Origin of the sequence: Morganella psychrotolerans (assembly GCF_001676155.1) — a bacterium.
GTDB classification, from domain to species: domain Bacteria; phylum Pseudomonadota; class Gammaproteobacteria; order Enterobacterales; family Enterobacteriaceae; genus Morganella; species Morganella psychrotolerans.
The window spans coordinates 173,015-230,685 of record NZ_LZEW01000023.1 but is presented as its reverse complement, the minus strand read 5'-3'; the positions used below and the strand labels follow the sequence as shown (position 1 = coordinate 230,685).

The window sequence follows — 57,671 nt, the reverse complement described above, 5'->3', positions numbered from 1 at the left end:
TTTTCTTCCAATATAAACATACCGTACGGATGTATTTGCAGGAACAAACTCTCTCCCGCAGACGGCTGCAATTGAGTGGCATTGATTTGCAGCAGCATTGATTGTCCGTGCCAGTCCACTGTTACTTCATACTGTGGTCCCATATAAGCAACATGCGTAACGGTACAGCGCTGGCTTTCATCACCCTGTAAACTCAGGGTAATTGCTTCAGGGCGAACCCCTACCGTGACACTGCTTTTATCTGTGACAAACTGCGGCGGACGCGGCAGGCGGTAATTAAAAATCTCCACAGCATCATGACTTAATGTGGCCGGGAAGATATTGGCATCCCCCATAAAGCTTGCCATAAATTTCGATGCCGGCTGGCGGTACAGTTCCTGCGGTGAACCCAGTTGCATTATCTTCCCTTTATTCATCACCAGCACCATATCAGAAACAGCAAACGCTTCGCTCTGATCGTGGGTGACATAAAGAGAGGTGATATTAAACTGCTGCTGTAATTCACGGATTTTTTCCCGCATGCTGCGGCGCAGGTTGGCATCCAGGTTACTCAGCGGCTCATCAAATAACAGCACTTTCGGTTTGAGGATCAATGCACGCGCCAGCGCGACACGCTGCTGCTGCCCACCGGAGATCTGATCGACAAAGCGTTCGCCGAATCCGGAAAGGTCGACCATCTCTAACGCCTCTTCCACGCGCTCTTTGATCTCCGCTTTCGGGCGTCCGAGCATTTTCAGCCCGTAACCGACGTTATCCCCGAGGGACATGTGCGGGAAAAGGGCATAAGACTGGAACACCATACAGATATCACGCTGCTGGATGGAACGATCAGTTACGTCCTCTCCATCAATAAACATCTTCCCCTCAGTCGGTTTTTCCAGACCGGCTACCAGGCGCAGTACCGTGGTTTTACCGCAGCCTGACGGGCCGAGCAGTGTGACCATACTGCCTTGCGGAATGGAAAGACTTAAATCGTCGATGACCGTGTTGGTGCCAAAGCGTTTAGTCACATTTTTTTAATTCAACAAAACTACGTTGTGTCATGTCGGTTACTCCGTGATTACTGTGCATTTTTGGCTTTGGAACGTGAAACACGGGCTTCGCCAATCAAAAAGTCGAACAGGAAGATAATCGCCAGCATCACGACGATAAGAATTGAACCATACGCAATCGCCACGCCGTATTCGCCGTCTTCCACCCGGTTCAGGATGTAAGCGGTTGCCACGCGGGTGTCCGGTGTGACGAGGAACACGATGGCGCTGACGGTGGTTATCGCACGGACAAAGCTGTAGATAAGCGCGGAGAGAATAGCCGGGCGCAACAGCGGCAGCAGGATGTGGAAAATAGTCCGCATTGATCCCGCGCGCAGGCTGAGTGAGGCTTCATCCAGCGATTTATCTATCTGCCCCAGACCGGCGATACCGGCGCGAATTCCGACCGGAACGTTACGCATAGTCATTGAGATAATGACGATAGCGGCAGTACCGGTGATATAAAACGGTGAATCATTAAAGGCGAGAATATAAGAAACCCCTGCCACTGTGCCCGGTACAGCAAAGCAAAGCATAGTGGTGAATTCGATAGTTTTCTTACCACGGAACTCCTGGCGCACCACAATGTAAGCTATCAGCAGACCGAGAACCGCCGTGATTGGTGCGGCAATACCGGCGTAGAGCAGGGTATCCAGCAGTGAAGGCCACGCGCCGTCATTCATGCCCTGACCAAACAGTTTGACAAAGTTATCCAGGGTTAAGGTGTAATCCACGCCCCAGTTCACTGTGAAGCTGCCGTAGAAGATGCTGCCGTACAGTACCAGGTTGAAGACTACCCAGATTGCCAGGAAAACCGTCACAAAGGTGACCAGCGCCGCCGGTAATGGTTGTACATCACCACGATAAGATTTTCCGGAAACCGTGACATAAGAGCGCTTGCCAATCCACATATACTGCACACAGAAGATAAGCAGGGAGAAGACCAGCAGGGATGCACCCAGGGTACTTGCTGCCTGATAATCGAGCTGGGAGCCGGTGATATAGAAATAGATTTGTGTGGCGAGTACATCAAAGTTACCGCCGAGGACCAGCGGGTTACTGAAGTCTGCCAGTGATTGCACGATAACAATCAGGAACGCATTCGCCAGCGCCGGTTTCAGCAGTGGCATAAAGACGTTGAAAAAAGTCTGAAAACGGTTGGCGCGCAGGGTATAAGAGGCTTCTTCCAGTGACGGATGAATAGTTTTGATAGCGCCGTCGAGGATCATAAAGGACATCGGCGTAAAGGCGAGCACTTGTGCCAGCCAGATACCGGTGAAGCCATACAGCCAGTTGGTGTTTTCAAGCCCGGCATAAGTCGCCAGAAACTCGGTTACATACCCGGAACGTCCCATCATCAGTGTTACGCCCAGCCCGACAATAAACGGCGGGGTGACAATCGGCAGAATAGAGAAAATACGACCGACAATGGCAGAACGTTTGGCGATTCGGGTGGTATAAATAGCGAGGATCAGCCCGAAGAAAGTACATCCCGCACCTACGGCAAGGGAGAGGATTACGGAGTTCCAGATAACCTGCACAATATGGGATTGTGTCAGGATCGCGACAAAGGCGAAAGGCGCGAAATCTCCGTTATTGTCCGTAAACATCGGGATGAAAATCGCGACACTCGGGAAGACAATAAACAGCGCAATCAGTGCGACAACCGCAATCAGTGAGCCGATAACAAACTGATCGCCACCCAGCCATTCCAGCCGTTTGAGGGCGAGGGTCATTATCATGCCGAGCGAAATAAACAGCACAATGGAAGAGTAACCCAGTCCTTTACCTTCCCATATTGCGCTGAGAATAGTGGCAACTAAGGTCAGTGCTGCAATGGCGATATCGGTGTAGTGCCGGCTCCGCTGGTTACGGGACGCCGGTGTCAGCGGACGGAAAAACAGCACTGACGGCAGCAGATACCAGAGCCAGCTGATGTTAAGACCGTTCCAGCCGTAAGCGGCCAGAATTTCATCTTGTGTGGAGTCGGTTAAACCATAATCCAGGCTCCATGATGGCAGCAGAGCAAAGCCCAGCCACGCTATCAGTAACCATAAGAAGATGGTATCCCGTCCCTGTTTAGCAGACAGAGTCAGGGTCTGAGACATAGAAATCTCCCTTGCTCGTCCTCATTCAACCGGCAGGTGCGTTGGCTTCATTCACAATCCGAATCACTTACTGGTGTAAGCTCACCGGTTTGTTTCATTTGCCGCCTTCCTGCCAGCTGAATGAGTTAGAGCAATGTTATTATAAAATTAACAGCAATATTAAGTAATCGGGGAATAACGCCGTGCGGAGATCACCGCACGGCGGACAACATTACTTACTCATTTTGACGTCAGTGACCCATTTGTTGATCAGACTTTTACGGACTTCGGCGTCGCCGTATTTATCCATATCGTAATTGATCAGTTTCAGGTCAGCGAGTTTCAGTGACATAGGTGAAGATTCAGCCGTGGTGTTGGTCAGGATTTGGTAAGATTTACCCTCTTTCCAGCTGATTTCCTGTGCTTCTTTGGAGAGCACAAAATCGGTGAACAGTTTGGCGTTGTCCATGTTGCGGGCATTTTTCAGGATACTGATCCCGCCGATTTCATAACCGGTTCCTTCACATGGTGCGATTAATTCCAGCGGCGCACCGTTTTCCACTTCCAGAGAATAGTCATGCAGGAAGCCGATACCAATGGCGGATTCACCACGGGCGGCGTTACGCGCCGGGGCAATACCGGATTTGGTGTACTGGGAGATATTACCGTTGAGTTTTTTCAGGTAATCAAAGGCTTGTGCATTACCCCATAACTGATCAAAAGTTGCCAGTGCGGTATATGCTGTGCCGGAGCTTTGCGGGTCGGCAATCTGAATTTCACCTTTGTATTCCGGTTTGGTCAGATCTTTCCAGCAGGTCGGGATCGGCAGACCTTTCTCTTTCAGACGATCTTTATTCACACCAAAGCCCAGGATCCCGACATAAACGGCGGAAGAGTAGTTACCTTTGCGTTTGGCCGGATCACGGAACTGCGGCATGATCTGATCTAAGTTCGGGGATTTGTAAGGCTCCAGCAGATCCATTTCACCCGCCTGTGAATGCGGATCTAATGTACCGCCGTACCAGACGTCAGCCTGCGGGTTACGTTTTTCAGCTTCGATTTTTGCCAGCGTACTGCCGGAACCGTTGCGGACAAACGTGGTTTTAACATCATATTTTTTGGCGAATGCCTGGGTTTCGGCTTCACACATCGCATTGGTTGCGCTGCAATAAACAACCAGACGACCGGCGGCGTTAGCTGAGGTGGTAACAGCCGCCAGCGATAAACCGGCAGCAACAAGAGCAGAGAGGGTGTTAAGTTTCATTATCAGTTCATTCCTTCTATAGGGTTCTGTCATCGGAGAGTGAAACAGAGCCTGCCAGATGCTCCCGTTTGCTGACATTAGCAATCAGAAGAGGCATCAGCAGTAATCCCGTCAGCGCCGCAGCACTGGTCAGCAGGGTAAACATTCCCTGCCAGCCGTAATGTGCCATGACCTGAGCGAGCGGCCACCCCGCCATTGCCGCCCCTAAATAGGCGTACAGACCGAGGTAGCCCGTTACCGTGCCGGCGGCTTTTTTATGGCAATATTCTGTCGCCGCCAGCCCGATTAACATTTGCGGCCCGAATACAAAGAAGCCGATACTAAAGAAACATACTGCCAGCAGCCCGTAGTGATGAATCGGCATTAACCATAAGGCGCTGACAGCAACAAATAAACCTAAGGAAAACAGCAGGATCATCGGTGCCCGCTGACCACGGAACAAAATATCAGACCCCCATCCCGCGCAGACCGCACCCAGCAATCCGCCTAACTCAAAGAGTGACAATATGGCATTGGCACTCAGCAGATTTGCGCCGTGTGTTTCAGATAACCAGAGGTTTCCCCAGTCGTTTATCGCCATACGGATCAGATAAACGAGAATGTAGGAAAAACCGAGTAACCAGATCATCCGGTTACATAAAATCGTCTCTTTCAGAATGGTCAGCATCGGCTGCGGAGGCGATAACTGCTCCTGGCGCAGCTCTGACGGGTCATGCCGCCATTGTCCGACTGTCGGCAGCCCCTCTTCCTGCGGCGTGCCGTGCAACCGGGTACTGAGCCACAGACCGGTCACCATCCCGATAATCCCCGGCACAATCAGTGCCATCTGCCAGCTGTACCGGGTTGCCAGCCAGGCGGTCAGCAGCGGCAGGGTAATGCCGCCGAGGTTGATGGAGATATTCCATAATCCCCACCAGAAACCGCGCTCGTTACGCGAATACCAGTGTGTCAGGATGCGGGCGCACGGCGGCCAGCCCCATCCCTGAAAAAAGCCGTTCAGTGTCCAGACAATCAGCAATGCAGGAAACGACAGACACCAGGCAAATACAATATTGAGCACGCCGGTCATAAACAGCCCCGCGCCCATAAACCAGCGATAGCCTGTAATATCGTGAAAAATCCCGGACAAAAACTTTGAGATACCGTAGCTGAGGTAAAACGCCGTGGCTATCCAGCCTATGTCGCTTTTATCCAGAAATAACTCAGCCTGCATAACCGGCATGACAAAATTGAAACTTTTTCGGGTCAGATAAAACGTGGCGTAACCGATAATCATCGATAACATCAGTTTGTTGCGCCAAAAATGATACGTTTTATCCATAGATGCTCCCGCTCAGGATGAGAAATGTAATCAATCTGTCAATGAAAAGGATGAGATAAGGTAGTAGATGACTAGGAATTAGTCTTAGTTTTCAGTATTTTCATCAGAAAATGTGGGCAGGTTAACAATAATTCGGGTACCGCCGCTGGTGGTCAGTGTCCAGTCGCCGCCGAGCGCCTGCACCCGTTCTTCAATGCCGCGCAGACCAAAGCCGCCGCTGCGTTTGTTATCAGGTATTCCGATGCCGTTATCGCTCACATGAAGCTGTATCGTGTCACGTGTTTGTTTCAGTGAGATCAGAATATGGGTTGCTCCGGCGTGCTTGCTGATATTATTTAACAATTCCTGAACAAGCCGGTAGAGCGTAAACAAAACCGTCTCGTTTTCCGGCGCCTGTTGCAGCTCATAATGAAAATCACATTGAATGGCGTTTTCCCCGAAGGCAAACTCCGCAATCAGGTGGCGCAGGGCATCTTCCAGTGACATTTCATTCAGTACCGGCGGGCGCAGTTCGCGCAGTAACTGGCGGGTGGATTGATGGATCTTCTGTGCCAGCTCGTTTATCTGTGCGGCCGCCTGACAACTGCGCGGATCAGGCGCTGTCTTTTTGACCAGCATGGATTGGATCTGAATGGCGGTAATATTCTGTCCGATTTCATCGTGAAGCTCGCGGGCAATCGCTTTTTTGACATCCTCTTCCGTATGTACAAGTTTCTGCATCAGGTCACGCCGCGCCTGTAATTCCTGCTCCAGCCGTTCCCGGTAGCGCTGCAAATTGCGCGATAACTGCTGCTGGCGGCTGATGGCAATCCCCAGTCCGATACCAATCAGTGCCTGGGTACTCATAAACATCTGTAATTCCTGAAGATCAGCAAATGCGCCGTTAAACTGCCGCGCAAAAGTGATAATCAGGCTGCCGAGCAGTGCTGATAACACGCCACCCTGCCAGCCGTAGCGGTAGGCCATAAAGACATTCGGGATAAACACCAGCAGCACCAGCAGGCGCTCAATCTCCGGGGTGAAAAACAGTTGTGCGCTGAGCCCCGCCAGACAGAAAAGAAAACACCACATCAGCAGTGAGGTGCGCAGTTGCGGATCAGGCGAGCCATAATCAAGGATCAGGCGGAAATGTTGTTCATGGAGATATTCATAAATCAGATACACAAAAGGTGTAAGCAGAATGCCGCCGGTGAAGCTGGTAAGAAACACCTGGCTGACACTCAGAGGGGTAAGCAGACCGAACAGGACTGTGTGCAGAATACTGTTGATACCGACACCGGCAAGCAGCAGTAACAGCCGCTGCCAGTACAGTGTGTAGCGCCACCAGATAGCCTGTACGGCAAAGGCGGTCAGCAGGCTCAGTAACGGGGAGAGCAGAATAGCGGTGTGCGGCATCAGCTGTTCCTGCGATAACCAGATGCTCAGCAATAATTCAGACAGCAATAATACCGGCCAGAAGCGGCGCCACAACAGGATCATCAGTGCCAGGCGTAATCCCTGCGGCAGAAATAAGGTGGACAGCATACTGTCCGGGCTGAGATAAAAGCTGATGATCCAAAGTCCTATCCAGGTCAGTGAATAGGTAAACAGCAGAAAGACAGATTGTAACAGCAGACGCGCACTGCGGCTCATGGGTTATTGTCCCGCGATCAGATGATGCGCCAGGGCAAAATGAACCAGATCAATGGTGTTGTCACAGTGCAGCTTTCCCAGCACATTGGCACGGTGAACATGCACCGTTTTGTGGCTGAGTGTCAGTTTATCCGCAATGGCTTTGACACTCATTCCGCCGACGAGCAGGTCAAAAACCTCGCGCTCACGCGGAGTCAGTTCATTCAGCGCCCGGTTTTCCGGCGGCGACTGGCGCAGCGCGCGCATTGCATCCGCACACAGATAACAGCCGCCTTTATGTACCGAACGCACCGCCTGTACAAGTTCTTCCGGACCGCAGCGTTTGGTCAGATACGCAGCCGCACCTGCATCCAGCGCACTCTGCACAAAAGCGGGTGTATCGTAAATACTCAGAATGATCGTGCGGAAAGCCGCCTTATGCTCACGCAGGCGGGTCAGTAACTGTAACCCGTTTTCGTCAGGCATGGAGATATCCATGATAGCCACATCAATATTCAGGCGGGTCAGTTCCGGCCATGCCTCTTTGGCACTGGCATATTGTCCGGCAATTGTGATATCCGGTTCCAGAGTCAGGAGCTGTGCAAAACCTGACCGTACGACTACATGGTCATCGATGAGCGCTATTTTTATCATGTCCGGACAGTGTGTTATCAGTCAGAGAGGGGGAAATTGAATAAAGGTTATATCAATATAGTGAATGATAATCGAGGGGATTCACGCAGAAATCAGCTATACGGCGTTTTTTTTTACAGCTAAACCGATTCGGTTGCGGGCAATTTACCGGCAACCGGCAGGCCGATTATTTTACGTAGGCAAGCAGTGAGAGTGAATCGCGGGCAAGAGCGGTGCATTTATAGTTTTCTGAGAGCTTGATCTCTTTGATATCGAGATAATTCTCTTTATTCATTTTTGCCATCTCTTTCATGTTGTAATTGCTCATATCCCAGCGGTTACTTTGTGCAAATAATAAAATGGCTTTTTCGATACGGGCATTCTGCAGATCCTGATAGCCACAATCATTCTTCAGATAGATAAAAACAGCCGTCAGCCCGGCAAGATCTTCAGCCTGTGACGGCGTCAGTGCTTTCGCAGGAAAGGAAAGCAACAATGCAAAGCTGATAAAAAGACTAAGTAATATTTTCATAAAGGTAGTGTACCGGTAACGCTTGTCAGTTTAGGTGAAGATTTTAATAGTTTTGTCGTGAATTTAATAGTCTGACTAAAGTGGTGTAAAGCCCTTGTTTTCAGCGTGGCATTATATTGACCTTGCCCTTAGGTCAGGGTTTAGCCTTGCTATAACAGCATATCATTATTGATGATAAAGGAAGCATATCATGCAACGACGTGATTTTTTGAAATATAGCGTATTCTTAGGTGCCGCCACGATGCTGCCGGCATGGAGCCGGTTTGCTTTTGCCGCTGAAAACCGTCCTTCCCTGGGGATCCCTCCACTCTTAACCTCTGATAATGCACAAAGAATCACACTGAACATTCAGCAGGGACAGATGTCTTTTGTTGCCGGAAAAACCACACCGACATGGGGATATAACGGCGATTTGCTCGGACCTGCGCTGAAATTGAAACGCGGTAAACCAGTCACCGTGGATATTGTGAATAAATTACCGGAAGCCACTACGGTTCACTGGCACGGGCTGGAAATCAGCGGTGAGCAGGATGGCGGTCCGCAGGCGATTATTGAGCCGGGTAAAACCAGGACAGTCAATTTTACCCCGGATCAACCGGAAGCAACCTGCTGGTTCCATCCGCATACTCACGGAAAAACCGGGTATCAGGTCGCAATGGGGTTGGCGGGGCTGGTACTGATTGAAGATGAAAACTCCGCCACCACCGGCTTGCCGAATCAGTGGGGCGTGGATGATATCCCCGTTGTATTACAGGATAAGCGCCTGAAAGAAAACGGCGAAATTGATTATCAGCTCGATGTGATGTCAGCGGCAGTCGGCTGGTTCGGCGACATGATGCTGACGAACGGCACGGTATATCCGCAGCATATGGCGCCGCGCGGCTGGTTACGCCTGCGTCTGCTCAACGGATGCAATGCCCGCAGCCTGCGGATAGCCGCCAGTGACGGGCGTCCGTTGTATGTGGTGGCGAGTGACGGCGGTCTGCTGGGTGAACCGGTAAAAGTACAGGAATTACCGATCCTCATGGGAGAGCGTTTTGAAGTGCTGGTGGATACCTCAGATGGTCAGCCGTTTGATATTATCACTCTGCCGGTACGCCAGATGGGCATGACGCTCGCTCCGTTTGATAACCCGCTGCCGGTGCTGGCTGTCCGTCCGACACTTGATGCCGCACGCGGTAAACTGCCGGATGTTCTGGCGGCAATACCGGTGCTGATTGATGCCTCCCGTCTGCCGGTACGTGAGTTCCGTCTGATGATGGATATGCGCCTTGATATGCAGGGCATGATGATGCTGACAGATAAATACGGTCAGCAGGCAATGGCCGGTATGGGTAATCATGGCGGCATGGGCAATATGGGTGGCCATGGCAATATGGGCGGCGGCATGAAAGGCATGAGCCACGGAATGCACGGCGGCGGTAACAGCGGCTCCGGAAACATTGATATGATGAATGCGAACAGTATTAATGGTCTGCCGTTCTCAATGACAGAAAGTGCGTTTGATGTGAAACAGGGGCAAACGGAGCGCTGGGTTATTTCCGGTGTGGGCGACATGATGCTGCATCCGTTCCATATTCACGGCACGCGCTTTCGTATCCTCAGTGAGGGCGGACGCAAACCGGCAGCACACCGGCAGGGTTGGAAAGATATCGTCCGTATCGAAGGTGATGTCAGCGAAGTTCTGGTGAAATTTGATCATCCTGCAACCAATGCACATCCGTACATGGCGCATTGTCATCTGCTGGAGCACGAGGACACAGGGATGATGACGGGCTTTACGGTTTCAGCCTGATTTATTTTTGTACATTCCGCATCTGCGTCATTATATGGCGCAGATGCGTTTTGTTCTCCCGCCCGTTATCGCGGATTTGTCCGGGGTATGTTAAACTAACGCGCTTTCTGACCAGTATTATACCCTTATTCATTCAGACTGCAGGTTCGTTGGCTGCACCTTGAATGACGTTGGGTAGAAATTCCTTTCTGTTTAATACTGAACCACTGTAACAGCGTAGCGTTGACGGCAAAAAAATCATGAAGAAACATACCTTAGATACAATGATCTCCGAAGCGGAGATTCAGCAGCGTGTTGCCGGACTCGGCAGTGAAATTTCCGCACACTATCGTCACAGCGATAAAGATCTGGTTTTAGTCGGATTGCTGAAAGGCTCTTTTATTTTTATGGCTGATTTATGCCGTAAAATTGATGTTCCGCATGAAGTGGATTTTATGACCGTATCCAGCTACGGCAGCGGCACATCCTCCACCCGTGATGTGAAAATTGTCAAAGATCTGGATGAAGATATCCGTGGCAAAGATGTGCTGATCGTGGAAGATATTATTGATTCCGGTAATACATTGCATCGTGTGCGCGATATTCTCTCTCTGCGCGGCCCGAACTCTGTATCTATCTGCACTCTGCTGGATAAACCCTGCCGCCGTGAAGTGAATGTACCGGTGGAGTGGGTGGGTTATGCAATTGAAGATAAATTTGTGGTGGGTTATGGCATCGATTATGCCCAGAGCTACCGCCACCTGCCGTATATCGGGCATGTGACACTGCTGGAAGAGTAATTTTCTGCACAATTATTCAGCCGGAAATTACTTATCCGGGAGTTACTTACCCGGAAATGCAAAACGGCACTTTACAGTGCCGTTTGTCTTTCTGTTATATAATGCGCCCGGTCAGTGATCAGGACTGTGACATATTAGAAAGCTTGGCAACCGCCTGACGATAGACCAGTTCCATTTTTTCCCGGCTGTCAGAGCTGATATCCAGATCATGAAGCAGGCCTTTGTTTATCCCGTAAATCCAGCCGTGGATCATCACCCGCTGACCGCGTTTCCACGCCGCCTGCATGATAGTGGAGTGGCCGAGGTTATACACCTGCTCAACCACGTTCAGCTCGCATAAGCGATTGATTCGGTCCTGCGGCGCGAGTTCACCCAGCAGCGAACTGTGCTGATACCAGATATCGCGGATATGCAGCAGCCAGTTATTAATCAGCCCGAGTTCGGTGCCCTCGATGGCTGCCTGAATACCGCCGCAGTTATAGTGACCGCAGACGATAATATGCTCGACCTGTAAAACATCCACCGCATACTGAATAACCGAGAGACAGTTAAGATCAGTATGGATAACCAGATTTGCCACATTACGGTGAACAAACAGATCCCCCGGTGCGGCGTCGATCAGTTTTTCGGCGGGAACGCGACTGTCAGAACAGCCAATCCAGAGGAACCGCGGCTTTTGAGCCTGTGCGAGTTCTTTGAAAAAATCCGGATCTTTTTCATTTACGGATTCGGACCACTGTTTGTTATTGGCAAACAGCTCTTCGATTTTTTTCATCATGACGGATAGCCTGTTGGAGATCCTTTCGCTAGAATCTGTGTATAAAAAATTTAAATTTTAATAATTTGTTATTAAATGATTTCAGAAAAGAAGACAAATTGTCAAGAACCGATTCCGGTTCGCAGGTAATATTTTGGTTTATATTGCACTCAAATTTCTAAATTAAAAAGGTATTTTTCTGTTATGACCTATGCACTGGAAATATCACAATTAACCAAGCAGTATGCAGGTGGCGTGCAGGCTTTGAAGGGAATAGACCTGAATGTCAGCGCCGGGGATTTCTATGCGTTACTGGGTCCGAACGGCGCAGGAAAATCCACCACCATCGGTATTATCAGCTCTCTGGTCAATAAAACCGCCGGGAAAGTCTCGGTTTTCGGCTATGACATCGATACCGACCTGGTGCTGGCAAAGCGCCAACTGGGGCTGGTACCGCAGGAGTTTAACTTTAACCCGTTTGAAACCGTATTACAGATAGTATTACAGCAGGCGGGCTATTACGGCGTGCCGCACGATGTGGCGCAGGAGCGGGCAAAAATCTACCTGACGCAACTGGATTTATGGGGAAAGCGCGATGAACGTGCCATGCATCTGTCCGGCGGGATGAAACGCCGCCTGATGATTGCCCGCGCGCTGATGCATCAGCCGAAACTACTGATCCTCGATGAACCGACTGCCGGGGTGGATATTGAACTGCGCCGCTCGATGTGGGGCTTCCTGAAAATGTTGAATGCACAGGGGACGACTATCATCCTCACGACGCACTATCTGGAAGAGGCAGAAATGCTGTGCCGCAATATCGGAATTATCCAGCACGGCGAGCTGGTGGAAAATACCAGTATGAAAGCACTGCTCAGCAAGCTGGAGTCTGAAATCTTTATCCTGGATTTAGGCGCAAAAAGTCCGCTTCCGCAGCTTGAGGGCTATAAATATCAGTTAACAGATACCTCAACGCTGGAAGTGGAAGTCCGCCGTGAGCAGGGGCTGAATGGTATTTTTGCACAGTTGAATGCGCAGGGGATTGATGTGTTAAGTATGCGGAACAAAGCAAACCGTCTGGAAGAATTATTTGTGCATCTGGTTAATCACGATGCGGAGGCTGAAAAATGATGTCGTTGTACTGGGTGGCGCTGAAAACAATCTGGCGCAAAGAGATCACCCGCTTTATGCGGATTTGGGTACAGACACTGATCCCGCCGGTGATCACTATGTCACTCTATTTTATTATCTTCGGGAACCTGATAGGTAACCGGATTGGTGAAATGGGCGGCGTGGGATACATGCAGTTTATCGTGCCCGGACTTATCATGATGTCAGTGATAACCAACTCTTATGCCAATGTGTCGTCTTCCTTTTTTGGTGCGAAATTTCAGAAAAGTATTGAAGAACTGCTGGTCGCCCCGGTGCCGACTCACGTCATTATTGCCGGGTTTGTCGGTGGCGGCGTGGCGCGTGGTGTGCTGGTTGGCATACTGGTCACGCTTATCTCCCTGTTTTTTGTACCGTTACACATCCATTCGTGGTTTATGATTGTTACCACACTGCTGATGACCTCGATCCTTTTCTCGCTGGCGGGGCTGCTCAATGCACTGTTTGCGAAAAGCTTTGATGACATCAGTATTATTCCGACTTTTGTCCTGACGCCGCTGACCTATCTGGGGGGCGTATTTTACTCCCTGACACTGTTACCGGCATTCTGGCAGGCGGTTTCCAAACTCAACCCGATTGTGTATATGATTAGCGGCTTCCGTTATGGTTTCTTAGGTATCAGTGATGTTTCTGTGGCGACAACACTCAGCGTTCTGAGTCTGTTTATCGCGGTATTTTATATCCTGACCTGGCGCCTGATAGAGAAAGGACGCGGTCTGAGAACCTGATCCTGAATCACTCCTCTGATAAAAACCCGGCAAAACAATCGCCGGGTTTTTTGTCGCATCACCCCACCATTTCCCCCCCGTCATGTAATTATTTTTCCTCCGGCTATCTCTGATAGCTGAGCGCCTTCTTCTGTCCTCAGCTGTTCCAAAACCAAATAACAGAATTAGTGTGCATTTATTTATCACCAGATAGATTAGTTAAACTAATGTGTTTATCGTGTGCAGACTGATGAGATACATCAGTTTCATTGACTGTTTAAGATAAATTTCGTTCTGTTTAACTACTATACCCAACGTCATTCAGGATGCAGGCTGACTGCGGCAACGAACCTGCAGTTTGAATGAATAAGGGTATATACCGGAGGTATTTTATGGGTGTAGCGGCATACGGCAAGGAAGGCGGGTGGTCATTTATTAATGATATACTGAGTAGTCCCGGGCGGGGTAACGGGCGTTATATTAATAATAAAATCTCATACGATGCATTTGATGCGGGTGATCATATAGCCCGGAAAAATACAACATGGAATGGTATTGATAAAATCGGGCAGCCTGCGGAGGTGACTTACTCTTTCCCGACATGGGAAGGGATGTACAGGAATGCTTTCGGTGATAAAGGATTACAGGGATTTAATGAAAACCAGCAGGCACAGGCACGCTTATCACTACAGTCGTGGTCTGATGTGGCAAACGTTAAATTTACTGAAGTAAATGCAGGGAAGGGCGAAATATATACCAATATTACCTTCGGATATATTAATGATAAATATACCCAGGCTTACGCGATGCTGCCGTTCAGCCGTGATGAATGGGGCAGGCCGTTTACGGATTCACGCGGCTATGATGTGTCCGGTCAGACCTGGTACAGTTCAACGCCGGGTGCGCTGAATATTACACCGGAAAACGGTAATTACGGACGCCTGACAATGACGCATGAAATCGGTCATTCACTGGGATTATTACACCCCGGTGATTATAACGCGGGTCAGGGAAGCCCCTCTTATAAAAATGCCGATTATGCAGAAGATACCCGCCAGTACAGTGTCATGAGTTACTGGAGTGAAAAAATGACCGGCGGCGATCATAAAGGAAGCTATGCTTCAGCCCCTTTGCTGGATGACATTACGGCTATCCAGAAGCTGTATGGTGCTAATTACAACACCCGGTCGGATGATACCGTGTATGGGTTTAACTCTAATACCGGACGTGATTATTACTCCGCCAAAAGTGGTGGTGACAAACTGATCTTCACCATCTGGGACGGCGGGGGCAATGATACGCTGGACTTCTCCCGTTATTTCAATGACCAGAGGATCACCCTGGAAGAAGGCAAATTCTCTGATGTCGGCAGATTGATCGGCAATGTGTCCATTGCACACGGCGTGGTGATTGAGAATGCCTATGGCGGTTATGGTGACGATATTCTGATAGGCAACGATGCGGATAATATCCTCAAAGGCAATGCGGGGGATGATGTTCTGTACGGCGGTGCCGGGCAGGATAAACTCTGGGGCGGTACCGGGCAGGATATTTTTGTCTTTTCTGCCGTAACAGATTCTCTGTATGCGCAGCCTGATCGCATTATGGACTTCTCAACCGGTCTGGATCGCATCGACTTACAGGGACTGAATCAGAACCAGTTTGGTGACAAGTTTATTCACTTTGTGGATGAATTCAGTGGCACAGCCGGGGAAGCCATGCTCAGTTATGATGATGACCGAAACCTGACTGAGCTGCTTATCAATATTGGCGGGCATCAGTATCAGCCTGATTTTAAAGTCGATATTGTGGGTACGGTAAATGTCGTAACTGACTTTATCGTATAACGCAGCAGGCGGGCGCGGCAGTAGTGACTGCGGCGTCCGTACCGTACAGGGAATGGTTGAAATGCCTATCAGATACTTAATATTATCACTGTTTTTTCTTCTTTTTTCAGGATACAGCATGGCGGACAGTCAGGTTCTGCCCACAGCGGGCGCTTTAAAAGGTGAATGGCAGTTTACCGATGTGCAACACACACAAAGAGTCATACTGACCGATATCCCCGATGAGACAGCAAACGGGTTTGTGCTGAACTTTATTGACGACGCGGCAAACCAACCCGTTACTGCCTGGCGTCCGGAACCGGACGGAATTGCGTTTGTCACCGCAGACGGCACCGCCCGTTACTTTTTTTGTGCTGAATCTCCCGGTCATTACCGGGCCGAAATCTGGCGTGATGGCGGCGCTCAGCTTGTGAAAGAATAGCCCGCCGGGCATATATGTAACACCCCTCTCAATAACACCATACCCAACGTCATTCAGAATGCAGCCAACGAACCCGCAGTTTGAATGAATAAGGGTATATCAATAACAAGACTCCTGAGCTATGACTCAGGCGGAGCACCTGTTTATGTTTTCCGGGAAAACCAGAAACGAAATCACCGCGTTTATCACCACACGAAAAAAACTGTTTACCACTCTCGCATTATTCACTGCACTGATTAATCTGCTTATGTTAGTGCCGTCCGTGTATATGTTGCAGGTCTACGACCGCGTTTTACCTTCCGGTAATGACATGACATTACTGATGCTGACACTCATTATGATCGGGCTGTTTATCCTGATGGGCGGGTTGGATTTCCTGCGTAATCTGCTGGTTATCCGTATGAGCAATCAATTTGATATGGCACTGAATACCCGTATTTACACGGCTGCATTTCAGGCGAAACTAAACCGCAGCCCGGGTATTACACCATCAGCGGCACTGACCGATCTGATGCTGCTGCGCCGTTTTATTACCGGCAACGGTATTTTTGCCTTCTTTGATTTGCCCTGGTTCCCGGTTTATCTGCTGGTTATTGCGCTGTTTAACCCATGGCTGGGATTGTTTGCATTATGCGGGGCATTGCTCCTGCTGTTTCTTGCCATTATCAACGAGCGTTTTTCCGGACCACCGCTGACGGCAGCGAATCAGTTTGCCACCACCGCGCAACTGATGCAGAGCAGCCATTTTGAGCACACACAGCCCGCTGACGCGATGGGAATGCAGCATCACCTGCGTCAGCGCTGGCTCAATAACCACCTTTGCTGTCTTGAGGCGCAGACTCAGGCAAGTGATATTGCCGCTAAAATGATGTCGCTGACCAAAACCACGCGTATAGCCCTGCAATCCCTGATGCTCGGGTTGGGTGGCTGGCTGGCGCTGGATAATACCATTACGCCCGGCATGATGATTGCGGGATCTATTCTGATGGGGCGTGCACTTGCGCCGATTGAACAGGTTATCGGCGTATGGAAAAGCGCGAAAGAGAGCCGGCTGGCCTATCAGCGTCTGAAAACCTTGCTGGCAGCACACCCGTCACCTCCGGAGAAAATTGCGCTGCCGGTGCCAAAGGGAAACCTGTCTGTATCCGTTATGCAGGCGGGGTATCCTCACAGTAATGTGCCGCTGTTGCATAATCTGCATTTCAGTCTGGCGGCGGGAGAGGTGCTGGGGGTGATTGGTCCGAGTGGTGCCGGTAAATCGACCCTGGCAAAACTGCTTGCCGGGCTGTGGCCTGCAACGCGGGGTGCTGTCCGGTTGGATGGCGCGGATATCAGTCAGCAGGACAAAGCGGAGATTGGTCAGTACATCGGCTATCTTCCGCAGGAAATTGCGCTTTTTACCGGCACAATTGCCGACAATATTGCCAGGTTCGATCCTCAGGCTGATACAGATAATATTATTTGTGCCGCAAAAATGGCGCAAATTCATGAATTGATCCTGCAACTGCCGCAGGGATATGAAACGCTGACCGGACCCAACGGAGAAGGGCTTTCCGGCGGACAGCGCCAGCGTATTGCACTTGCCCGCGCACTGTATGGTTCACCTGCACTGATTATTTTAGACGAACCAAACTCTAATCTGGATGATGCGGGGATACTCGCGCTGGTCAGTGCTATTAACACACTGAAAGAACAGAAAAAAAACCGTCATTCTGATCACTCACCATAAACAACTGCTGTCTGTCACAGACAAACTGTTACTCCTGATTGACGGACATACAAAGCTGTCCGGACCCACTGCTCAGGTTATCGCAGAACTGAATCATTCACCGAAAAACGATCCACCAGAAAACAATACACAGGCGGGTAACTCACAGGGAAACCGGGCAGAACATCATGATAAATAAACATAAAAAAACAAAATCAGACGCTGTGAATGTGCCGGTGGACACCCAGCTGTACAGGCGGGCAGGTGGTGTGATGATTATCGCCGGTTTCTGTGGTTTTTTGCTGTGGGCGGGGTTGGCACCACTGGATAAAGGTGTCGCCGCATCGGGGACAGTGATTGTGTCCGGCAGTACAAAGCAGGTTCAGTCGCCGGTGGACGGGGTTATCTCTGCCATACAAGCAGAAAACGGGCAGCGGGTGGATGAAGGTCAGGTACTGGTCAGTCTCAGCCCGGTGCAGTCTCAGGCGCGCAGGGTGTCACTGGCGGAGCAACTTGACAGCACACAGGTCACTATCCGCAGGTTGGAAGCTGAACTCAGCGGGCAGAGCGGGTTTACACTGAATGCAGCGGACAAATACTACGCGCCTGCACCTTACGGAGAAGCGCAGTTACAGGCACAAAATGCATTACTGACCGCCCGTCGTCTTGAGCTGGAGAGTGAAATTCAGGGCTGGCAGGTGACCATCAGCGGTCTGACCCGGCGGCTCGTGACTCTCAGCGATATTACCCGCAACAAGCAGCAGCAACTGAGCAGCCTGACCACTCAGACGGCAAACCTGAAATCACTGGCGGAGGAGGGATATCTGGCACATCACCGCTATCTGGAGATCGCCCGCGAAAAAGCAGTGTGTCTCAGCCAGATTAATGAAAACCGTCTGCACATCAGCCAGGCAGAGGAGCAAAAAGCTTCTCTGATACAGCGGATAGCCCAGCGGCAGGCAAATTTTCAGCAGGAAGCGCGTGAAACCCTGGCGCGCCTGACGGTGCAGTACAGCGATTTGGAAAAGCAGCGGATTATTGAAACGGATCTGACGGATAAACATCAGATAACCGCACCGGTGAGCGGAACAGTGATGGATTTATCCATTTTCACTCACGGTGGCGTGGTGCGGGCGGGTGAGAAACTGATGTCGGTTGTCCCGCAGGAACAGACATTAATTATTGACGGAAAATTATCACCTCAGTGGAGAGATAAAGTGGCATCCGGTTATCCTGTGGATCTTATTTTTACGGCATTCAACCAGAACCGGACGCCGAAATTGCGCGGTGAACTGATATTTATCTCTGCTGACCGCCTGACAGATCCCGACACCCGCGAGCCGTATTATCAGATTCAGGTCGCCGTAGTGCAGGAGCCCGGACTTCCCGCGATAAAGCCGGGTATGCCGGTGGACATTTTTATTAAAACCGGCGAACGCTCATTGTTAAGCTATTTATTCAGACCGGTAACCGATCGCCTGCATTCCGCACTGGCAGAGGAGTAACAGCATGCACTATTTTTCAGGCGCACTCTGTGCGGCATTGTTGTGGCTGCTGACCGGGACGGCACAGGCAATCACACTGTCTGATCTCTGGCTGCTGGCGCTGGAGTCAGATCCCCATTTTCAGGCAGCACTGAAAACCCATGAAGCAGATTTAGCTCAGGCGGATGCCGGGCTGGCACACCTTCTGCCGACAGCCTGGCTGAGTTATCAGAATGCGCCGCAAAACCGTCTGACAAAACGGGAGCCGGTTGCGGAGCAGCAGACTTACCGCAGCCACTCACTGAATGTGGTGGTGACGCAGCCGCTGTTTGATTATGCGGCGTACAGTCAGTATAAAGCGTCGCTTATCAGCCGTCCGGCAGCGGACAGCCGCAGGCAGCAGCAGGTATCTGACCTGATGGTCAGAGTGACAAAGGCATATCTGACACTCGCTTATGTTCAGGATAAACAGGCACTGAACCGGAAACAGGAAGTATTGCATCACGCACAGCTGGCAGCAGCGCAGCGGCTTTATCAGTCGGGAGAAGGTATGCTGACTGATATTCAGGCTCAGCGGACACAGTTGTTACTGGCTCAGGCGCAGGTGGCGGATACAGAGCCGGAGATTGAACATGCCCGCCGTACCCTGGCAGACATTATCGGTCAGCCGCAATTGCGGGCCGATGATATTGCCCGGCTGAATTCGGGGGATTTTCAACCACCGGCGCTGTTACCGGCAGAATACCCGGCATGGGAGCAGCGGGCGCTGGCAGAAAACCCGCAGATCCTGGCGGCACAGTATGAAGTGAGCCTGGCAAAACAGGCAGCAGAAGTACAGCGCGGGGCGTTCATGCCCACCGCGCAGATCTTTGCATCCTGGTCTGATAATAAATCTGACAGTAATAATATGGTGAATCAGCGTTATGAATCACTCAGTGCGGGTATTCATCTCTCTGTTCCGCTGTTCAGCGGCGGTAAAGATATGGCAGGAATGCGCCGTGTGTCGGCACAGTATCAGACCGCGCAGCATGAGCGGGATGCGGTGGTGCAGACGCTGCTGCGTGAGTTATCACGCCAGTATCAGATTTGCCTGGGCGGCAGGGTAAAACTGCTGGCTTATGACCAGGCGGTGGCGGCGGCACAATTGCAGATTCAGGCGACACAAAAAAGTATTGCAGCCGGACAAAGCAGTCAGCCGGATATGCTTAACGCGCGGACACAGTATCACCGGGTGCTGAGTGAGCAGATAAAAGCCCGCTACGACTGGCTGGAGGCATGGATTTTGTTATTGCAGTACAGTAATACGCCGGACAGTGATACTGTCCGGCGTATTGAGGGGTATTTCAGTCAGCGGGCGGCAGATTAACATGCAGGCAGTCAATCAGGCGGATGCTTCCCAGCCAGGCAGAGGCCAGAATAACTGCTTTCTCACTGTTTACACGTACATCCTGTAAATCCTCTGCATCACAGATTTCCAGGCTGACATCACGGAAACCCGCGGTGTTTAAATCTTCGCGGGCATTATCCAGGCTTTCGCTGATGGCACTCGGACGTTCGCGGATCATATCTGCCAGTGTTTGCAGCGTCCGGTAAAGACCCGGTGCAGCTTTTTTCTCATCCGTACCGAGCAGCGTATTGCAGGAACTGAGCGCCAGCCCGGTTTTTTCGCGGACGGTAGGAATAGTTGCCAGTGCAATATCATAGTTCAGGTCGCGGATAAGGCGGCGGATGGTCAGATAGCGGGGATGGTCGTTTGTGCCGAAAAACACAATGTCCGGGCGGACAAGGTTGAATAATTTGCACATCACGGTGGCGATGCCTCTCAGGCGTGTGCGCTGATGAGGCTCATCACACTGATGAACCAGCGGCGGCACAACAACCTGTGTCTGGTGTGTCAGCCCGTGAGGATAAACATCACTGACGGCAGGGGCATAGACCAGATCAACCTGTGCTTTACTCAGTTTTTCACAATCCGCCTGCAAGGTTCGCGGATAGCGTTGTAAATCTTCTTCCCGCACAAACTGCAGCGGGTTAATAAAGACGGAGACCACCACAATATCAGCCTGTGCGCGGGCTTCTTTAATCAGAGCCAGATGACCATCGTGCAGGTTTCCCATTGTCGGGATAAACGCAACACGTTTGTTGTCAGTGCGCAGGCGGGCGATTTCGTTGCGCAGGATAAGCGCTGTTTCAATAATCCGCATCAGTGTCTCCTTGTCTGTGTCCGGTAAGCCAAAAGTACAGAGTCCCGGCGTGTCTCACGACCAGAGCGCGAGCCCGTTTTCCGGGGTACGGGCGATAACGTCTGCCAGTGATTCGCCATCCGGCAGGATAAGCCCGGGCGCTATCTCTGCCAGTGGGTACAGCATAAATTCACGCTCTTTCAAGCCATAATGCGGTACGGTCAGCCGTTCATCATGAATGACTTTATCACCAAACAGCATAATATCTAAGTCTAACGAGCGCGGACCCCAGCGCTCATCTTTGCGCACACGACCTTGTGACAGCTCGATAGCCTGGGTGGCATCAAGCAGCTCATGCGGGGTCAGCGTGGTGTCAAGCAGGACAGCCAGATTGAGATAATCAGGCTGACCGGCAGGCCCCATTGGTGCGGTGCGGTAGAATGCAGAGTGGCGCACCAGGCGGCTTTGCGGTATATCATTTAATGCCGCAATCGCCCGGTTGACCTGATCCAACGGAGAGTCCAGGTTACTGCCGATGGCAATATAGACCGGGATCACGATGCATTGTTCTCATTACCCTGACGGGAACGCGGGTGACGACGGCGCGGGCGGCGTTTGAGTGTATCGCTGCCCAGGTCTGATACCATTGTGCGCTGCTGCGGGGCATTCGCCAGTTGGAAATCAGCCCACCAGAGTGTCAGTTCCTGCAATTCGTGACGACCTTCCACTTTTGCACGTAATTCCAGCAGATCAAATGCCGCACGGAATTTCTGGTTTTCTATCAGACGGTTAGCCCGTTTACCCTGACGGCGCGGCAGACGAAGCTGTAACTGCCAGATATCCCGCATTGCGGTTGTCAGGCGTTTAGGAATAGCAATGGCGCGGCACTGTTCATCCAGAATATCGTTGATGGCGATAGCAAAGGCTTCATAGTAGGCCAGACCGCTTTCCTGAGCGAGTTTCTCCGCATGTTCGCACAGCGGATACCACAGCATTACTGCAAACAGGAACGCCGGGTTGACCCGCTGATCATGATGGATGCGGTAATCGGTATTTTTGAGTACCTGGTCGATAATACGTGCCAGCGGCGTGTTACCACTCTCTTTTAATGGTCCGGCGACCAGCGGGAACAGCATATCCAGCAGATCGTACTCACGCAGCAGATTGAACGTTTTATATCCGTCACCGGCCTGTAATAATTTCAGCACTTCTTCAAACAGACGGGCTGCGGGAATATCGCGCAGCAGTGTGCTCAGAGTGCGGATAGGTGCAGCGGTTTGCGGCTCAATAGTCATGTCCAGCTTACCGGCAAAACGGATAGCGCGTAACATCCGCACCGGGTCTTCGCGGTAACGGGTTTCAGGATCACCAATCAGGCGGATAATCCGCTGCTGTAAATCGGACAACCCACCGACATAATCCCGTACTGAGAAATCGGACACGCTGTAATACAGGCTGTTGATGGTGAAATCACGGCGCACTGCATCTTCTTCGATTGTGCCGAAAATATTATCACGCAGCAGCATGCCGTTTTTACCCTGCTGAGAGCGGGTTTTTTCATCAGTTTCGGTGGGTTCTTCCACATTGTCATGCGGACCACGGAAAGTGGCGACTTCAATAATATCCTGCCCGAACATAATATGTGCAAGGCGGAAACGACGACCCACCAGGCGGCAGTTGCGGAACAGTTTTCTGACTTCGTCCGGTGTTGCGTTAGTGGCAATATCAAAGTCTTTTGGTTTGCGATCAAGCAGCAGATCACGGACACCCCCGCCGACAAGGTGGGCGTCAAAACCTGATTTATTCAGGCGGTACAGAACTTTAAGCGCGTTTTCACTGATGTTCTGACGGGAGATAGAGTGACTGTTCCGGGGAATGACTGTCGCCCGGATTGTTCCGCTATTATTATCCATTTGTGCCGGTTTTTTACGCTTCACGGCAGGACGCGCGGGCTTAGCCCTGCGGGTGGCCGGATTTTGCGGCGCATGGTCAGCATTCGGGGCCGGCCTCTCAATGGCAGCCTCTGTGCAATCTGTTTTATTTTCGCGTGAAATCAGACTGCGACAGAACTTTGCGACTCGATTTAAAATGGTACACCTCTGTATAACAATTAAATGATCTAAAAAATAAGCGACTAATAATATCGTACACTTGTATTTTTGAGAATGCTTTACCTCAGGTAAAGCTAAATTATTCCCTGTTTGCAATCATATTATCACGGGGAATACAGGCCGTTTGCCCGGAGAGTTTACGCGCGGCAGGGCCTGGCATCAATGGTAAATGAATATAAGTGATTTACAACGCCGGTGTTTATTGTGACGGAGGAACGCAAGACAGTCCCGGTACAACGGCCGGAGAGCCGGAAACAGGCACGCCACGTCGGCAGAGCAGATTGTTGTTTGCACTATATATTATAATTTTCACTATATATAGGTTACAGGATAGAAAATAAAAACGGACGGCGCTGTAAAGCGCCGTCCGTGGTAAATAATGTATCAGCCTGCCATCTGCTTTTCGCGGATTTCAGCTAATGTTTTACAGTCGATACACATATCTGCGGTCGGGCGCGCTTCTAAGCGGCGGATCCCGATCTCGACTCCGCAGGACTCACAAAAACCAAAATCGTCGTCCTCAACCTTCTTGAGGGTTTTTTCGATTTTTTTGATCAGTTTTCGTTCGCGGTCACGGTTACGAAGTTCCAGGCTGAATTCTTCTTCCTGAGCCGCGCGGTCGACCGGGTCCGGGAAGTTTGCTGCTTCATCCTGCATGTGGGTAACAGTACGGCCGACTTCGTCTCTCAGCTGGTTGCGCCATGCTTCAAGTATTAACTTGAAATGGGCCAACTGAGCGGTATTCATGTATTCTTCGCCTGCTTTTTCGTGATACGGCTCAACGCCGGCAATGGCAAGAATGCTCAGGGACGAGGTTTTACGTTTTTGCCCTTCCTGCATAATGCTTCTCCTACACACGCATGTCTGACAATATCCCTTAGAGGGGAAAAAATAGGTCGCTATTGATAGCAGATGATTACGGGTAATGCAACCCTGGTTCTCATTAGTTTTGTAAGGTGTGAAGAACAGCGTGTTTATTCGCCCACAGCTAACAAAACATCCTACTTATTATTAAAAAAAAACTGATATTCACCCCGTGAATACAAAGGGTATTTTTTCATCAACCCTGATGCCATCCGGTGTTATGCGCATCTTGTAGCAGATAATTTCCATTCCGGATAGTACTGCCTGCTGCAATAGTGATGAATATTTTTTATCAATGTGTGCGGCTCCTGATACTGACTCAATCCCTGAATGCAGTACAGCAAAAAAGAGAACTGCACGGTTTCCCGCTTCAGCAATTGCTTGTAACTCACGTAAGTGTTTTTGTCCACGTAAAGTTACGGTATCGGGAAAATAACCTTGTTCGTTTTCCAGCAATGTGACGGATTTTACCTCAATGTAGCAGGGCGTTTTATGCTGATCCGTCAGTAAAAAATCTATCCGGCTGTTTTCGCTGCCGTATCTTACTTCCTGTGCCTGAGTTTGATACCCGGCAAGCTCCGGGATTTGCGACTGCATCAGCGCTTCACTCACCAGCTGATTCGCCCTCAGGGTATTAACACAAATCAGATGTCCGTCCTGCGTCTGTGTCAGCTCCCAACTGTGCGGATACTTGCGCTTCGCATTGGCGGATTCGGAATACCAGACCGTATCACCCGGTGTTGCGCAGCCCGTCATCGCGCCGGTATTGGCACAATGAATGGTGATAGTGCTGCCGTCCTGCGTGATAATATCCGCAAGAAAACGCTTATAACGCTGAATCAGCGTCCCCGCCTGTAACGGGGGATGAAACTCCATAGCAACTCCTGTCAATGTGATTGCACTTTTCAGGGGGCGGCAATGCTACAATGTTGCGCGTCGAAAGTTAAGCAGAAGATGATGAGGTTTTTGTGACATATTCCCCCGTTTGTAACATTTACCCTGCGCTGAGTGCCGCACTCAGGCATGCGCCACAGGTATTATTACAGGCACCGACCGGCAGTGGTAAGTCCACCGTATTGCCCTTACTTATGCTTGATGATGAATCAGTTACCGGGCGGATTATTATGCTGGAACCCCGCCGTATCGCGGCCCGCAGCGTAGCGCACCGGCTGGCATCACAGCGCGGGGAAAAGGTGGGTGAGACTGTCGGTTACCGGATGCGCGGCGAAACCCGGGTCAGCAAAATGACACAAATAGAAGTTGTAACAGAAGGCATTTTAGTCCGGATGTTACAGCAAGATCCGGAATTATCTGACGTAGATATTATTATTCTGGATGAATTTCATGAACGCAGTTTGCAGGCTGATCTCGCTCTTGCACTACTATTAGATGTGCAATCTTCACTGCGCAGTGATTTGCGGCTGCTGATTATGTCCGCCACATTAAATAATGAACAATTATTATCTCTGCTGCCGGATGCTGAAGTGATCACCGCCGAAGGCCGCGCATTCCCTGTTGAGCGGCGCTGGCAGCCTCTCAATCCGCATCAGCCGTTTATCAGCGAAGTTGCCCGTCATGTATTACAGTTGTATCAGCAGGCGTCCGGGTCTGTACTGGTCTTTTTGCCGGGACGCGCTGAGATTTGCCGGTTACAAGAGCAACTGACCGGGAAAACGGATGCGGACACACTTATCTGCCCGTTGTACGGGGCGCTCACCCTTGATGAGCAGCAGAAGGCAATTGAACCGCCGCCTGCGGGAATGCGTAAAATTGTACTGGCAACCAATATTGCGGAAACCAGCCTGACAATAGAAGGTGTCACCCTGGTGGTGGACAGTTGTCAGGAAAAAGTGGCTCAGTTTGATCCGCGCAGCGGGCTGACCCGTCTGGTGCGCAGCCGGATAAGCCGTGCCGCCATGACTCAGCGCGCGGGACGTGCCGGGCGCCTGAGTCCCGGGATTTGCCTGCATCTGTGCGGGCAGGCGGAGGCAGAGCGGGCGGCGGCACACAGTGAGCCGGAAATCTGTCACACGGATTTATCCGGATTAATGCTGAACCTGGCACAGTGGGGCTGCCGTGAGGTTTCTCAGCTGTGCTGGCTTGATACCCCTCCTGCGGTTGCGGTGCGCGTTGCACAAAAATTGCTGACAGATGTGGCTGCCTTCTGCCGCAGGGCGGGCTGACGGCAAAAGGCGAAGCGATGGCGGGAGCCGGTACTGAGCCCCGCCATGCGGCATTGTGGTTATATACGCTGAATGAATTTCCACAGCAGATTTATTGGGCGGCACGATTGATTGCCGTACTGGAAGAACCGCCGCGTGAGGGGAACGGGAACCTGCTGCATGATTTGACTCACCCGTCTGCGCGTTGGGACAAGAGGGCTCAGCAATTACTGAGTGCCGCAGGGCTGCCGGTCAGAAAACCGGCACAACCGCCGGACAATGACTGGCTGTGCCGCACCTTATTACAGGGATTTCCTGATCGCATTGCCGGTAACCGCGGACGTTTTGGTATTTTTCAGCTGGCAAACGGCGTGGGTGCGGTCACAGATGAAAGCAGCCCGCTCGGCAATGAAAACGGGCTGGTAGCCCCGCTTATCTTACAAAATGAACAATATGCCAATGCGCGCATTCTGCGCGCAGTGCCGTTTGAACTGTCACAATTGCAGGATATCGCCCCGCATCTGCTGAAAACAGAGAACCGGCTGACCCGTGATGAGAGTCGCGGAACATGGCAGGCGTGGCGGGCAGTCACCTGCGGTCAGCTGATTATTGAGCGCAGACAACTTGCTGCGCCCTCTGCTGACATTGTCCGTGAAGCCTTGCTGGGCTGGATAGGCGAGCAGGGTTTATCCGTGCTGACGTGGCGTGATGAGAGTCAGCAGTTGCTCATCCGCTTACAGTTAGCGAAAATCTGGTTCCCGGAGAAAACGCTGCCGGGAGGGGATGATGAAACACTACGGGAAACGCTTGCGGTCTGGCTCTCTCCTTATCTGAATAATGTGCGCAATCAGCAGCAGCTTGCGGGAATTGATCTGTATGGTGCATTGCGCCAGCGTCTTGACTGGTCACAGCAGCAGTGGCTGGATACACAGTTTCCCCGCCATTTTGATGTTCCCACCGGCTCGCGGATCCCGGTAGAATATACATTAGATAAACCACCTGTTATGGCAGTACGTATTCAGGAGATGTATGGTGTGGGTGAAACACCGTCTGTGGCGCAGGGTCGTCTGCCGGTGACAGTCAGTCTGCTGTCTCCCGCGCACCGTCCGATTCAGGTCACCGCAGACCTGAAAGCGTTTTGGGCAGGGAGCTACAGGGAGGTACAAAAAGAGATGAAAGGACGTTATCCCAAGCATTTCTGGCCTGATGATCCGGCAAACGCGCAACCGACCAAGCGTGTAAAAAAGTTTATGTAAATGCAAAGATTGCTTTTTTTAACGCGATTTTTGCTGTGTCTGTCGCCGGAATCGGTGACAATAGCAGGTATATATATCGCCTGTCCCGCTGTAACAACGGACGGCGGCAGACAGACTGACGGGAGAGAGCATGTCTGATTTTGATCGTGAACGCACCGGCCGCAGTGGCAAAAAAGCCGCTGCCGGTAAGAAAAGGCGCTCAGACCGCCGTCGCCGGGACGCGGATTATGACGACGATTATGAGTATGACGATGAATTTACGGATGACGAGCCTGAAGATGATGACGATTATGATGATGAGGAAACCGCTCGTATGAGTAAAAAAGGGCGCAAAAACAAGCCGCCTAAGCGCCGCTGGCGCTGGATCTGGTTCCTTGTCAAGATTGGTGTTGTCATGGCGGTACTGCTGGGAATTTACGGCGTGTATCTGGCCAGTAAAATCAGTGAGCGGCTGGATGGTAAAGTCTGGGATCTGCCTGCGGCGGTTTACGGGCGTACCGTGAATCTTGAGCCGGGCATGGATTACAGCCAGAAAGAGATGGTGAAACTGCTGGAAGGTATGCAGTACCGCCAGGTGACTAAAATTACCAGCGCCGGTGAATTTACCGTTAACGGCAATACGATTCAGTTGCACCGCCGCCCGTTTGACTTCCCTGACAGTAAAGAAGGGCAGATTAACGCACGTCTGGTCTTCGGCGCCGGCGGGCTGGAAAAAATCGAAAATGTGGATAACGGTCGTGAATTCGGCTTCTTCCGCCTCGATCCGAAACTGATTACCATGCTGCAATCTGCAAATGGTGAGCAGCGGTTGTTCCTTGCCCGTAACGGTTTCCCTGATGTACTGGTAAAAGCCTTGCTGGTCACAGAAGATCGTAATTTCTATGAGCATGACGGGATAAGCATTACCTCCATCGGGCGTGCTTTACTGGCAAACCTGACCGCCGGACGCGCGGTACAGGGCGGCAGTACTCTGACACAGCAACTGGTGAAAAACCTCTTCTTATCGAATGAGCGGACACTGGTACGTAAAGCAAATGAAGCCTATATGGCGCTCATTATGGATTACCGCTACGACAAAGATCGCATCCTTGAACTGTATCTGAATGAAGTGTATCTGGGGCAGAGCGGTGATGAGCAAATCCGCGGCTTCCCGCTGGCAAGCCTTTACTATTTCGGGCGTCCGGTGGATGAACTGAGTCTTGACCAGGTTGCATTGCTGGTGGGGATGGTTAAAGGTGCGTCGTATTACAACCCGTGGCGTAATCCGCAAAATGCCCTTGAGCGCCGTAATGTGGTGCTTAAACTGTTGCAGACACAGGGCAATGTTATTGATCAGGATATGTATGATGTCCTGAGCGCCCGTCCGCTGGGTGTGAAAGAAAAAAGCGGGGTTATCACACCGCAACCGGCCTTTATGCAACTGGTCCGCCAGGAACTGCGTGAGAAGCTGGGTGATAAAGTGGATGATCTCTCCGGCGTGAAAATTTTCACCACGCTGGATCCGGTATCGCAGGATGCGGCTGAAAATGCCGTGGAAGAAGGGATTAAAGCTATCCGTGCAGAACGGAAAAAACCGGCTCTGGAAGGGGCGATGGTTATCGTTGACCGGATAAGCGGGGAAGTCCGCGCCATGGTCGGCGGCTCTCAGCCGCAGTTTGCCGGGTTTAACCGTGCAATGGCGGCAGAGCGCTCTATCGGCTCGCTGGCAAAACCGATGACGTATCTGACGGCGCTGGGAAATCCGGATACTTTCCGTCTGAATACCTGGCTGGATGATAATCCGCTGACCATTCAGGTTCCGGGCGGCGGCGGTACCTGGTCGCCACGCAATGATGATCGCCAGTTCCGTGGACGCGTCATGCTGATTGACGGGCTTGCCCGCTCTATTAACGTGCCGACAGTCAACCTGGGTATGGCGGTCGGGCTGGATGCGGTAGCGGATACCTTTATCCGCCTCGGCGCACCGGCGAAAAACATACAGAAGATCCCGGCAATGCTGCTGGGTGCGGTTAACCTGACACCGTTGCAGGTTTCGCAACTGTTCCAGACTATCGGCAGCGGTGGTAACCGGGCAACATTATCAGCACTGCGTTCTGTTATCGCAGAAGACGGTACAGTGATTTACCAGAGCTTCCCGCAGGCACAGCGCGCGGTTGCACCACAGGCGGCTTATCTGACCTTATATGGTATGCAGCAGGTTGTGGTGCGCGGCACGGCTGCCCGCCGGTTAGGACCGAAATTCGGTAAATATAATCTGGCGGGGAAAACCGGGACTACCAACGAAATGCGTGACAGTTGGTTTGTCGGTATCGACGGTAAAGAGGTCACTGTGTCCTGGATGGGACTGGATGACAACAGTCCGTCCGGTCTGTACGGCGGCTCTGGTGCGCTGGTGCTCTATGCCCGTTATCTGGATAATCAGCCACCGCTGGCGCTGAACCTGAATCCGCCGGAAGATATTGCTGATATGTCGGTTAATGCTGACGGCAATTTTGTCTGTAACGGCGTGGGTGTCACCCGTACCCTGCCGGTCTGGACCACAGATGCCCAGGCACTGTGCGGACAGCAGGCGGCGCCTGTACAGCAGGAACCTCAGTCCGGCGAAGAAGCACCCGGCTGGTTAAAAGAGATGTTTGATCAGTAATTACTGCGCACAGGGAAGTGTCGTGAGTTCTCAAAACCCGCCTTTTGGCGGGTTTTGTTTTTTCAGTGACCATTGCGGATTATGTGCAATGGTATTATGCTCAGGTGTGTCATTGTGCCCGGAGGAAAAATGAAAAACAGTAAGAAAACACAACATGCACTGATAATGCCCGATAGTGAGCAATTGATCCGGGCTGTAGTGACGTCCACGGCGGTTGAGACCGGACAGGAGTCCCGAAGTCTGGCAGATGCCCTGAAGGAAAAACGTGAAAGGTATGCTCACCTCAGATTGGCGGTTTAGTCTTTTTTCAGTGCTTCATTAACCCAATATTTCATTGGTTCATAATTCAGATTTAATGCCGCGTGGATAGCAGAAATATAGTGTGGCGGGTTTTGTTTCCAACTGTCGTAATCCAGCGGATATAGTCCGCCCTGAACAGCCATAACATCAGCAAGAAGGCGGGATAAACGGCCGTTTCCTTCACGAAACGGATGGATCAGAATAAGTTCTGTGTGTACTACCGCAATTGCTTCAATAACCTGCTCACGAGACATTCCTGTACAGGGTGTATATTTATTCAGGTACTCTTTTTCGAGCTGTGTAAGCAGCCCTGTGATTCTGCCCGCAGGCGCGAACATGAAATTACCTTTACTGATATTAACCGTCCGTATTTGCCCTGCCCAGTCATAAATATTTCCCAGCCACTGACGGTGCCACTGTTTTATGAGCGCTACTGTAATTTTTCCGGCAGGAAATGCAGTACTGAAAACCATCTGATAAAGTTTTTCCAGTAATACCAACTCGGCATCGTTAATATCATCGGCTTCAGATAACAGAAGCTTGTTTTCTAAAACATCATCGTCTGAACCCGCTGCAAATCTACCTTCACTATTTGATACATGGTACTTATTCATTCTGCTGATTTATCCGCTGTATTGTGCTGAATGCTTTATCCTGAGTCAGGAAGTAAAGCATAAAAAAAACTGCGCCACATCCGTTGTTTTGAACGTTTGCGGCGCAGTTCACATTTACAGCTCCAACAGCTTACTTCTGCTGTTTTGCGTCTTCAGCGGCTTCTTTAGCTTCGACTTCTTCATACCAGCGCGGGTGATGTTTCTTCGCCCAGCGGCGGCTGACTTTGCCTTCAACCATTCCTTTAATCGATCCTTTCACCCAGAATGCCATATACATATGGATCAGGATGGCGTGGATCAGAATGATAGCGGCAGCCGCATGAATCAGCAGGCTCCAGCGGATCATCCACATCGGGAAGTAGTGCGCGAAGTACGGACGCCAGATGACAATACCGGTGGCAAGCAGCACAAAAATCATGCTCATAATGCTCCAGAACATCATTTTTTGTCCGGCGTTGTATTTACCGACCCGTGCCACATTGTGTTCATTGCCTTTCAGCACTTCCACAATATTTTTAACCCACGAGATATCTTCGCGGTCAGGAATATTGTGTTTGACGAAGCGGAAAAACATAAACATCAGCACGAAGAAAATAAGTACACCAAAGAACGGGTGCAGAATACGCCCCATCTGTGGTGTCCCGAACGTCTCAGTCAGCCATTGCAGTGTCGGGAAGAACAAAGCAATACCGGATAAGGAAACCATAAAAAAGCAGATAACCACGGTCCAGTGACAGGCACGATCAACAAACTTTGTGCGCAGGATCATTTTGCTTTTTTTCTTACTCATGATGGTTTTCCTCATCTTCTTCTTCATCGCTCACTTCTTTATTCGGCCCTATCCCCACATAGTGGAAGACCAGCCCGGCAAACGTGGCGATAAACCCGATGGCAGACAGCGGTTTCAATACGCCTTTCCAGAGGTCGATCGGGGTATCTATTTGCGGATCTTTCGGCAATCCGTGATAGAGCTCCGGGTTATCCGCATGTTGCAATACATACATGACGTGTGTACCGCCGACACCTTCCGGGTTATAAACACCCGCATTGGCAAACCCGCGTTTTTTCAGTTTCTGCACGCGTTCATCCGCCACTTCCAGCATGTCTGCTTTGGTGCCGAAATGAATTGCGCCGGTCGGGCAGGTTTTGACACATGCCGGTTCCTGACCCACGGTGACCCGGTCAACACAGAGAGTACATTTGTACACTCTGTTGTCTTTCGGATTGAGGCGCGGAATATTGAACGGGCAGCCCGCAATACAGTAACCGCAACCGATACAGTGCTCTGACTGAAAATCAACGATACCATTGGCGTACTGAATGATTGCGCCGGCAGACGGACAGGCTTTCAGGCAGCCCGGGTCTGTACAGTGCATGCAGCCATCCTTGCGGATAAGCCACTCCAGCTTGCCGTTTTCTTTGGTTTCGCTGAACCGCATGACCGTCCAGGATTTGGCACTCAGATCCGTCGGGTTATCATAAACCCCGGTACAGAATCCGACTTCATCACGGATATCATTCCACTCAGAACACGCCACCTGACAGGCTTTACAGCCGATACAGGTAGTGACGTCGATAAGCTTTGCGACTTCAAGTTTGTCGTCGCGCGCCTGCGGAGGTGGCGTTATGCTGTTAGTCGCAGAACGTTTGATAATGTCTTGAGATTGCATGGACATAATTCCTCCTTACGCCTTCTCGATGTTAACTAAGAACGCTTTAAATTCAGGCGTTTGCGAGTTGGCGTCACCGACTCCCGGCGTCAGTGTATTGGCGATAAAGCCTTTTTGTGTCGCACCTTCAAAGCCCCAGTGAATCGGGATCCCGACTGTTTCGATTGGTTTTCCGTCCACCATCAGAGTTTGCAGGCGCGCTGTGACGACGGCAACGGCGCGGATAAAGCCGCGTTTGCTGCTGACTTTCACTTTATCGCCACTGCTGATCCCTTTGGCTTCACCCAGTGTTTCACTGATTTCGACAAACTGTTCCGGCTGCGCGATAGCATTAAGCCGCGCGTGCTTGGTCCAGGTATGGAAATGCTCGGTCAGGCGGTACGTCGTCCCCACATACGGGAACTCGGTATGGCTGCCCAGGCGTTTTTTGTCATCTTCAAAGATACGGGCGGCCGGGTTAGAAATCACATTCGGGTGAAGCGGGTTCGTCCCGAGTGGTGTTTCAAACGGCTCATAATGTTCCGGGAACGGACCTTCCGCCATTTTATCGATAGCAAACAGGCGGCCTAAGCCTTCCGGTTGCATGATAAACGGCCCTGTTCCGACTTCCGGTGCCGAGGTGTTGAAGTCAGGGATATCGTTACCGACCCATTTCTTGCCGTTCCACTCGATAAGCACGCGGTTTTTATCCCACGGTTTACCCTGCGGATCAGCAGACGCGCGGTTGTAGATAACGCGGCGGTTCAGCGGCCATGCCCATGCCCAGCCCAGTGTGTTGCCGATACCGGAAGGATCACTGTTATCCCGGTTCGCCATCTGGTTACCTTTCTCCGTCCAGCTGCCGGTGTAGATCCAGCAGGAAGACGCGGTGGTACCATCATCGCGCAGGTGTGCAAAGGTGCTGAGAAGTGAGCCTTTTTTCGCCAGCAGATTACCGTCGGCATCAAAAAGATCTTCCAGAGCAACACCGTTATTTTCGCGGGCAACTTCATCAGATTCCGGGTGGAATTTACGTTTGTAATCCCACGACATCTTCATCAGTTGATCAACGCCTTTACCGCCTTCTTCTTCATATAATTCACGGATCTTATAAAGAATACCGGCAAGGATCTGACCATCGTTGCGCGCTTCGCCCGGGGCATCCGCTGCTTTCCAGTGCCACTGTAACCAGCGTCCGGAGTTGGCAATCGAACCATCTTCCTCAGCAAAACAAGTGGATGGCAGGCGGAACACTTCTGTCTGAATTGACGCGGTATCCACATCATTCATCTCACCGTGGTTCTGCCAGAAATTCGAGGTTTCTGTTACCAGCGGATCGATAGTTATCAGGTATTTCAGTTTGCTCAGGCAGCCGACGACTTTGTTTTTATCCGGGAAGGACGCAACCGGGTTGAAGCCCTGACAGATATAACCGGTGATTTCATCGTGGTTCATCATGTCGAAATACTTCAGCACGTCATATGCCTGATCCCATTTCGGCAGCCAGTCATAACCCCACTGGTTTTCCGGCGTAGCCGCATCACCATAGAAGGATTTCATCAGACTGACGAAGAACTTAGGATAGTTGCTCCAGTAATTCACCTGGTTCGGCAGTGTCGCTTTCGGCGTATTCGCTTTCAGGTAGCTGGTGATATCCGTTTGTTTCTCTGACGGCAGTGTCAGATAACCCGGCAGGCTGGTGGAAAGCAGACCGAGATCAGTCAGCCCCTGGATATTTGAGTGACCACGCAGGGCGTTAACACCGCCGCCTGCCACACCCATATTTCCGAGCAGTAACTGGATCATTGCCATAGTACGGATGTTCTGCGCACCAACGGTGTGCTGAGTCCAGCCTAAGGCATACAGGAACGTGGCTGCGCGGTTCGCCGGGCTGGTAGAGGCCAGGATTTCGCACACTTTAAGGAAATCTGCTTTTGGTGTACCGCAGATTTTCTCAACCATATCCGGCGTATAGCGGGATACGTGTTCTTTCATCAGGTTCCAGACACAGCGCGGGTTTTCAAGTGTATCATCTCGCAGCGCATGACCATTTTCATCAAACTGGTAGTTCCAGGTTGCTTTGTCATAGCGGCGTTTTTCAGCATCATAACCACTGAATAAGCCGTCATCAAAAGTGAAATCCTCACGAACCAGTAATGCGGCATTGGTATAATGGCGCACATACTCGTCATGGAATTTCCCGTTCTGTGTCAGATACAGAATAACCCCGGAAAGGAAGGTAATATCAGTACCCGAACGGATAGGAATATAATGATCCGCTACGGAGGCTGTCCGCGTAAAGCGCGGGTCAACCACGATCAGCGTAGCATCGTTATTATTTTTAGCTTCCATCGCCCAGCGGAATCCGACAGGATGCGCTTCTGCCGCATTCCCGCCCATGACCACAACGACATTGGCATTTTTGATATCAACCCAGTGGTTGGTCATCGCACCGCGACCAAATGTTGGAGCAAGACTTGCTACCGTTGGTCCGTGTCAGACACGCGCTTGGTTATCAACTGCCAGCATCCCGAGGGAGCGGGTAAATTTCTGGGTTAACATGCCGGTTTCATTACTGGCAGCGGAAGCGCAAAGCATCCCCGTTGTCAGCCAGCGGTTAACTGTGGTGCCTTCGTTGTTTTTTTCAATGAAGTTGGCATCACGGTCAGCTTTCATCAGACGGGCGATGCGTTCAAAGGCATCATCCCAGCTGATACGCTGCCACTTATCTGAGCCGGGTGCCCGGTATTCAGGGTAGCGCAGACGGCTGTTACTGTGGATATAATCAAGTAAGCCGGCACCTTTCGGGCATAATGCCCCGCGGTTAACCGGATGATCAGGGTCACCCTCGACGTGGAAAATCGCAGACTTAGCATTCATGGCACCATCGCCTATGCTGTACATCAGCAATCCGCACCCGACTGAGCAGTAGGTACAGGTGTTCCGGGTCTCTTTCGAGCGGAGTAATTTGTATTCCCGTACATTAGACATTGCTACTGACGGCATAAAGCCTAACGCGGCGGCTGTAGTTCCGGCCAGCCCGCCCGCACAAATCTTAAAGAACTGTCTGCGGCTGAAATTCATCGCATCCTCTTTTTTTTTATATATTTGTAAAAAATCATGAGGAGAATATCAGCAAAGGTTGAATTTATATTGCCTGAAATCAATGAAAGTGAACTTTAATGTTTAATTAAAATTAATCGGGAGATTAAGCACAATTTGAATAATCACAAAGTAGTAGTTACTTCTTCGTAATTGATGCAGATCAATTAAAATTAATATCTGCTTATTGAGGGGGTGAATTAAATCAACTTTAATATTAGTGTCATAATAAGTTTAAATGTCAGAAAAGACAAATTAAAAAATGCCGGATATCCACATCATCCACTTTAAAATGGGAGGGTGACTGACCCATCTGTTTCTTAAACATAATAGAAAAAGCCCCGGCACTGTTATAGCCCAGGTCATAAGCAATCTCTGTAATCGATTTTCCCGATAATATATGAGAAAGAGAATTAAGCAGACACGCCTGCTGACGCCATTCTGAGAAAGACATCCCGGTTTGTGTGCGGAAAAACCGGCTGAATGAGCGCTCACTTTTATGCAGTTTTTCTGCCCAGGCTCCGGGCTGAGAGGTTATCACCGGGCTGCGCATAAACTCACGACACATAACACCGAGCTTTTCATCCCGCGGGACCGGCACAAAAAACGGCAGGGGACGGGCGCGGCTCAGTTCACAGAGGATCAACTGCATCAGCATTCCGTCGCGCCCCTGAATATCATATTCAGCGGGCACATCAGCGGCTTCAAGCAGTAACTGGCGTAACAGCGGAGAGACACTCAGGACTTCGCAATCTGCGCAGTGGCGCGGCTTTGCAGCCGGTTCAATATACAGACTGCGGGTGCTGACATTCAGCATGCGGGTTTCATGGGCAATCAGCGGCGGGATCCACACGCCACAGGAAGGCGGAATAACCCATTCACCGCCTGCGGTACTGACTTCAATCAACCCCGTTGCCGGGTAGAGAAACTGTGCCCGCCGGTGAGAATGGTACTCCAGCAGGGTATCCGGCAGATAATCGGTTCCCAGCGCAATAACATCCCGCGCAATATTATCCACGCTTTTTAACGGAATATTTCTCATAAGTGATGTGCTCCCTGCTTTCTGACTCAAGATGACGGTCTGCCGGCTGTTATATCAGATCCTGTGCCGCAAAACAGGTGCTTTACGATAACATTTTGTCATTATATATACCCAACGTCATTCAGGATGCAGCCAACGAACCTGCAGTTTGAATGAATAAGGGTATACATTCAGGTGTATTGAGCAACAACTATACCGTATTAAATTAACAGTGGCGGAAAAGAGGCTGAAATTCAAATGCCCTTGTCCGGTTTGCGTATGGCAGCAATATATAAATCCATTACCATTTTACTGCCGCCATTCTGTTTATTCAGATTCTGATTGTTTCCGGTTATTAATACGTTACCGGGAGCACGGCATTATTTCCGGTCATTTAAAATTAAATATTATTTATTATTTCCTGTTTTATACCCAACGTCATTCAGGATGCAGCCAACGAACCTGTAGTTTGAATGAATAAGGGTATAAATGTTGCTCTCTGTTTCTCACCCGGGGTAAATCCACTATGAGTCATCAATCCGGCCATGATAATGAAGATTCCGGCGCTATCGGCGAAATAAGCCGCCGGCGCTTTATACAGGTCAGTTCTGTATTATCTGCGGTGCCATTTCTGGCATCAGAAAGTATTGCTTCCGTTTCACCTGATCCGGCACACATCCCGGTACATCCGGTAGATGACGGTGTGCGGGTTGTTCCCACATGCAGCAGTTTTGACTGCGGCGGCAAGTGTGATATCCGCGCCCATATTAAAGATGGTCAGGCCATTCGTATTACGACGCGCCCGGATGCTGATTTAAATGAAGAGATGCCGATCATGCGGGCCTGTGTGCGCGGGCGCGGTTACCGGAAATTTATTTATCACCCGGATCGCCTGAAATACCCGATGAAACGCGTCGGTAAACGGGGCGAAGGGCGCTTTGAGCGGATAAGCTGGGAAGATGCGACATCACTGATTGCGCAGCAATGGCAGCGGATCAGTGATAAATACGGTCCGGCATCGCGCTTTGTCAGCCTGAGTACGGGTGTGACCGGCGGGATTTTTTCCGGTGCCAACATGCTGCGCCGCCTGTTTAACCTGACCGGCGGGTTCCTGGAAAATTATCACTCGGTCAGTAACGGCAACACCATGGCGGCAACGCCGTACACCTATGGCACGTCTGCCAGCGGCAGTACACTGGATACACTCGACAATACCCCGCTGGTAATTTTGTGGGGGCATAATCCGAATGAAACGATTTTCGGGCACAGCAACCACTATTTCCAGAAGATGAAAAAGAACGGCACAAAATTTATTATCGTTGACCCGCGCTATTCCGATACTGCCTCTTCTCTGGCGGATCAATGGATACCGATTCTGCCGACTACAGATAACGCCATGATGGATGCGATGATGCATGTCATCGTGACAGAAAACCTCCACGATCAGGCATTTATCAATAAATATACTCTGGGATTCAGTGAAGATCAGATGCCGGAAGGCGTTGCTGACAATGAATCGCTGGTGGCGTATCTGACCGGGAAAAAAGACGGTATCGCCAAAACCCCTGAATGGGCGGAGAAAATAACCAAAGTCCCGGCGGACACTATCCGCCAACTGGCGCGTGAATATGCCTCAACCAAACCGGCGGTGCTGATGCAGGGCTGGGGACCACAGCGCCATATCTGTGGCGAGCGTAGCGCCCGGGGTGCCACTTTGCTGGCAACGATCACCGGAAACGTGGGTGTGCGCGGCGGCTGGGCGGCGGGTTACGGCATGGCACTGAATCCGGATCTGCGCAAAACCATTGCCGGACCGGCGCTGTTTGATAATCCGGTTAAAGAAAAAATCAATATCACCAACTGGGTGCAGGCGTGTGAAGACAAAACGCTGGTCACACCGGCAAACGGTCTGAAGAATGCAGAAAAACTCGGCACAGAGATCAAAATGATCTTCTCGATGGCGGGTAACTACATGACAAATCAGAACACTGACATTCTGCATGCCGCAAAAGTGCTGGAGGATGAATCAAAAGTTGAATTTATCGTGTGCAGTGATCTCTATCTGACGCCGAGTGCGAAATACGCCGATCTTTTGCTGCCGGAAACCAGTTTTCTGGAGCGCTGGAATATCGGCGGCACCTGGAGTTACGGCGATTACCTGATCCTCTCGGAAAAAGCGATTGAACCGGATTTTGAGCGCCGCACAGATTATGACTGGCTGTGTGAAGTGGCGGAAAAACTGGGTGTATATGATGAATTTACCGCCGGTCACCGCACTGATCGCGACTGGATTGAATACCTGGTAAATGATGCGGCAATTAAGCGTCCGGAAGATAATATTCCAACCTTTGATGAACTGCTGGTCAAACGCCGTCATTTATTAACGCACCGTCCGCATACGCAGAATGTGGCGTTTGAAAAAAACATTCAGGATATCGAAAACAATCCGTTCCCGACCCCGTCCGGCAAAATAGAGATCTTCTCCAAACGCCTGTATGACATGGATAACCCGGAAATTCCGGCGCTCTCCCATTATGTGCCTGCGGTTGAAGGTCCGGAAGACACGCTCACCACAACCTATCCGCTGCAATTAATCACCTGGAAAGGGCGGAACCGCGCAAACTCCACGCAGTTTGCCAACCCCTGGTTACAGGAAGTGCAGCGCCAGGAACTGTGGATCAATCCGTTTGACGCACAAGATCGCCGTATTAATGACGGCGACAAAGTGAAGATCTATAACGGGCGCGGCATCACGATGATCCCGGTAAAAATTACCCAACGAATTATGCCGGGTGTGGTTGCGCTCCAGGCGGGTGCCTGGTGGCTGCCGGACAGTAACGGTGTTGATCAGGGCGGTTGTGCCAATGTGCTTACCTCGTCACGCAGTACGGCGCTGGCTCACGGTAATGCGCACCAGACACTATTAGTTGAGGTGGAAAAAGCATGAGTAAATTCATTATTTATCCGGCAGTCAGTGAAAAACAGTTAGGGTTTTATATTGATTCAGCCCGCTGCTCCGGCTGCAAAGCCTGTCAGGTTGCCTGTAAAGATAAAAACAATTTAGATGTCGGACGCCGTTTCCGCCGGGTGTATGAAATGACCGGCGGTGGTTACAGCCGTAACAATAATGGTGCGTTGATCAACAATGTGTTTGCTTACACGCTCTCCATTTCCTGTAACCACTGCAAAGACCCTATTTGTGTCCGCAACTGCCCGACGACAGCAATGCACAAGCGCGAAGGCGACGGCATAGTGATGGTCAATACAGACAAATGTGTCGGCTGTGGTGCCTGTGCGTGGTCATGTCCGTATGGTGCGCCGCAGATGAACCCGGAAACCAAACAGATGTCGAAATGCGATTTTTGCATTGATTTACAACAAAAAGGTGAGCAGCCGGTGTGTGTCAGCACGTGTCCGCTGGGCGCGATTCAGTTCGGACCGATTGATGAGTTGCGGGCGAAATACGGCAATCTGGATTATGTAACCGGTCTGCCTGATCCGTCCATTACACAGCCAAACCTGGTGATCAATGCGCATCACGGGGCACGTTTTGATGACATAAACAGTGAGAGAAAAGAAAATGAATGAGTGGTCGCTTTTAATTTTCACTTACATGATGAATGCGGCGGTGGGGTTGTGCGTTGTGAGCGGGGTGTTTGCCGCACCGCTCTCCCGCCGCCTCACGGCAGACAGTTTTAAACGCATGATGATGCTGACAATCTTTATTATCTGCATTATTGCGGGGATCGGATCAGTGGCATCTATCACGCACCTTGGTGTGCCGTTAAATGCCCCGAATGCCATTAATAATGTCTTTACGGCCTGGCTCAGCCGTGAAGTGGTGGTGACGGCAGCATTTGTCGGCAGCCTGGGTGTGACATTCCTCTGGTTGTGGAAATCGGGAAAACTCTCTTTTCTGCTGTTTGGCGCAGCAATGGCGATTGGTTTGGCTGATATTTACTGTATGGCGTCGATTTACCGCTATACCTCGATTCTGACGTGGAATGATGCCAATACCTATCTGATGTTTTTCGCCACTATGCTGAGCCTGGGTGTGGCACTGTATGTGCTGATGATGATGTTTGTTCAGCGGTTTGGTCATAAAGCGGGGGTTATTGTCCCGGCGGACTATCTGTCTGTTTCCCGTTTGTGGCTGTTGTGGAGTGTGATGGCGGTAAGCCTGACCGGGCGCCTGTTATATCAGCCATTTTATGAGCACTGGCTGACCGCCACACAGTTATCGCAAAAATCGGTTACTTTTCCGCTCTCACCCATCACCGCCTATTACAGCATTGCCGGATTGCGGATAAGCACCTGGATTATGGCGGTTGCCGGGCTTCTTTTGTGTGGTATCACACTGGTTCGTGCAGGATCGGCGAAAAGACGGGATACGGAGTATCAGGCGGCGGGTGGGTTATTTCTTACCGGGTGTCTGCTGACCATTATTGCAGAATTTATGCTGCGTTATGTCTTCTATTATATTCACGCCTGACGGGAGTGCCTGATGAGTAAGATCTCCCATTATGCGGCGGCGTTTAACGTGCTGGGTATTTGTTATCTGTTCTCACCGGATGATGACAGCAACCGCGTTGCTATGCGCCTGTTTACTCAGCCGGGGTTTGCGCAGCAATGGCCCTGTGAGGTGGATGAAGCACTCCGTACACAGTTGAGCAGCGCTGTCAGTTGTGGTTCAGAAACACTGAAAGCTGCCTGGCAGGATTTGTTTGCCGGTCCCGGGGCACTACCGGCGCCGCCGTGGGGCTCGGTTTACCAGGATGCGGAAGGGTTGTTACAGGGAGATTCCACCCTGGCACTGAATGCATTTTTAAAGCAGGAGCGGCTGAAACTCAGCACGGCGTATCCGGAACCTGCGGATCACATCGGGCTGATTTTATTTCAGGCGGCAGTATTAGCATCAGAAATGCGGGCACCAGCAGTAAATACACTGCTGAGTCAGCACCTGCTAACCTGGCTGCCCCATTACGCAGAACGCCTTAATGCTCACGGGCACAGCCCGTTTTATTCAGCACTGACACAACTGGCGCTGGTGACGGCTCGTGCGTTTGTGAAGCATAAGTAATTTATTGCGTTTTCCTTTCACTATAAAAACGCCCGGTACAGTGACCGGGCGCAGATTATAGCTGATCACCGCAGATTACAGTTTCGAAAATGCATAAGCGGCAGCATCAATGGTTTTGCGGATATCTTCATCACTGTGCGCGACAGACATAAATCCGGCTTCAAAGGCGGATGGTGCGAGATAAATCCCTTTTTCCAGCATCAGATGGAAGAACTTTTTGAAGCGCTCCACATCACAATTCATCACATCCTGATAGCAGGTGACAGTCGGTGAATCAGTAAAGAACATCCCGAACATTCCGCCGACATAATTGACCACAAACGGAATACCCGCTTGCTGTGCTTTCGCAGTCAGACCTTCCGCCAGCATTTCTGTCAGTTCAGTCAGGCGCTGATGCACACCGGGTTGTGAAATTTCCTGCAAACAGGCAAGACCGGCTGCCATGGCAATCGGATTACCGGAGAGAGTGCCCGCCTGGTAAACCGGACCTGTCGGCGCGAGTTTTTCCATGATCTCACCACGCCCGCCGAATGCACCGACCGGCATTCCGCCGCCGATAATTTTACCCAGGCAGGTCAGATCCGGTTCAACATCATAATACGCCTGTGCGCCGCCGAGGGCGACACGAAAGCCGGTCATCACTTCGTCGATAATCAGCAGTGCGCCGAATTCGTCACACAATGCACGCAGTCCCGGCAGGAAATCTGCTGCCGGTGGAATGCAGTTCATATTACCGGCAACCGGCTCGACAATAATGCAGGCAACTTCGTGAGGATGTTTTTCAAAGGCTTCACGGACAGAATCCAGGTCATTATAAGTGCAGGTCAGCGTGTGTTTGGCAAAATCCGCCGGGACACCCGGTGAGTTTGGCTGACCGATAGTCAGTGCGCCGGAACCGGCTTTGACTAACAGGCAGTCTGCATGTCCGTGATAGCAACCTTCAAACTTGATGATTTTATCGCGGGCGGTGTAACCACGCGCCAGGCGGATAGCGCTCATGGTCGCTTCCGTTCCGGAGTTCACCATGCGCACCATATCCATGGATGGCACCAGTTCGGTGACAAATTTTGCCATTTCGACTTCATCAGCGGTCGGCGCGCCGAAACTCAGCCCTTTCTCTACAGCTTTAATCACCGCCGTGCGGATAGCCGGGTGGTTATGACCCAGCACCATCGGTCCCCAGGAGCCGACATAGTCAATATAGGCTTTGCTGTCGACATCATAAATATACGCCCCGTTGGCACGTTCAATAAACAGCGGGGTACCGCCGACGCCGTTAAACGCGCGGACCGGGGAGTTTACTCCACCGGGGATAAAGTGCTGTGCTTCGGTGTACAAGGTTTCAGAGCGGCTCATGCAGGGCTCCTGTCAGTCAGTGAGCGGAAAGTGGGTATAGTGTAATGGAGAGCGCGGCTGAATCCAACTTGTCACATTATTCTTGTGAGGACTATATCCAACGTCATTCAAGATGCAGGCAGGCGGCAAGTTTAGCCCACCGGGGAGCATAGATAAACTATGTGACCCGGCGGGCTGAACGCGGCCAACGAACCTGCGGTTTGAATGAATAAGGATATATATCCTTACTAACAATATGGTTACTGCGCTTTATGTGTGGCGAAACTTGAACGATTCTGTGAGGTGGTAGATAATTGGTAATAATGTCCGGGAGCTGACAGCTTTCTGAGTGTGTTTACTGGTCGCGGCCAGTCTGGAGTAATAAATGAGCGATGATTCAGCACTGCCCCTGCAATTTACTGATGCGGCAGCTAAAAAAGTAAAAATCCTGATTTCGGATGAAGAAAATCCGAACCTGCGCCTGCGTGTTTATATCACCGGCGGCGGGTGCAGCGGGTTTCAGTATGGTTTCACCTTTGATGATGCCATGAATGACGGCGACATGACTATCGAGAAAGAAGGTGTGGCGCTGGTGGTTGACCCGATGAGCCTGCAATATCTGGTCGGCGGTTGTGTGGATTATACTGAAGGGCTGGAAGGCTCGCGGTTTATCGTCACCAACCCGAATGCCAAAACTACCTGCGGCTGTGGTTCTTCATTCAGTATCTGATTGAATTACCGGCAGCTATCAGAACGGACGCGCAGGCGTCCGTTTTTTTTATCAGGTAAAAAGTGAATAATACTACCGGACAGATGTAGCGCAGAGTTAACAGGTGTATTAGTGCTATATTATTCCGGTATGTCGGAAAATAAAGAATCTCCGGCTGAAACAGGATATCTTTATATTATGAATAACAGTATATGTATGGCAGTTGATTGTTATTAATACGGCTGAATTAACAAAATGAAACATAATAATATTATTTTTAATCTTTCTGATATTGATAATAAAATGACCGATTAAATAAAGTATCTGATATTTTTGTGTTATGTAAAAACCAACAGTAAACTGTTACTTATTGATTTAAAATGTATTTATTACCATTTTTTGTTTGTTATCATATTAATGATATTAATTGCCCGCCATATTCGCTATATATTTTAATTTACAGCGTTAAATAATAACAGGGTAATAAAGGTGAAAACATTTTTGATCCTGCTCAATAACCTTATATTTCATTCCTCTACACTAAAGATGTAAAAATATTACACCTATTCCTCCGTAAATATGAGAATAACCCGGCGGGAATCACATCACCGGCTGTTAACCATCACATCGTGACACCCGCCGACTGTCCCCGGCAATATACGTAAAGGAACAGCCATGATTTACCCGCTGACAGAACAATGCCTGAGCACTTATCGCAACAGCACATTGCAGCGCTATGCACAGCGCTATCTTGATATTGAAAAACAGACGCAGCAGGCGATCGCGCAGTATGGGCTGGTATTTGAAGCGCCACACCGGCGTCAGGCGCAGATTGATCTACTGCGAAGCGAGGTGAAGGCGCTGGGGGCAACATTTTCGAATAACGGCAAAAGTATTCACAGTAAATGGCTGTCCGGCGCCTGTGTGCAATGCCGCACGGGAGAGGGCAGCTATACCACGTTTTTATCGCTGAAATGCCACCGCGACTGCTATTTTTGCTTCAATCCGAACCAGGAAAATTACGATGGTTTTCAGCATGAAATGCGGGATGCTATTGGTGAAGTGAATGCGATTGTGGAAGAGGGCTATCCGCTGAGCCACATTGCACTGACCGGCGGCGAGCCGCTGTTGTTCCGTCAGGAAAGTATCCGTTTCTTTGAGACTGTACAGGAAAAACTGCCCGGCGTTCATACCAGACTCTATACCGCAGGAGATCCGCTGGATCGCAATACTGCGCTGGCACTGGCGGCAGCGGGTCTGAAAGAGGTGCGTTTCAGTATCAAAATTGACGATCCGCCGGAAAAACTGGAAAAAGTACTCAGCCGTATCGCACTGGCGCGGGAGATTTTCCCTGACGTCATGGTGGAGATGCCGGTTATCCCGGGCAGTGAAGAACAGATGAATGAACTGCTGCTGAAACTGGATGCTATCGGCATCGACGGTATTAATCTGCTGGAGTTTTGCTTTCCGCTGACCAACAGCCCTGAATATCAGACGCGGGGCTTTGCCCTGAAAAATCCGCCCTATGAGGTGTATTACAACTATTGGTACGCGGGCGGACTGGCGGTTGCCGACAGCGAACTTGCCTGTTTGCGGGTGCTGAAATTTGCCCTGGAAAATAATCTTTCCCCGGGTGTGCATTACTGCTCGCTGGAAAACAAACACACCGGGCAGGTGTATCAGAGCAATGCGTTTCTCAGCGCCGGTCCGCACTATATTTTTTCTCCGCGTGATTATTTCTTCAAAAGCGCCAAGGTGTTCGGTGACGATTGTTCATGTGTCGCTGCTATCCTGCGTGAGGCTGGTCTGCCGTTTCATGAAGATATTCTGCATGGTTTTTTACAATTCAATCCTGAATCGATTATGCACCTGACACATTTCCCCGATCTGCCCGTTGCGCTGACTTCCCATATTGCGGAAGACGACGGGCAGGGTAATCCGTTAATTAAAGAAGTGCGGGTGGAATTCACCACACCCGCTGAATTTTCGCCTGATGATATACACGGAGGTGTATGTGAGCAGTGACAGCCGGGAACTTGATTATCTGTATGCGCGTCAGTTTGCTTATGACGTATTGCGCCGTCTGCTGACAGAAGAGCCGATAGCAGAACTGCTTATCTACCTGCGCGATGAGGGGCTGTCTCTGTTCCCCGCAGATGAGAGCCTGCCTGCCATGCAGACTGCGCTGGATGCAATGCAGGATGATTTGAATACCCGCATGCTTAAAAGCGGAGCATCCGATTTTGAAACTCTGCACTGGGATTTCACCCGGTTATTTATCGGACCTGAATCCCCGCCTGCCGCGCCCTGGGAATCAGTGTATGTCTCGCGGGATAAATTGTTGTTCCAGGAAAGCACCCTGAGTGTCAAAACTTTTTATCAGCAGCACGGATTTCATCTGCCGGAAACAGAATATGAGGCCGCCGATCATATCGGTTATGAGCTTGATTTTCTGTGGAACCTGAGTGTGAAAGCGTCACAGGCGCTTGATGGCGGGCAGATTGAAGACATTAACGCGCCGTTGCAGGCATCAGCCGAATTTATGGAGGCGCATTTACTGGCCTTTATGACGCCGTTCTGCCGTGAACTGAATAATCACGCAGAGACGGTATTTTACCGTCAGTTCAGTACTCTTCTTGAAGTTTTTACCCGTAATGATCACAAAAAAATCAATGAATTAATAAACTTATAATAATAATTTTAAAACCTGATGATGAGGTATGAGCAATGTCAGACAGACAAAAAACAGGCTTAACCCGCCGTTCATTTGTAAAATGGACGACAGCGGCATCAGCTATGGCTGCACTGCCGTTAAGCAGACAACTTCACGCTGCAACACCAGCACCGGAAAAAACAACCCCCGTCACCGGGACGGCTGCCAAAGGGCAGTGGAAACCGGTCGCCTGCTGGCATAACTGCGGCGGGCGCTGTGTAAACAAAGCGCTGGTCGTTGATGGCGTGGTAGTCAGACAAAAAACCGATGATGTGGTTGCCGATTCACCGGACTTCCCGCAGCAGCGCGGGTGTCTGCGCGGGCGCTCTCAGCGCAAACAGGTTTTCGGCGCAGATCGCCTGAAATACCCGATGAAACGCAAAGGCTGGGCACCGGGCGGCGGGGATAAAACCCTGCGCGGGCGTGACCAGTGGGTGCGTATCAGCTGGGATGAGGCACTGGATATCGTCGCCTCCGAAACAAAACGGATCACCGGACAACACGGCAACGAATCTCTCTGGGTGACCGGCGGTAATGGTACTGATTTCCAGAGTGTGTTCGCCAAAGCGGGCGGTTTTACCGGTGACTGGGGAACCACCTCCTGGGGCGCCTGGTTTGAAACCCCGGCACATCTGGGATTGCTGGAAGGGTTTTACACCTTCGGCACCAACGACCGTTTTGATATGCGCAATTCACAGCTGATTGTGATGTGGGGTGCGAACCCGGCCTGGAGCAGCCCGGGCAGCCCGACGTATAACTATTATCAGGCGAAAAAAGCCGGTGCGCGTTTTATCAGTATTGATCCGAGCTACACGGCAACGGCAGAACTGATGGATGCAGACTGGTATCCGATTAATCCGGGAACCGATCACGCACTGGCGCTGGGTATTATGTCCGCACTGCTGGAGATGGATAGCCCGGCTAATCCGCTGATTGACTGGGATTTTCTGCGCAACTGCACGGTGGGCTTTGATGAAACCAATATGCCTGCGGGTGCGGATCGTCAGAAAAACTTCAAAGATTACCTGCTGGGAACCTACACCGGTGAACCGAAAACCCCTGAATGGGCATCGGATATTACCGGAATTTCTGCATCTGATATCCGTTCGCTTGCCCGTCAGATCGGCGGCACACAGCGGGTGGCGCTGTTAACCGGTTGGGCGCCTGCGCGTATTCATAACGGTGAAGGATGGGTTCAGGCGTTTTCAACACTCGGATTTATGACCGGGCATATGGGGCGTCCGGGGCGTATGACCGGGGTGAGCTGTCACTTTGCGGCGGGTAATAACGGAATGCGGTTGGTGGTTGCCGGGGCAAATGGGTTACCTGCGGTGAAAAACCCGGTCAGCCTGAAAATCAATCACAACGAACTGAACCGCGCACTGCTGGAGAAAAAATTCCGTCAGCGCGGTACGGGTGATGTGGATGCCAATATTCAGATGATTTTTCATCCGTTTAACGCCACTTTACAGACCCGTGCCAATATTATGCAGGGAATTGAAGCCTATCGTCAGGGGGTTGAGTTTATCGCGACCGCCGCGTATGTCCCGCATACCTGTGCGAAATATTCTGATCTGATCCTGCCGGTGACGACTGAGTGGGAGCGCGAGGGAACCATTCTTAATCCGAGTAACCGCGAAGTTATTATTGCTGCGGTGAATGTCACTCCGCCACTGTATGAAGCAAAAAGTGATCAGTGGATAGCAAAAGAGCTGGGTAAACGTCTGGGTGTGAATGTGGATGAGATCTTCCCGATCTCCGAAAAACAGCAGTTTTTCAATAAGCTGAATGGTGCCACTATCATCACGGAAGACGGTATTACCAAAGCGCCGCTGTTTACGGTCACTCAGGCAGATATTGATGAATGGCAGGTCACCGGTACGCCGCAGGACGGGCGCATCACGCTCAATGAATTCCTGACCAAAGGGAAGTATCAGGTAGAGCGCACGCCGGATGATAACTACAGTTATATTGCTTATGAAGATTTTATCCGCGACCCGGCGGCAAACCCGCGTCCGACACCAAGCGGTAAGTTTGAAATCTACTGCGAAACCCTGGTTGAGAAAGCGAAAGAGTGCGGCTGGACTGAATTACCCCCTATTCCGGCGTATATTCCGTCAGCAAGCGGCTATGAAGCCAGTTTCAGTGATTTCGCCAAAAAAGAGAAAGGCGATTATCCGTTCCAGGTCTATAACCCGCACTATCTGCGGCGCTCACACAGTACGCTGGATAACGTGCCGTGGCTGCGCGAGCAGTGGCCGAGCCCTGTCTATATTAACGCTTCCGATGCAAAACGCCTGGATATTAAGCAGGGTGAAACCGTTATGGTCACCAGTCCGCAGGGTAAACTTCTGCGTCCGGCGCTGGTTACTCAGACCATGAAACCCGGCGTGATCGCTCTGCCACACGGCAGCTGGACCAATGTGGATGAAACCACCGGCATTGATATGGCGGGGGCAGATAACACACTGACTATTCAGGTGCCGACCGGGCTTGGAACATCCGGATGGAACACGATGCTGTGTAATATCGAAAAATGGCATGGCGAACAGTTGACAGAAGATGCGCGACTGCCGCAGCGGATCATCGGATAAGGGGCACAGACAGATATGGACAAACAAGTAGGATTTTATATTAATGTCGCTGCCTGCATCGGTTGTAAAACCTGTGTTGTGGCGTGTAAGGATAAGAACGACCTCGAAGTCGGACGTAATTTCCGCCGGGTGTATGACATTGAGGCCGGGGAATATCCGCGCCCGCGCCGCTGGCATCTTTCCATCGCCTGTAACCATTGCGACGACCCGCAGTGTGTCAGCCATTGCCCGACCACGGCAATGCATAAGCGTGAAGAGGATGGTGTGGTGCTGGTGGATCATGACAAATGTGTGGGCTGCCGTTATTGCACCTGGGCGTGTCCGTATGAAGCGCCGCAGTTTGATCCTGCAATCGGTATGATGACCAAGTGCGATACCTGCCTGGATCTGCGTGAGCAGGGCGGCAATCCGATGTGTGTGGACTCCTGTCCGATGCGTGCGATTGAGTTCGGTCTTATCAGTGAACTGCGCAAAAAATACGGTACGAACGCGGATATCGACGGGCTGCCAAACTCATCCATTACCAAACCGAACCTTGTGGTCGGGATGAAAGGATAAGGAGAATTATCATGCATGAACTGCCTCTTGTTATATTCACCTTATTTATGCAGGCGTCAGTCGGCTGTCTGGTGATCACATTACTCTGCTATTTCCGTTTGTTCGGCAGCAAAGATCCCCGTACCGCGATGAAATGGGTGCGTGTGCCGCTGATAGCAAGCTTTTTGCTGGGCTGTGCCGGGTTGCTCGGCTCCCTGTTCCACATGGGAAATCCGCTGCACATGTTTTACACCCTGATGCACGTTTCTTCATCGTGGATGAGCCGTGAGGTGCTGGCAACCGCCGTTTATATGGGGCTGTTGTTCCTCAGTGTTGCGCTGCTGCTGTTAAAACAGAAAGTAAATGGCTTGCTGCTGCTGTTAAGTGCCGCAGCGGGGCTGGTGTATATGTATGCGATGTCTGCTCTTTACGCCGATACCTTGTTCACGCTGTGGAGTGGTCTGTTCACGTTTGCCGGTTTTGCCGGAACGATGCTGCTGACCGGCGGGATAATCTCTGCGCTGCTGCTGGTAACGGCGCTGGGCTATGCCCGTGAAGATGAATTGATCCGCCGTGTGGTGAAAATTGCGCTGGCGGCAGGTGTTGCCGGGCTTCTGCTGATGCTGCTGGGCGCACTGTCACTGCTGGGCAATATCGGCGAACCAATCTATACGGGAATGACCCCGCGTGTGATGCCGGAAGGATTGCTGAGCCTGAATATTATCCGCGTTGTACTGATTGGTCTGGGATTGTTTTTTGCCGGGCGTCTGCTGTGTCAGAAACAGGCTGAGATAACCAATGCCACAGTGATAATGTCACTGGCAACAGTCTGTGTTTTTGCCGGAGAAGTAGTGGGCAGGGTAGTCTTCTTCTCTCTCGGTGGCTGATATACCCTTATTCATTCAACCTGCAGGTTCGTTGGCTGCATCCTGAATGACGTTGGGTATATAATTAAATCATTTGTCATAAAAAATCCGGACGTGAATGCATCCGGATTTTTTTATGCTGTACTTACAGAGGGCAGAGGGTAATCAGCGGGTCAGGATCACTTCCCCTAAAATATTGTCTTTCAGCAACCCGCCATTTTTTGCCTGATAAAGGATAAAATCGATATCCCGCGCCTGATAACGCTCGCGCAGGATAGCGGTGATTTCTTTAATCGGCTTGCCCTGTAATAACCCGTCAATCACCATCGCCAGCAGCAGCGACTGATCACTGTATGTAAGCGGATTAAGCGAGCCCATCACCCGGTTAAGGTAATGGTCAAACGCCGGTAACGGATTCTCCGGATTTTCTCTGTTCAGTTTGATCTGAACATCAATCAATGTATTAAAATCAATACCATGATTAGCAATCCAGTCACGTAATTCATTGACATACGCATCAACATCATCTGAATGCAGGGTGCTGATGGTGCCGCTGAAATTAAACAGATTCACCCCGCTGAGCCGTTGCAGGATATAAATCGCAACATACAGATTATAGCGGGACGGGATCAGCAGGCAGTTATCTATCCACCAGACTAATACATGGCGCGGGCTGATACGGTCATCGATATATTTCGCCGGCGGATACACCATGATGTCAACATCGGTTAATTCGCCGAGGTGCGTCTGGATCAGATTATCCACCTGGCGCCAGTCCAGCCCGCCGCTACCGCAGCCGAGCGCAGGCATTGCCACCGATTTCAGTCCCTGTTTTTTAATCAGCGCTTTCAGCTCCCGCAGACCATTTTCGATAAATTCGTAGCCGGAGGGTGAATCCCATTTATCACGGGTCGGAAAATTAATAATATTCCGGCCGTGCTCTTCGGTAACAGATAACTGACCGGTACCGATCTTATTGCTTTTACACAAAGCCTCATAGGCCCGCGCATTTATCGGATAATCCAGTTTGAATTGATAGGCTATTCCTTTCCCCATTACACCCTGGCAGTTAACCGCGTTAACCAGACCCCGGGCATCCGATCTCAGTAAATCGCCTTTAAGGTATTTAATCATCGTTGCAGTCCGTTTCTTTTTTCACTCAATTCCTCCGCGGCCTTTAATCACAGGCAGATATGCCATGCCGAACCAATCCGGAATTATTCAGATTATAAATTATCCGGTTGCGGAGACCAGAATCCTCTGACATTGTCGCTTTCTCCGACACCAACTGATATCAGAATCTTCTTGGGTTTGTTATGAAAAGGATAACTTTAGCTAAGTGAAAATAGCTATTATTCTGTGATGATGATTATTTAATTTATTTTAGTATCAGTCTGTTATGGACTCTTATTGAAATATTAAAGTAACGTTATTTTATATACTATGCTGGTTTTAAATTAATTTAAATAAGATGAAAATGGAATGATTAAACATTGTAAATTTAATTTCGTAACTAAAAATCATTATTAAGATAATAAGGTTACTAAAATAAAGGTGAATTCATCAGCAATATGCCGCATTTTCAGCGGCGTATTGTTAACATGATATATTCATATTAAGTATTATTAATCTTCTCACACAACACCCCTGCGGCCTGTAATAACCTGGGCGTGCCACGCTGGAACCAGTCGGCATTTATCGTGATGATTGGGACATTCAGTTGCGGAGACCAGAAACGCCGGACGTTTCCGACTTCCCGTTCATCACCGGATATCAGGATCATCTCCGGTTTGCGGGTCAGTACCTGCTCCCGGTTAACCTGCGGCCAGGGTACCGGACTGTCAGCGAAGATATTTTTACCCCGGCACAGGGAAACCACTTCACTTTGTAATGTCGTCCCGGAGGCGGTAAAAATCGGGTTTTGACCAAACTGGAGAAAAATCGGTTTTTCCGGTTTGTTGTGATAGCGGGCTTTCAGTGACTCAACGCCCCGGCGCATATCCTCCGCAGCTTTTTCTGCCAGTGCAGGCTGCGTACTGTATGGCGCCAGACGATCAAGGTCATTGGCAATATCATCCAGATTTTTCGGGTCAAAATACTCAACCTTTATGCCCAGATGCTCCAGCTGACTCAGCGGACGCTGCGGATTACCACCGCGCCAGGCCATAATGAGATCCGGTTTAAGCGCGATAATGCGCTCAAGATTAAGTCCCTGCCAGTTGGATACCTGCTCAATACCTTTCGCCTGCGGCGGGTAATCCGCATTGGCACTGACACCGACCAGGTTTTCACCCATGCCTGCGGCATATGCCATTTCAGCCAGAGAGGGTGACAGTGCAATCACCCGCTGTGCGGCTGCCTGTGCCCCGCAGGCTGCGAGCAGCAACAGCGGAAGGCACAGACGGCGGACAAAACCGGAAACCGGGATCATCTCAGTGTATCAATATTGGCGAGGATCTCTGTCACCATCAGGGAGGACTGCTTTGCTGCCAGAGGCAGGAATTCATCAAAACTGAGATGAGACGCTTTATCCGCCACATCAGAGATTGCGCGCACAACCACAAACGGCACATTGTACTGATAGCAGACATGACCAATCGCGGTGGATTCCATCTCAACGGCAACCACGGACGGGAAGTTTGCGCGGATACGTGCCAGCGGCTCTGCGCCGTTAATAAAGGCATCACCGCTGCAAATCAGACCACGGACAGCATTCAGTCCTGTTGTCTTAATGCATTTTTCTGTCAGTGCGATAAGACCGGCATCGGCAATAAATGCCGGCGGGCATTGTGCCATCTGACCCGGTTCATAACCGAATGCGGTGACATCCGCATCGTGATAACGTACTTCAGTGGAGATGACGATATCGCCGACATTCAGATGTGTTGCCAGACCGCCAGCAGAGCCGGTATTAATGACCACATCCGGTTTGCACAGTTCCAGCAGCAACGTTGTGCCGATAGCGGCGGCAACTTTACCGATACCGGATTTCAGCAGCGCCACGTCTGTACCGTTAATCTGACCGGTATAGATCTCACAACCGCCGTGACTGAGGGTTTGCATGTTGGTAATCTGATCACGCAGCAGGGTTACTTCCTGCTCCATCGCACCTATGATACCGACTTTCATTATGTCATACTCCCTGAATAGAAATTGAACTACAGAATAACGAATCAGCAACAGTTTATCACTGAATCCCGGCGGAATGTGTCTTTTCCCGTCCGTCAGAATGTCACGCCGCGGGCTGAATAAAAAGACGGAGGCAATGTGCCGGTAATTGATTTCAAAAAGAAACTGAACTTTCACCGCCAGTTCGGACCGCAATCTGAGAAATGTGCTGAAGAACATATTGTTAATCAGGCATTTGAAAGTGATCGCGGGCGTATTATCAATTCTGCCGCTATCCGCCGGCTGCAACAAAAAACCCAGGTATTTCCGCTTGAACGCAACTCTGCTGTCCGCAGCCGCCTGACTCATTCGCTTGAAGTTCAGCAGGTGGGGCGCTATATCGCCAAAACGATCCTCAGTCAGTTAAAACAAGCGGGAAAGCTTGCGGAATATGGTCTGGATGAGCGTCTTGATGCATTTGAGAGTGTCGTCGAAATGGCCTGCCTGATGCATGATATCGGCAATCCGCCGTTCGGGCACTTTGGCGAGGCCGCTATCCAAAAATGGTTCAGTACGCTGCTGGGTGAACCGCACAGTGAAAATGAAGCAGAGGATCAGTGTCAGATTGCGGTACTGAAACTGACCGGCTACCCGCAGGCAGATGAACTGCGGCGCATATTGCGCCGGGATTTGTGTCAGTTTGAGGGCAATGCGCAGGGGATCAGAATGGCGCATCATCTGCTGAAACTCAACCTGACCTTTGCCCAGCTCGGCAGTGTGCTGAAATATACCCGGCCTGCGTATCAGCAGTCGCCGGTGCCCGATAAATTCAGCTATCTGACGAAAAAACCGGGTTATTACTGGTCTGAAAACGCCCTGATCATGCGTCTGCGTGAGGAATTACAGCTCGGCGAATTCTGTCGTTTTCCGCTCTGTTATATTATGGAAGCGGCAGATGATATCTCTTATTGTATTGCTGATCTGGATGATGCCGTGGAAAAGGGCATTCTGACGCCGGATTCTTTGGTTATCTATCTGCGCCAGGAGTGGCAGGCGCTGGAAGGGGAGCCGGATTCGGCACTGTTCAGTGAAACCGTGGAGCGTGCATATACGTCACTTGCGCGCGACCATCACCGCAGCGCGCAGGATCAGTTTTTTTATGTATTTGCGGGTATATATCACCAATAAACTGGTGCCCTGCGCGGCGCGGCGGTTTATTGATAATCTCCCGGCACTGTTTGACGGCACATATAATCTGGCGCTGCTGGAAGATAAAAGCGAAGAACACCGCCTGTTGAAAACGCTGAAACGGGTTGCGTTTAAGTATGTGTTCACGCATCACGAAGTGGAAGAACTGGAGTTACAGGGCTTTAAAATTATTAATGGTCTTCTGGATTTTTACCGGCCGCTGTTAATGATGTCCGGCCCGGACTTTGCGGAACTTGTCCGTGAAAACTTCCATAAACACTATTTTATTGAAACCCGGTTGTTGCATAAACTTTCCCGCAAACAGCGGGCTGCATACAGTGAAGCCGTGGAAGCGCTGGCAGATAAACCGGAAGATGAGAAAAATATATCGGAATTTTATTACCGCGCCCGGCTGATTCAGGATTATATCAGCGGAATGACAGACCATTACGCCTATGAAGAATACCGGCGCTTTTCAGTTTGTCAGTAACCTGCTGATTAATGGCAGCAACTCTGCTCTGGTGATATAACAATTCCTGTTCATTATTTCTGGTATTGTTGCTACGATTAATCAACAGGTGTTGCTGAAATAGACGCACTGTATTCAGTACGAAATAGCTGTTATCTGATAGAATAATACCAGCATAAATTGCTGTTGAAATGTTAATTAATATATACCCAACGTCATTCAAGATGCAGGCAGGCGGCAAAGGAAGATAGTCGGGGAGCATACACCAGTATGTGACCTGGCTATCTGAGTGCAGCCAACGAACCTGCAGTTTGAATGAATAAGGGTATAAAGCTATTAGTTATTATTTGCACACCAACAATAAGAGAATTAACCGGGATTACATCGCTTATGCAAAAAGAGTATCGGGTCGGGATTGAATTTGAATATTGGCTGACACAGTACCGGGATAAACGTGCCGCAGGTATTAAATCCTTTGACAATATTACCTTATCAGAACTGGCACCGGCGCTGGATAACCGCCCGGGGCTGGATGATGAATCTCTGCATAAAGGCGACGCAGGTATTAAGGCCGGTTACTGGTATGTTGAAGGTGATGAGCGTTTTTCAACGACAGGAAAGCTTACCGCGCAGGTGATTAAAGGCATTGAAATCCGCACGCCGCCTGCGACCTCTGTTACTGATGCGCTGACAGCATTACAGACTATCGAGGCGCAACTGAGTGAGCGCCTGCGTCTCTGCGGGTTGGGATTGGCGATCAGCGCTTATCACCCGGTGTCACCGCGCTATCAGTTTATCCCGCCGCTCAATGACTGGGAAAAGGCATTCCGTGAAGAACATTCCGCCTTCCGTCATGCGGATTTGGTGATGCAGACCTGCGGACCGGACGTTAATATTTCTGTACCGGAAATGAGTGATGCCCGTGTTGTACAGGCGGTTGAAAAACTGACTTTTTTCGCGCCTTATCTGGTCGCGTTATCCCTGAACGGCCCGGTAGAGAACGGGCAACTGTGGGGCGGATTATCACGGCGGACGGCGCTGCGTAGTTGTCATCGCCCGTCATGCAAAGGGTTTCTGACAAACGCGGCGGTGTATCCGCATGATTTTATTTACCTTGCGCGAAATGAGAATGAGCACGGGCGGATTGAATTCAAAGCATTTGATGCCGTACCGGACCCGGTGCTGCTGGGCGCATTTTGCGCGTGGATCCTGGGGCTGGTGCTGGATGATACCATTTCGTTTAACTATGGCGTGCAGCCTGATTCCCTGTTTAACGCGATTGCCCGTGAGCCGTTTGCTGATCTGACTGTCGCGACGGTCATCGACACATTACTGAATGCAGCAAAACGGGCGCTGGAGCAGCACGGTCTGCTGCATGAAGCACAGCGCCTGACATTACTTAGTGTTCGGCTGGCAACTAAAATCACCCCGGCTGATGAGGCCATTACCCGTTTTCTTACCAACGGGGAGTTAATGCATTTCGGCGGGCTGTGGCCGGATATGAAAGGATAAGCCTGCCGTCATATCAGGATACACTTTAAAACCCATAAAAAGAGTCGTTATTTTTTTTAATAACGGCTTTTTTTTTATGATAAAAAACAGAACGGGTAAGTTCACGTAAATTTATTATTAGTCGGGTGCTAATATTGTGTATTATTTAATTTATCACTATTGTATCGGGCGTTATAAATAATGAAATTAAAAACATAGGCTTATATAGATAAATATCGTTTATGCTTTTAACAAATAATGCTAAGGCGCCATCCGGCCTTATGATATGATTTATGTGATCCGTAGTGTGTGATGCAGCCGAATAATCCGTTGGTCAATGCGTCACTTTATGGGAAAATCACCGACCTCACAGACTAAGTTTTTATCACTATGGCGCAATTTTATTCTCAGCCCCGTCAGACCCCGCGGCAGTCACGGACTGTTACGGTAACTGCTGACTCTCTCGATGCCCAAGGGCAGGGTATTGCCCGCCTTCAGGGAAAGACTGTTTTTATCCCGGATCTGATG

General features: G+C 50.5%; 43 protein-coding genes and 4 pseudogenes (2 of these 47 running past the window's edge). 24 read left to right on the top strand and 23 right to left on the bottom strand.

All coding sequences use genetic code 11. The features are described from left to right. From fbpC to AYY16_RS14100, 7 genes and pseudogenes are all read right to left on the bottom strand, one after another. Nucleotides 1-1,044 (bottom strand): annotated as a pseudogene (gene fbpC, locus AYY16_RS14130) (ferric ABC transporter ATP-binding protein) (it extends 7 nt beyond the left edge of the window). Between the two features lie 16 nt (nt 1,045-1,060). Further along, complete coding sequence (locus AYY16_RS14125; protein ID WP_067367862.1) at nt 1,061-3,139, bottom strand: ABC transporter permease; 2,079 nt, start codon at nt 3,137-3,139, stop codon at nt 1,061-1,063. A 211-nt stretch (nt 3,140-3,350) separates the two neighbouring features. Further along, on the bottom strand, nt 3,351-4,382 hold the full coding sequence (locus AYY16_RS14120) for an ABC transporter substrate-binding protein (RefSeq protein WP_067367859.1): 1,032 nt from the start codon (nt 4,380-4,382) through the stop codon (nt 3,351-3,353). A gap of 16 nt (nt 4,383-4,398) precedes the next feature. After that, nucleotides 4,399-5,703, bottom strand: a complete 1,305-nt coding sequence (gene uhpC / locus AYY16_RS14115) for an MFS transporter family glucose-6-phosphate receptor UhpC (protein WP_067367856.1) — start codon at nt 5,701-5,703, stop codon at nt 4,399-4,401. Nucleotides 5,704-5,787: 84 nt separating this feature from the next. Continuing rightward, the gene (locus tag AYY16_RS14110; protein ID WP_067367853.1) at nt 5,788-7,335 is read right to left on the bottom strand and encodes an MASE1 domain-containing sensor histidine kinase; all 1,548 of its coding nucleotides are present in this window, start codon (nt 7,333-7,335) and stop codon (nt 5,788-5,790) included. A gap of 3 nt (nt 7,336-7,338) precedes the next feature. Beyond that, nucleotides 7,339-7,968, bottom strand: coding sequence for a response regulator transcription factor (locus AYY16_RS14105; protein ID WP_067367850.1), 630 nt, complete (start codon nt 7,966-7,968; stop codon nt 7,339-7,341). 166 nt (nt 7,969-8,134) lie between these two features. Next, a complete protein-coding gene (locus AYY16_RS14100) occupies nt 8,135-8,479 on the bottom strand; it encodes a YacC family pilotin-like protein (RefSeq protein WP_067367848.1) in 345 nt (114 codons plus the stop codon). A 190-nt stretch (nt 8,480-8,669) separates the two neighbouring features. Here AYY16_RS14100 and cueO point away from each other — a divergent pair, with 190 nt between their 5' ends. Both cueO and hpt read left to right on the top strand, forming a co-directional pair. Then, entirely contained in the window at nt 8,670-10,274 is a 1,605-nt protein-coding gene (gene cueO / locus AYY16_RS14095; RefSeq protein WP_067367843.1) for a multicopper oxidase CueO, read from the top strand. A 239-nt stretch (nt 10,275-10,513) separates the two neighbouring features. Then, nucleotides 10,514-11,053, top strand: a complete 540-nt coding sequence (hpt, locus tag AYY16_RS14090) for a hypoxanthine phosphoribosyltransferase (RefSeq protein WP_190973102.1) — start codon at nt 10,514-10,516, stop codon at nt 11,051-11,053. A 118-nt stretch (nt 11,054-11,171) separates the two neighbouring features. Here hpt and can read toward each other — a convergent pair whose 3' ends face one another. After that, nucleotides 11,172-11,831, bottom strand: a complete 660-nt coding sequence (gene can, locus AYY16_RS14085) for a carbonate dehydratase (RefSeq protein ID WP_067367840.1) — start codon at nt 11,829-11,831, stop codon at nt 11,172-11,174. Between the two features lie 183 nt (nt 11,832-12,014). Here can and AYY16_RS14080 point away from each other — a divergent pair, with 183 nt between their 5' ends. From AYY16_RS14080 to AYY16_RS14050, 7 genes and pseudogenes are all read left to right on the top strand, one after another. Then, on the top strand, nt 12,015-12,941 hold the full coding sequence (locus AYY16_RS14080; RefSeq protein ID WP_067367837.1) for an ABC transporter ATP-binding protein: 927 nt from the start codon (nt 12,015-12,017) through the stop codon (nt 12,939-12,941). Further along, nucleotides 12,938-13,708, top strand: a complete 771-nt coding sequence (locus tag AYY16_RS14075; RefSeq protein WP_067367834.1) for an ABC transporter permease — start codon at nt 12,938-12,940, stop codon at nt 13,706-13,708. Before AYY16_RS14080 ends, AYY16_RS14075 begins: the two co-directional genes overlap by 4 nt. 371 nt (nt 13,709-14,079) lie before the next feature. Further along, nucleotides 14,080-15,534, top strand: a complete 1,455-nt coding sequence (locus AYY16_RS14070) for a serralysin family metalloprotease (protein WP_067367831.1) — start codon at nt 14,080-14,082, stop codon at nt 15,532-15,534. A gap of 118 nt (nt 15,535-15,652) precedes the next feature. Continuing rightward, a complete protein-coding gene (locus AYY16_RS14065) occupies nt 15,653-15,955 on the top strand; it encodes an AprI/Inh family metalloprotease inhibitor (protein ID WP_082970746.1) in 303 nt (100 codons plus the stop codon). 145 nt (nt 15,956-16,100) lie between these two features. After that, nucleotides 16,101-17,862: pseudogene (locus AYY16_RS14060) on the top strand (type I secretion system permease/ATPase). Further along, the gene (locus tag AYY16_RS14055) at nt 17,852-19,168 is read left to right on the top strand and encodes an HlyD family type I secretion periplasmic adaptor subunit (protein ID WP_067367828.1); all 1,317 of its coding nucleotides are present in this window, start codon (nt 17,852-17,854) and stop codon (nt 19,166-19,168) included. Before AYY16_RS14060 ends, AYY16_RS14055 begins: the two are co-directional and overlap by 11 nt. Nucleotides 19,169-19,172: 4 nt before the next feature. Continuing rightward, nucleotides 19,173-20,513: a TolC family outer membrane protein gene (locus AYY16_RS14050; protein WP_067367826.1), complete on the top strand. Its 1,341-nt coding sequence runs from the start codon at nt 19,173-19,175 to the stop codon at nt 20,511-20,513. Here AYY16_RS14050 and panC read toward each other — a convergent pair. From panC to sfsA, 5 genes are all read right to left on the bottom strand, one after another. Continuing rightward, nucleotides 20,491-21,351, bottom strand: a complete 861-nt coding sequence (gene panC, locus AYY16_RS14045) for a pantoate--beta-alanine ligase (protein ID WP_067367824.1) — start codon at nt 21,349-21,351, stop codon at nt 20,491-20,493. The genes AYY16_RS14050 and panC overlap by 23 nt on opposite strands. A gap of 54 nt (nt 21,352-21,405) precedes the next feature. Then, nucleotides 21,406-21,888: a 2-amino-4-hydroxy-6-hydroxymethyldihydropteridine diphosphokinase gene (gene folK, locus AYY16_RS14040; protein WP_067367820.1), complete on the bottom strand. Its 483-nt coding sequence runs from the start codon at nt 21,886-21,888 to the stop codon at nt 21,406-21,408. Beyond that, entirely contained in the window at nt 21,885-23,387 is a 1,503-nt protein-coding gene (pcnB, locus tag AYY16_RS14035) for a polynucleotide adenylyltransferase PcnB (RefSeq protein ID WP_223861236.1), read from the bottom strand. Before pcnB ends, folK begins: the two co-directional genes overlap by 4 nt. 438 nt (nt 23,388-23,825) lie before the next feature. Beyond that, the gene (gene dksA, locus AYY16_RS14030; protein ID WP_067367817.1) at nt 23,826-24,281 is read right to left on the bottom strand and encodes an RNA polymerase-binding protein DksA; all 456 of its coding nucleotides are present in this window, start codon (nt 24,279-24,281) and stop codon (nt 23,826-23,828) included. Between the two features lie 189 nt (nt 24,282-24,470). Next, nucleotides 24,471-25,181, bottom strand: a complete 711-nt coding sequence (gene sfsA / locus AYY16_RS14025; RefSeq protein WP_067367813.1) for a DNA/RNA nuclease SfsA — start codon at nt 25,179-25,181, stop codon at nt 24,471-24,473. Between the two features lie 92 nt (nt 25,182-25,273). Between sfsA and hrpB the strand changes: the two are divergent. After that, nucleotides 25,274-27,723: pseudogene (hrpB, locus tag AYY16_RS14020) on the top strand (ATP-dependent helicase HrpB). A 130-nt stretch (nt 27,724-27,853) separates the two neighbouring features. Beyond that, nucleotides 27,854-30,367: a bifunctional glycosyl transferase/transpeptidase gene (gene mrcB / locus AYY16_RS14015; protein WP_067367809.1), complete on the top strand. Its 2,514-nt coding sequence runs from the start codon at nt 27,854-27,856 to the stop codon at nt 30,365-30,367. A 30-nt stretch (nt 30,368-30,397) separates the two neighbouring features. Here the strand turns inward: mrcB and AYY16_RS20295 are convergent, their stop codons facing one another. From AYY16_RS20295 to AYY16_RS13985, 6 genes are all read right to left on the bottom strand, one after another. Beyond that, on the bottom strand, nt 30,398-30,649 hold the full coding sequence (locus AYY16_RS20295; protein ID WP_156665011.1) for a hypothetical protein: 252 nt from the start codon (nt 30,647-30,649) through the stop codon (nt 30,398-30,400). A 14-nt stretch (nt 30,650-30,663) separates the two neighbouring features. Then, on the bottom strand, nt 30,664-31,281 hold the full coding sequence (locus AYY16_RS14010) for a Fic/DOC family protein (RefSeq protein ID WP_067367806.1): 618 nt from the start codon (nt 31,279-31,281) through the stop codon (nt 30,664-30,666). Between the two features lie 130 nt (nt 31,282-31,411). Then, on the bottom strand, nt 31,412-32,071 hold the full coding sequence (gene fdnI / locus AYY16_RS14005; protein ID WP_067367803.1) for a formate dehydrogenase-N subunit gamma: 660 nt from the start codon (nt 32,069-32,071) through the stop codon (nt 31,412-31,414). Then, nucleotides 32,064-32,957 (bottom strand): formate dehydrogenase subunit beta, encoded by an 894-nt coding sequence (fdxH, locus tag AYY16_RS14000; protein WP_067367801.1) that lies wholly within the window; start codon nt 32,955-32,957, stop codon nt 32,064-32,066. Before fdxH ends, fdnI begins: the two co-directional genes overlap by 8 nt. A gap of 9 nt (nt 32,958-32,966) precedes the next feature. Beyond that, the gene (gene fdnG / locus AYY16_RS13995) at nt 32,967-36,014 is read right to left on the bottom strand and encodes a formate dehydrogenase-N subunit alpha (RefSeq protein ID WP_150384978.1); all 3,048 of its coding nucleotides are present in this window, start codon (nt 36,012-36,014) and stop codon (nt 32,967-32,969) included. Nucleotides 36,015-36,273: 259 nt separating this feature from the next. Beyond that, on the bottom strand, nt 36,274-37,074 hold the full coding sequence (locus AYY16_RS13985; protein ID WP_067367792.1) for an AraC family transcriptional regulator: 801 nt from the start codon (nt 37,072-37,074) through the stop codon (nt 36,274-36,276). Between the two features lie 505 nt (nt 37,075-37,579). Here AYY16_RS13985 and AYY16_RS13980 point away from each other — a divergent pair. Genes AYY16_RS13980 through AYY16_RS13965 form a run of 4 tightly spaced genes read left to right on the top strand, consistent with a single transcriptional unit; the run spans nt 37,580 to nt 42,133 of the window. Beyond that, entirely contained in the window at nt 37,580-40,000 is a 2,421-nt protein-coding gene (locus AYY16_RS13980) for a DMSO/selenate family reductase complex A subunit (RefSeq protein ID WP_067367789.1), read from the top strand. Then, a complete protein-coding gene (locus AYY16_RS13975; protein ID WP_067367786.1) occupies nt 39,997-40,641 on the top strand; it encodes a DMSO/selenate family reductase complex B subunit in 645 nt (214 codons plus the stop codon). Before AYY16_RS13980 ends, AYY16_RS13975 begins: the two co-directional genes overlap by 4 nt. Continuing rightward, entirely contained in the window at nt 40,634-41,545 is a 912-nt protein-coding gene (locus tag AYY16_RS13970; RefSeq protein ID WP_067367783.1) for a dimethyl sulfoxide reductase anchor subunit family protein, read from the top strand. Before AYY16_RS13975 ends, AYY16_RS13970 begins: the two co-directional genes overlap by 8 nt. 12 nt (nt 41,546-41,557) lie before the next feature. After that, a complete protein-coding gene (locus AYY16_RS13965) occupies nt 41,558-42,133 on the top strand; it encodes a molecular chaperone TorD family protein (protein WP_067367780.1) in 576 nt (191 codons plus the stop codon). 75 nt (nt 42,134-42,208) lie between these two features. Here the strand turns inward: AYY16_RS13965 and hemL are convergent, their stop codons facing one another. Beyond that, nucleotides 42,209-43,489, bottom strand: a complete 1,281-nt coding sequence (hemL, locus tag AYY16_RS13960; protein ID WP_067367777.1) for a glutamate-1-semialdehyde 2,1-aminomutase — start codon at nt 43,487-43,489, stop codon at nt 42,209-42,211. Nucleotides 43,490-43,853: 364 nt separating this feature from the next. Between hemL and erpA the strand changes: the two genes are divergently transcribed. The 6 genes from erpA to AYY16_RS13930 all read left to right on the top strand — a co-directional run bounded on the left by erpA (nt 43,854) and on the right by AYY16_RS13930 (nt 50,908). After that, nucleotides 43,854-44,198: an iron-sulfur cluster insertion protein ErpA gene (gene erpA / locus AYY16_RS13955; protein ID WP_067367774.1), complete on the top strand. Its 345-nt coding sequence runs from the start codon at nt 43,854-43,856 to the stop codon at nt 44,196-44,198. A 654-nt stretch (nt 44,199-44,852) separates the two neighbouring features. Beyond that, entirely contained in the window at nt 44,853-46,202 is a 1,350-nt protein-coding gene (locus AYY16_RS13950; RefSeq protein WP_067367771.1) for a radical SAM protein, read from the top strand. Further along, the gene (locus AYY16_RS13945; RefSeq protein ID WP_067367765.1) at nt 46,192-46,869 is read left to right on the top strand and encodes a TorD/DmsD family molecular chaperone; all 678 of its coding nucleotides are present in this window, start codon (nt 46,192-46,194) and stop codon (nt 46,867-46,869) included. The genes AYY16_RS13950 and AYY16_RS13945 overlap by 11 nt, the downstream gene beginning before the upstream one ends. A gap of 35 nt (nt 46,870-46,904) precedes the next feature. Continuing rightward, complete coding sequence (locus tag AYY16_RS13940) at nt 46,905-49,484, top strand: molybdopterin-dependent oxidoreductase (RefSeq protein WP_067367764.1); 2,580 nt, start codon at nt 46,905-46,907, stop codon at nt 49,482-49,484. Between the two features lie 15 nt (nt 49,485-49,499). Beyond that, nucleotides 49,500-50,042 carry a DMSO/selenate family reductase complex B subunit gene (locus AYY16_RS13935; RefSeq protein WP_067367761.1) on the top strand — a complete coding sequence of 181 codons (543 nt, stop codon included), beginning with the start codon at nt 49,500-49,502 and terminating at the stop codon, nt 50,040-50,042. Nucleotides 50,043-50,053: 11 nt separating this feature from the next. After that, nucleotides 50,054-50,908, top strand: coding sequence for a dimethyl sulfoxide reductase anchor subunit family protein (locus AYY16_RS13930; protein ID WP_067367758.1), 855 nt, complete (start codon nt 50,054-50,056; stop codon nt 50,906-50,908). 144 nt (nt 50,909-51,052) lie between these two features. Here the strand turns inward: AYY16_RS13930 and AYY16_RS13925 are convergent, their stop codons facing one another. The 3 genes from AYY16_RS13925 to mtnN form a co-directional block, all read right to left on the bottom strand. Continuing rightward, entirely contained in the window at nt 51,053-52,021 is a 969-nt protein-coding gene (locus tag AYY16_RS13925; RefSeq protein ID WP_067367755.1) for a macro domain-containing protein, read from the bottom strand. 481 nt (nt 52,022-52,502) lie between these two features. Beyond that, complete coding sequence (gene btuF, locus AYY16_RS13920; protein ID WP_067367752.1) at nt 52,503-53,318, bottom strand: vitamin B12 ABC transporter substrate-binding protein BtuF; 816 nt, start codon at nt 53,316-53,318, stop codon at nt 52,503-52,505. Beyond that, on the bottom strand, nt 53,315-54,016 hold the full coding sequence (mtnN, locus tag AYY16_RS13915) for a 5'-methylthioadenosine/S-adenosylhomocysteine nucleosidase (RefSeq protein WP_067368333.1): 702 nt from the start codon (nt 54,014-54,016) through the stop codon (nt 53,315-53,317). Before mtnN ends, btuF begins: the two co-directional genes overlap by 4 nt. Before the next feature lie 138 nt (nt 54,017-54,154). Here mtnN and dgt point away from each other — a divergent pair. The 3 genes and pseudogenes from dgt to rlmD all read left to right on the top strand — a co-directional run. After that, nucleotides 54,155-55,673: pseudogene (gene dgt / locus AYY16_RS13910) on the top strand (dGTPase). A gap of 369 nt (nt 55,674-56,042) precedes the next feature. Beyond that, a complete protein-coding gene (locus tag AYY16_RS13905) occupies nt 56,043-57,164 on the top strand; it encodes a glutamate-cysteine ligase family protein (protein ID WP_067367749.1) in 1,122 nt (373 codons plus the stop codon). A gap of 369 nt (nt 57,165-57,533) precedes the next feature. Then, a protein-coding gene (gene rlmD, locus AYY16_RS13900) for a 23S rRNA (uracil(1939)-C(5))-methyltransferase RlmD (RefSeq protein WP_067367747.1) crosses the window boundary here: on the top strand, nt 57,534-57,671 show its start. It continues 1,203 nt past the right edge of the window; the window shows 138 of its 1,341 coding nt (coding positions 1-138); its start codon is at nt 57,534-57,536; its stop codon lies off the right edge, out of view.

Bases quoted from the DNA above. Each gene is read 5' to 3' on its own strand.
- AYY16_RS14070 (WP_067367831.1), top strand. From the start codon at position 14,080: ATGGGTGTAGCGGCATACGGCAAGGAAGGCGGGTGGTCATTTATTAAT.
- fdnI (WP_067367803.1), bottom strand. From the start codon at position 32,071: ATGAGTAAGAAAAAAAGCAAAATGATCCTGCGCACAAAGTTTGTTGAT.
- AYY16_RS13950 (WP_067367771.1), top strand. From the start codon at position 44,853: ATGATTTACCCGCTGACAGAACAATGCCTGAGCACTTATCGCAACAGC.
- AYY16_RS13970 (WP_067367783.1), top strand. From the start codon at position 40,634: ATGAATGAGTGGTCGCTTTTAATTTTCACTTACATGATGAATGCGGCG.
- AYY16_RS14105 (WP_067367850.1), bottom strand. From the start codon at position 7,968: ATGATAAAAATAGCGCTCATCGATGACCATGTAGTCGTACGGTCAGGT.
- can (WP_067367840.1), bottom strand. From the start codon at position 11,831: ATGATGAAAAAAATCGAAGAGCTGTTTGCCAATAACAAACAGTGGTCC.
- AYY16_RS14110 (WP_067367853.1), bottom strand. From the start codon at position 7,335: ATGAGCCGCAGTGCGCGTCTGCTGTTACAATCTGTCTTTCTGCTGTTT.
- AYY16_RS14100 (WP_067367848.1), bottom strand. From the start codon at position 8,479: ATGAAAATATTACTTAGTCTTTTTATCAGCTTTGCATTGTTGCTTTCC.
- hpt (WP_190973102.1), top strand. From the start codon at position 10,514: ATGAAGAAACATACCTTAGATACAATGATCTCCGAAGCGGAGATTCAG.
- AYY16_RS14050 (WP_067367826.1), top strand. From the start codon at position 19,173: ATGCACTATTTTTCAGGCGCACTCTGTGCGGCATTGTTGTGGCTGCTG.
- AYY16_RS13930 (WP_067367758.1), top strand. From the start codon at position 50,054: ATGCATGAACTGCCTCTTGTTATATTCACCTTATTTATGCAGGCGTCA.
- uhpC (WP_067367856.1), bottom strand. From the start codon at position 5,703: ATGGATAAAACGTATCATTTTTGGCGCAACAAACTGATGTTATCGATG.
- AYY16_RS14055 (WP_067367828.1), top strand. From the start codon at position 17,852: ATGATAAATAAACATAAAAAAACAAAATCAGACGCTGTGAATGTGCCG.
- erpA (WP_067367774.1), top strand. From the start codon at position 43,854: ATGAGCGATGATTCAGCACTGCCCCTGCAATTTACTGATGCGGCAGCT.
- AYY16_RS13965 (WP_067367780.1), top strand. From the start codon at position 41,558: ATGAGTAAGATCTCCCATTATGCGGCGGCGTTTAACGTGCTGGGTATT.
- cueO (WP_067367843.1), top strand. From the start codon at position 8,670: ATGCAACGACGTGATTTTTTGAAATATAGCGTATTCTTAGGTGCCGCC.
- AYY16_RS13925 (WP_067367755.1), bottom strand. From the start codon at position 52,021: ATGATTAAATACCTTAAAGGCGATTTACTGAGATCGGATGCCCGGGGT.
- AYY16_RS14125 (WP_067367862.1), bottom strand. From the start codon at position 3,139: ATGTCTCAGACCCTGACTCTGTCTGCTAAACAGGGACGGGATACCATC.
- AYY16_RS14075 (WP_067367834.1), top strand. From the start codon at position 12,938: ATGATGTCGTTGTACTGGGTGGCGCTGAAAACAATCTGGCGCAAAGAG.
- mrcB (WP_067367809.1), top strand. From the start codon at position 27,854: ATGTCTGATTTTGATCGTGAACGCACCGGCCGCAGTGGCAAAAAAGCC.
- AYY16_RS14065 (WP_082970746.1), top strand. From the start codon at position 15,653: ATGGCGGACAGTCAGGTTCTGCCCACAGCGGGCGCTTTAAAAGGTGAA.
- mtnN (WP_067368333.1), bottom strand. From the start codon at position 54,016: ATGAAAGTCGGTATCATAGGTGCGATGGAGCAGGAAGTAACCCTGCTG.
- dksA (WP_067367817.1), bottom strand. From the start codon at position 24,281: ATGCAGGAAGGGCAAAAACGTAAAACCTCGTCCCTGAGCATTCTTGCC.
- sfsA (WP_067367813.1), bottom strand. From the start codon at position 25,181: ATGGAGTTTCATCCCCCGTTACAGGCGGGGACGCTGATTCAGCGTTAT.
- AYY16_RS13905 (WP_067367749.1), top strand. From the start codon at position 56,043: ATGCAAAAAGAGTATCGGGTCGGGATTGAATTTGAATATTGGCTGACA.
- panC (WP_067367824.1), bottom strand. From the start codon at position 21,351: ATGCGGATTATTGAAACAGCGCTTATCCTGCGCAACGAAATCGCCCGC.
- AYY16_RS13935 (WP_067367761.1), top strand. From the start codon at position 49,500: ATGGACAAACAAGTAGGATTTTATATTAATGTCGCTGCCTGCATCGGT.
- AYY16_RS13980 (WP_067367789.1), top strand. From the start codon at position 37,580: ATGAGTCATCAATCCGGCCATGATAATGAAGATTCCGGCGCTATCGGC.
- AYY16_RS14080 (WP_067367837.1), top strand. From the start codon at position 12,015: ATGACCTATGCACTGGAAATATCACAATTAACCAAGCAGTATGCAGGT.
- btuF (WP_067367752.1), bottom strand. From the start codon at position 53,318: ATGATCCCGGTTTCCGGTTTTGTCCGCCGTCTGTGCCTTCCGCTGTTG.
- AYY16_RS13975 (WP_067367786.1), top strand. From the start codon at position 39,997: ATGAGTAAATTCATTATTTATCCGGCAGTCAGTGAAAAACAGTTAGGG.
- AYY16_RS14120 (WP_067367859.1), bottom strand. From the start codon at position 4,382: ATGAAACTTAACACCCTCTCTGCTCTTGTTGCTGCCGGTTTATCGCTG.
- fdxH (WP_067367801.1), bottom strand. From the start codon at position 32,957: ATGTCCATGCAATCTCAAGACATTATCAAACGTTCTGCGACTAACAGC.
- hemL (WP_067367777.1), bottom strand. From the start codon at position 43,489: ATGAGCCGCTCTGAAACCTTGTACACCGAAGCACAGCACTTTATCCCC.
- AYY16_RS13985 (WP_067367792.1), bottom strand. From the start codon at position 37,074: ATGAGAAATATTCCGTTAAAAAGCGTGGATAATATTGCGCGGGATGTT.
- AYY16_RS14010 (WP_067367806.1), bottom strand. From the start codon at position 31,281: ATGAATAAGTACCATGTATCAAATAGTGAAGGTAGATTTGCAGCGGGT.
- AYY16_RS13940 (WP_067367764.1), top strand. From the start codon at position 46,905: ATGTCAGACAGACAAAAAACAGGCTTAACCCGCCGTTCATTTGTAAAA.